This window comes from Streptomyces sp. NPDC020917 (assembly GCF_044333795.1).
In the GTDB taxonomy this organism is placed as follows: Bacteria; Actinomycetota; Actinomycetes; order Streptomycetales; family Streptomycetaceae; genus Actinacidiphila.
In genome coordinates this window covers 114911-172581 of the sequence record NZ_JBIRRR010000021.1, presented here as the reverse complement: position 1 = coordinate 172581, position 57671 = coordinate 114911, and the positions used below count along the sequence as shown (strand labels likewise).

Here is a 57671-nt window from a genome sequence, read left to right as displayed (position 1 = left end):
GCGAGCGAGGTCATGCTCGGTTCGTCGACCAGCTGCTCCAGCACGAGCACCTGCTCCAGCACCACCAGCACCACCAGCTGCACCGCCTGATCCTCGGATCGGCCCGCCGGGCCCGTGACACCGCTGATGCGGGGTCACGGGCCCTTCGGCGTCAGGGCGCAGGCGCGGGCCGCGGGCGGCCCGGGTGCGCCAGGCCCGCGCCGGCCGGCCCGTCACGGGAACGGGTGCGGGACGCGGCGCAGGTCTGCCTCGCGCAGGTCGCGGTCGCGCAGGCCGCCGCGGCGCTGGGCGGTGAGCAACCGCGGCATGGTCAGGGCGCGTTGCCGGGCCCATCCGAAGTCGATGGGCAGCAGCCCGGGCACCAGGGTGCACACGGTGTGCAGGCCCGCCGCCCGCTGCTCCGGCGCGGTCTGGTCGACGACGATCACGTCGAAGCCGGCGCGGGCGAGTTCGCCGGTCATCCACCGCACGTCGTCGCGCAGGTCGGCGGAGCGCGGCCGGTCCCGTTCCCATGAGGCGTAGGTGTCGGCCAGGGTGCGCACCGCGCGCGGCTGCAGGTACGTGCCCACGTGCGCGGCCATCTGCGGCAGCCCGAACAGGGCGGCGTGGTCCGGCAGCCGTCGCACCAGGCTGAAGTCCTCAGCCATGGCCGCCAGTTCGGCGGGACGCTCGGCGACCTGCCGGGGCAGGTGCGGGAGGTAGGTGAGGATCTCCGACACCGCGGACTCCACGGCCGTCTCCGGGTCGAGGGCGGCGCCCGCGGCGAACGCCAGCGTGCCGGGGCCGCCGTCGCGGCGCACCGCCAGGCCGGTGGCGACCGGCACCGGCAGGTCGATGCGGTTGTCGTAGACGTGCACGTCGTAGCCGCACAGCGCGGCCCGGTCGGTCATGGCGCGCACCACCGGGCTGCCGATCGAGGCCAGGTCGATCTCGTCGAGCGGCGCGTTGCCGTACCAGCCCAGCAGGAAGGCGTCGCGCTCGATGAGTTCGAGCAGGCCGAAGAGGATCGCCTCCTCCAGGCAGCTGCCGGTGGCGCAGCCGTTGGAGCACTCGAAGACGAAGTGGTCGGCGTCGGTTCCCGCGCTGTAGTAGACCAGCCGGGCCGGGACCAGCACCGGGCGGCCGTCGCGCAGCGAGTGCCCTTCCACCCAGGGGATGGGCCGCGCCGGGTCGAAGGGCGCGATCATCGGGTCGTCGCGGTAGGTCTCGGGCGCGTACAGGCCGCAGGTGCGCGGGTCGAGCGCCCGGTCGCCCAGCACGTCGTACGCCTCGGTGACGACGCCGCCCAGCGACCGGCGGTGGGTGCCCGCGTAGCGCTCCAGGCCCTCCAGGAAGGCCAGTTCGCGGCTGGACGCGAAGGAGTTGGCCTGCCCGCTCCAGGTCACGTCGGTCAGCCCGGCGTAGCCGCGCATGAAGACGGTGCCGGCGACGGGGGCGGTGGTCGGCGAGGTGACGTCGTTCCAGGTGCCCGCGCCGAGCACCCCGCACACCGGGTTGGCGAGCGCCGCCAGCGGCAGCGCGTAGTCGGCGGGCGCGCGCAGCCGGTAGCGGCCGGGGTCCGGCTTGGGGCGCGGGGACAGGGCGAACGGCTCGGCGTCCGCGCCCTCCTGCCGCGGCTCGCAGTCGGGCCGGTGGTCGGGCCGGTGGTTGCCGCACAGCGGTTCCGGGAGCAGCGGCACAGTGTGCACCAGGCCGCTCTCCAGGTCGTAGCGGGTGACGCGGGCGTGGCCGCCGGCCGGTGCGGCGGGCTGCCCGGCCGCCCAGGCGTGGAGCGCGGCCACCGCGTCCGCGGCGTAGTCGGGCAGCACCGGCCAGGTGCCGGCGGCGGTGAGGGACTGCCCGGTCTCCAGCGCCTCGCGCTCGGTGCGGGTGCGCAGCCGCTGCCAGCGGATGGCCAGGCAGCCGCCGCAGGCGGTCCCGGCCTCCCCCGGCTCGCCGGGCGCGCCCCACGGTCCGACGAGGACGGACTCGGCGGTGAGGTGGACGGTGGCGGCGGCCCGGTGCCGGGCCTGCTCGGGCGGTTCGGGGCGCAGCACGTCGCTGGCGCCCAGGACGGCGACGCCCGGTGCGGGCAGTCCGGCGTCGGCGGCGAGGACGGCGAGCCGTGCCTGCAGAGCGCGCCCGGCGCGCTCCAGCGGCACCGACTCGCCTGCCAGGGGCGGGCGTTCCGCGGTGTCGAGGGTCATGTCCGGTTGCTCCAGCGGAAGGTGCGGGCGGCGATGAGGCCGAACACGGCGGTGAAGGCGGCAAGTCCCAGGCAGTCCAGGGCCAGCGGGCCCACGGCCCCCTTCCCCGCCAGGACGTTGGTCAGGCCGTGGTCGAGGTAGCGCAGCGGCAGCACCCACGAGGCGTCCTGGATCCAGCCGGGCAGCAGGTCGGCGGGGTAGAACGCGCCGGACAGGAACGCCATGGGCACCATCACGCAGTTGGCGATGGCGGCGACGGCCTCGGGGGTGTCGGCGAGGCTGCCGACCACCAGTCCCATCGCCAGGAACGCGGCGACGCCCAGCACCAGCAGCGGCAGGGCGAGCGGCCACTGGCCGGACAGGTGCAGGCCGAACAGCGGCAGCAGCGCGACCGCGGTGAACAGCACGGCCTGTGCCAGGCCCACGCCGACGGCGACCACGAACCGGGAGCCGAGCACGGTCGGCAGCGGCGTGGGGGTGCGCCACACCAGGCGCAGGATGTCGTCGCGCCGCCAGTGCATCAGCGCGAACGCCGGCCCGAACAGCGCGGCGTTGCCGACGCCCCACGACAGCACGCCCGGCGCCACGTAATTGATGTACGGCAGGCCGCCGTTGACCTGCTGGCCGCGGAACAGCAGCCCGAACACCAGCAGGAAGACCAGCGGGAAGGCGAACGTGAAGAAGACGGTGGTGCGGTCGCGCACCGACGCCAGGCAGGCGGCCCTGGTCAGCGCGGAGTAGGCGGTGCTCATCGGGCGTGCTCCGATCCGGTCAGCCGCAGGTAGGCGTCCTCGAGGGTCGCGGTGCGGGTCTGGACGGCGTCCATGTCGACGAACTCGCCGACCGCGACGAGGACGCGGTTGGCCGCGTGGGTCTCGATGACCACCTCGCCGCCCTCCACCAGGACGCGTTCCACGCCGTCGATGGCGCGGGCCTGGTCCGGGGTGATGCGGTCGGCGGGCACCAGCAGCCGGGCGGGCGCGGACAGCGAGCGGATCAGCGCCGTCGGCGTGTCCAGCGCGACGACCCGGCCGCCCGCGATGATCGCGACGCGGTCGCACAGCGCCTCGGCCTCGTCCAGGTAGTGGGTGGTGTAGACGATGGTCCGGCCCTGCCCGCGCAGGGCCCGCAGCACGTCCCACAGCGAGCGGCGGGCCTCGGGGTCCAGGGCGGCGGTCGGCTCGTCGAGGAAGATCAGGTCCGGCTCGTGCACCAGGGCGGTGGCCAGCGCCAGGCGCTGCCGCTGGCCGCCGGACAGGTCGTCGACCCGGCTGCGCTCCTTGTCGGCCAGCCCCACCATGTCGATCGCCCGCCGCGCGGCGTCCTTGCCGAGGCCGTGCAGCGCGGCGACGGTCTCCAAGTGCTCCCACGCGGTGAGGCGGGTGAAGAACGCGGACGACTGCGTCTGCACGCCGATCCGGCGCAGCAGCGCGATGTTGCGGGGCCAGGGGCTCTGCCCGAAGACGGTGACCGTCCCCGCGTCGGCCTTGCGCATCCCCTCGACGATCTCGATGAGGGTGGTCTTCCCCGCGCCGTTGGGCCCGAGGATCCCGAAGAACTCCCCCTGCCGCACACTCAGCGACACCCCGTCGAGCGCCCGCACCTCCCCGTACGACTTGGCCACGCCGTCGAGTGCGACGGCTGTCTGCTGAGGCCGCTCGTCGGCCTTGTCCATGAGCGCCTCCGGCGCGGGGTCGGTTCCAGTGCTGAGTCCGGCCGCGGCCGGGGCAGTTGAGGCGGGTCGGCCGGAGGGAACCGCGGGCGGCTCCTTCCCGGCGGGGGTGGTGGCGGCGCCGGCCCGGGAGCCGGCCGCCTCGGTGGCGGGCGCGCGGGCCGCGCGGCGGGCCGCGGCACGGTTGCCGAGAACCCGCAGGATGAGGGCGAGGGCGACGGCGGCGGCCGGCAGCCACGGGCTGACCGCGGACCACGAGCCGGGCAGCGTCTGCCGGCAGGCCAGGCCGAGCGCGGCGAGCAGGGCCGCGGCCAGCAGTACGCACACCACGGCGTAGCCGCCGTAGACGGCGCGCATCCGCGGTGGGTACGCGGCGCGGCGGGCGCGGCTGCGGGCCGCGAAGGCGAACGTCCGGCTCTCGGTGGCCAGTTGCAGCGTGCCCAGGGCGTAGCCCAGCGCCTTGTAGCCGTCGAGCGGGGGCAGCGGGATGAGGTTGAGCAGGCCCATCGCGGTGCCGAGCAGCAGCAGGCCGCCGAAGAACGGCACCGCCTGCGCCCGGTCCGGCAGCAGCAGCCACACCGGCCAGAAGGGCAGCAGGAACACCAGGTTCATCACCGCGCCGGCCGAGGCGATGGCGATCTGTGGCCCGCGGCGGCCGAGGAACTGCACGTCCTCGACCTCGCAGTACAGGTACGTGAGGAAACCGGTGTGGCGGCGCAGGCCGATCTCCGCGACGCGCAGCCCGTACGCCCGCGCGACCAGCCCGTGGGCCAGCTCGTGCGCGCCCAGGCTGAACCACAGCAGCACGCCGACCGCGCACAGCGTCACCGGCTGGTCGAACAACCGGTGGGTGGCGTGGGCGAGTTCACCGAAGGCGACGCCCTCCCACACCAGCAGCGCGACGCACAGCGCGAGCAGCGGCAGCAGCACGGCGCGGCGGCGGCCGAACGCGGTGGCGTCGTGCATCCGGTCCATCAGGGCGGGCGCGTCGGCGACCATCCGGGTCCGCCCGGACAGCAGCGACCCGCCGGTCCTGGCCGGGCCCGCGGGCGCCGGGGCCTGCTCGGCCGGGGCCCGGGGCGGCGGCACCGCCCCGAGCAACTGCCGTACGGACAGCAGCCGGAGCAGCTGCTGCCACTGCGTGGGACCCAGGCGCGTCCCGAACTGCGCGGCGTACTCCGTGCCGATGTCGGCGAGCGTCCGGGTGCCGTCGAGCCGGACGATGACGAAGTGCTCCTTCGGCCCGACCTCCATGCGGGCGCCGCTCACCGGGTCCTTGACCAGGTGGACCTGCGCGGCGCCGCGCGTCAGGGCCGGCCCGACGAGGATGTCGCCGCGCACCGCGGGCCGCATCTGGAGCAGGTCGGCGGTGGTCATGGCGCCGCCGAGGGCTGCGGCGCGGACGCGCTGCCGGACCCGGCGTCCGTACCGGTGCCGGGGCCGGTGTCGATGCCTGTGCCGGAGTCGGTGCTCGTGTCGGTGCCGCTGTCGGGGTCGGCCTCGCGCAGGGCGCGGCCCAGGACGTACGACAGGTACGCCTCGTCGCGGACGCTCACCGACAGCCGGTTGTTGGTCATGTGCATATAGGGCGAGGCCAGCATGGGCAGCGCCTGCGCGGGCTCGGTGACGGGCAGGTCCCGGGTGCCGTCCCAGGAGCGGAAGACCAGGTCGCCGCCGCGGGCCAGGTCGCCGACCCGCTCGCGCAGTTCGAGGCAGTGCTCGGCCCAGCCCTGCAGGAAGCCCGGGAGCCGGCCGGGGACCGGCGCGGTGACCGCCCGGCGGATCTCCCGGAAGCGGCGGGTCAGCGCGGCGTCCATCTGGCCGTAGGCCCGGTCGTAGCCGTCCTGCGCGGTGTAGTTGGTGCCCGAGAACGCCGAGTTCCAGAAGGAGTGGTAGCGGTCGAGGAAGTCCAGCAGCACGGCCTCGTCCGGCAGCAGGCAGCCGCCCATGGTCATCATCAGCTGGGCGGAGACGCCCAGCAGGACGGTCCGCAGGTGCAGGTTCATCGTCGCGGCCGCGTCGATGACCAGGTCGCTGGAGCGCTGGAAGTGCCACTCGGCGAGTTCGACACCGGCCGGGCCGCCGTACTTGCCGTACTCGGGCTCGTACGGCTCGGGGCTGAAGGAGTTGTTGGGCCGCAGCCGCATCCGGCCGGCCGCGTCGGTGTACTTGTCGCGCTCCCCGCCGGGGTACTCCAGCTCGAACAGCGTGTTGTACAGCTCGGACAGGAAGCCGTCCTTGACCTCGTACAGCGCGGGCCTGCGGCGCAGGAACTCCTCGACGGCGGCGGTGGCCCGCTCCTCCACCTCGGCGGCGGCCTGCGGCGACGAGGGGCGCAGCCGCAGCCGGATGTGCGGGCCCTCCAGCCAGTAGTTGATGAAGAAGTAGCCGGCCAGCAGGCCGTCCCGGCTGAGGTCGGCGACCAGCGGGCGGGCGCACTGCAGCAGGAACGGGCGGGTGCTGGCGGCGTAGAACACGTGGTACGCCTGCCAGTCGCCGCGCGTCTCGGGCGCCGGCGTCACCGGCGTGGAGGTGGTCATGCGGGGTGGTCCTGCCTTCCGTGGCGTTCGGGCCCGGCGGCCGCGGCCGGGGCTTCTTGCCGGTCTGCCGCCTCCGGCGCCGTGGGGACGATCTCCAGCGCCAGTTCGGCGACGTGCCGGCCGCGCGGGGAACGGACGTGCAGCGTGTCCTGGCCGGGCAGCATCTCCTCGAAGACGGTGCGGGCGGGACCGCCGGCCAGCAGCCCCTCCAGGGCCAGCAGCGACAGCGGGCTGGCGAAGTCGACGTACTGCGGTTTCACCGCGCCGCCGAAGCCCGCCGCCGCACCGCCGTCGCCCGGCCCCTCAGGCCGCACCGTCGCGAACACCCGCTCGGGCAGCCCGTGCCGCCGCCGCCAGCGCTGCCAGCCGAGGAACGTCGCGGCCTCGCCGGCGCCCCGCTCGCGGACCGGCAGCGCACCGGGTTCCACGGCCCACCTGCGGCGGTGCAGCACCAGGCTGCGGAAGCGCACCCGGGGGCGCACGGTGACGCCGTCGGTCGCGGGCGCCTCCGGCACGCCGCGCCACACGTCCGGCCGCGACCGGGAGGTCGGCGAGAACAGCAGCAGGGTGCGCGGCACTTCGGGCAGCACCATCGGCACCAGGTAGCCGAGGTAGAGCGGCACGACCTCGCGACCCAGCCGCCGCGAGCGCAGCACCAGCCGGTCCTCGGCCTCGTCGTGCTCGGCGTACAGGTCCTCCAGGTCGATGCGCGACTCCGGCGGTGCGGTGCTGCTCTCGCCCGGGCAGACGATCTCGTGGTCGGTCAGCCGCCCGTGCAGGTTGAGGTTGGTGGTCGCCGAACCGGCGGTGACCTCGGCGAAGACGGCGCCCGGCGGCTGCCAGGCGCGCAGGGACGCGCGCAGTTCGGCGCTCAGGCCGCTCGCGGCGTCCGGAGTGGCGGGGTCGGCTGTCCCGGCGGGGTCGGCCGGGCCCGCGGGGTCGAAGCAGTGCGTGAAGCGAGTGAAGGGGAAACTCAGGCCGCCGTAGGAGTTGTTGAGCACCACGAGCGGGTCCGAGGGGCGGTCGGCGAGCTGGACGAAGTGGCTGTGCGGCGCGAACGGGTCTCCCAGCAAGGCGAGTTCGTCGCGCACGGCGGTCACCGTGCCCTCGTCCAGGTGCAGTTCCTCGGCGCCCTCGGGATGCTCGGCCCACAGGGCGCGCAGCCGGCCGGTGAACTCGGCCCTGGCCCGGTCCAGCGCCGTCACCTCCGGCATGCCCAGCCAGTTCTCCTCCGGAGCGTACGAACCGTCCTCCGTGTAGGTGGACTTGAGGGAGTTGAACTGCAGGTACTGGGTGAACACGTCCTCGTGGAAGTCGTGCACCAGCCGCAGCAGGTCGTCGCAGCGGCCGCCCCGCCCGTAGCGGGCCAGGAAGAAGCCCTTGAGCACCAGGCGCTGCGGCAGCGCCACGTCGAACGCGGGCAGCACGCCGGACAGCGCCTCCAGCGGCGCGGCGGCCAGCTCCCTCCACTTCTCCAGCTCAGCGGTGACCGGCTGCGCGCTGACGTCCTCGTACAGCAGGGTCTGCGGCAGCGACGCCGACTCGGCACCCAACTCCACCTGCACGGCGATGAGTTCCTCGCGCAGCCGGCGGAGCAGGGCACGCCGGCCCGCGGCGTCGGCCGGCGGGAAGTCGCGCACGCAGGCGGCCGCGGCGTCGAGCCGCAGCGCGGTCGCGTCCGCCCAGTCCCGGCCGAGCGCGCGCAGGGCGTCCTGGAAGGCGCGCAGCGGGTCGGGCGCGTGGACGTCGGTCTCCAGGCCCGTCATGCGCAGGATGCCCAGGTCCAGCAGGGTCGCGGGGTACCGTTCGGCCTCCTCGGCCGGGGCTCCCGTCTCGGCGGCCAGCCACGCCTGCAACTCCCCGTAGCGCAGGGCCGCGCCCTCCGCGAACAGCGCCAGCATCCGCTCCAGCATGCCGTGGCGGCGCAGGAAGAACAGCCGGTCGTGGGCCGCGTCGAAGCTCACCGCGGCGCTGTCGTCGCCGGCGGTCACCGAGCGGCGCACGTACCGCACCCGGTCCTCGTCCAGCTCCCAGCCCGCGGACACCGCGACGGGCAGCGCGGCGCGGCGCTCCGGGTCGGCCGCGATCAGCTCCGCCAGGCGGGCCAGCACCACCACGTTGAGCCTGGGGTGGCTGGTCCACGGCCCGCCGGCGGTGGCCTCGGCGCCCGCGTCCTCGGTGAAGCGGCCCGTGGCGACCCCGGTGAACGTGCTGAACGGGCTCGTCTTGCACGCGGTGCGGTACAGGTACGCCAGCAGCGACCGCTCCTTCTTGCGGGCCCGCTTGTCCGGGACCGGCGCCGGGTCGGCGATGAACGCGTCGAGCTGGGCGTCCAGCGTGGGCGACGCCAGCACCAGGCCGTGCCGCAGCCGCTCCTCCCCGGCCAGCGTGCGCAGTTCGGCCCGGGCGCGGGCCAGGCCCGCGGTGACCAGCGGGTCGCCCTCGCCGGCCAGGCCGGCCAGCGCGGTGCGCTCCGCCAGCCACCGCAGCAGCAGGTCGCCCGTGGCCGCGTCCGCGGTCCCCGCCACGGTCCGCACCACCTGGGGGTCCCGCGGCAGCCGCCCGTTGAACACCGCGCGGCGCACCGCCAGCACGTCGCGCCGCTGCCCGTCGTCGACCGACTTCACCAGCGCGGTGAGCGGATCGTCCAACGCGGCAGCGAGCCGGGCCAGTTCGTCCTCGGCGTCCAGCACCCGGCCCGCCCAGTCCGCGGCCTCCGCGTCCCGCAGCCCCGCCACCGCCTCCACCGGCAGCCCCGCCACCCGCAGCAGGAACCGCCGATGCAGCTCCCAGCCCCGCGCGGCGGCGTTCCGCCGCGCTCCTCCGGCGCCCAGCTCGGCCGCCCCGACGCTCATGCCAACTCCCTCTTTGCTGAACGTGATCGGTTGCCGTAGTCCGCGAAGTGAACGGATCGGCTGGACGTGATCGGTTGCCGTAGCTCGCAAGGTGAGCGGACCGGCTGAACGTGATCGGTGCGGGTAGCTCGAAAAGTGAACGTCCTGGCCTTTTTTTGCCGGCCTCTCGCCGCCGGGCCCTTAGACCCGGTGTCTGCCGGTCGATCGTGCTCGGCCCCTCGTACCTCGGGGCCTGCGCGCGTTCTTCCTCTAGACACCGGCGGGCCCTTTGGCTCGATGCCTACACCGGGGCAACCGGGAGAATTGGTGCGGGCCCATGGGGCACCCCAGACAGCTGGTCCAGGGTCACCCTGAAAGCGAACCCGCGGACGTTCTGCATGTGCTGCCTCACCCGTTTTTGTAGCGACCGAGCCGAAGGGCCCGCCGGTGTCTAGAGAGAGAACGCGCGCAGGCCCGTGAGGAACGAGCGGGCCGAGCACGATCGACCGGCAGACACCGGATCTAAGGGCCCGGAGGCGAGGGCGCGGCATAAAAAAGCCAGGACGTTCACCTGTCGAGCTACGTCCACCCATCACGCCCACCCCGTCCAACCACCACGTCCACCCATCACGCCCACCCCGTCCAACCACCCCGTCCACCCCGTCCAACCACCACGTCCACCCACCCCACCCACCCCGTCCACCCCGTCCACCACGCCCACCCCGTCCACCACGCCCACCCCGTCCACCACGTCCACCCCATCACGCGATCTCGGAGCGGAAGTCGGCCGGGCGGGGGCGCTCGTGGCCGATCATCATGGTCAGGAGCGGGATCTCGCCGGTGGCGTCCAGGTCCAGTTCCTCGGTGTAGGAGATCGCGTCGAAGCCGAGGGCCACGCCGCAGGAGAGGCCGGCGGCCGCGGCGGCGGTGTACACGGCCTGGGAGACGCCGCCGACGACCGCGTTGACCAGGCGGTAGCCGCGGTCGCCCACGGCGTCGAGGACGCTGCGGGTGCGGGCGGCGGGGACTATGACGGCCGCGGCCTGCTCCAGGTTGTAGTTGGCCAGGAAGTAGTTGCGCTGCAGGAACTCCCCGGGCGCGCCGGCCTTGAGCAGCCGCAGTGAGCCGTCGGTGCGGTCGTACACGTAGCTGCCCTGGTCGACGCCGTCCACGTGGTTGACGAAGACGTAGAGGCGGGTGAGCGGCCGGTCGCCGGCCGGTTCGGTGTCGCTGTCGAGCCGCCCGGCGGCGTCGGCCGCGGCCAGCACGGTGGACAGTTGCCGGGCGGGCATCGGGGTGAGCGCCTGGAACCGGCCGAAGCTGCTGCGCCGGGTCCGCAGCGCCGTCCGCACGCCGAGGTCAAGCCGGCTGGGTGCGGGCAGTTGGGTGCGCTCGCCGCCGGGCGGGACGGGCAGCGCGAGCGCGCCGTCCAGCGTGCCGGGGGCCGGGCGGCGGTCCGAGCCGTCCACCGTGGCGGCGTGCATGGCCTGGATCGTCTCGAAGGTGGTGAGCGACCGGGACCGTTCCTGGTCGGCGTACCGCACGGCCACCGCGGCCGCGTCCGCGGCGGTGCCACCCGCCGGGGCGTCGTCGCCGGCCCAGCGCAGCGGCACGACGCCGAACACGCCTTCCTCGTCGGGGTCGAGGCCGAGCAGCGCGCCGAGCGCGGGCTCGTCGAACCACAGGGCGGGGCCGAGGTGGAGGCCGTGGGCGCGGGCCCAGATGCGCCAGGTCTGCAGCAGCGCGCCGGTGTCCATGGTCACGACGTGGTAGCTGAAGCTGTTGTACTTGAAGGCGTTCTGCCAGAAGCGCACCCCGAGCACGAGGAACTGCCGGTATCCGGCGGCCGGTTCGCCGACGGCGGCGCGCACCTGCCCGGTGACGTCGCCGGTCAGCAGCCGCCGCATGGCGTGGTGCTGCGTGTCGTAGTAGTGGATGCCGGGGGTGAGGGGGCCGCCGGGCCCGGCGATCCAGTGGATGCCGACCGGGTAGAGGCCGCCGCCGGACGCGCTGCCGCGCGACCAGTTGGCCTGGGTGTACATCGGCAGCGTGCCGAGGTCGGAGTTGGCCTGCACGGCGAGCCTGCGGCCGGTGAGGCCGTAGGAGTCCTGCAGCATCCCGGCGAGCAGCGGCAGCGTGAACTCGCCGTCGCCGCGCGGCCCGTGGAGGCCCTGCTGGACGGTGGCGGCGGCCGGCGGCGTCGGGCCCGCGGGCAGCGGGAACAGCGGCGCTCCCGGGAAGTGCTTGCCCTTGCGCGGCCGGTCGGCCCAGTCCGGTACCCAGTCGACGGGCTCCATGGGATAGCGGCCCCGCCGGACGATGGCGGTCGCGTACTCCTGGGCGTATCCCACGGTCGGTCCTCTCTGCGCGAGCACGAGTGCGGCGTTCGGGTGGTGCGGGTGGGGCGTGCGGTGCGACGTGCGGTTGAGCGGTGCGGGTTGCGGCCGCCGGCGGCGGTCAGGGGAACGGATGCGGTGCGTGGTTGAGCTCGCCGGGTGCCAACTCGTGGTCGGCCAGGCCGGCTCCGAGCAGGGCGGTACGGGTCCTGGGCATGTGCAGGGCCCGTTGGCGGCTCCACCCGAAGTCGATCGGCAGCAGGCCGGGCACGATGACGCCGGCCGTGTGGAAGCCGAGCCGCCGCTGCTCGGGCATGGTCTGGTCGACGGCGATGGCGTCGAATCCGGCGCCCGCGAGCTGCGCGACGACCTGCTCGACGTCGTCGCGCAGGTCCATGCGCGGGGTGAGGGTGTCGCGGGCGACCTCGGCGAGCGGGATCCTCGGCCGGTCGGGGCCGCGCAGCAGGAAGTCGGCGTGGCGGGCCATCTCCGGCAGCCCGTACAGCAGCGGGTGGTCGTGCAGCACGTGCACCCGGCCGAAGTCGGCGGCCATCGCCTCCAGCCGGGGCCGCTCGCGGACCGTGCGGCGGCGCAGGTTGACCGCGTCGGTGGCGATCTCGCACAGGCCGGCGGCGAGCGCGGCCTCCGGGTCGAGTCCGGCGCCCGCGCCGAAGCACAGGCGGCCCAGGCCGCCGTCGACGCGTTCGGCGACCGCGGTGACGACGGGCACCGGGAAGCTGATCCGGGTGTCGAAGAACCGGGCGCGGTAGCCGTACATCGCGAGGCGGTCGATCATCGCGCGGGTCTCGGGCCGCCGGCTGGCCGACGCGTCGATCTCCCGGAGCGGGGCGCGGCCGTACCAGGCGAGCAGGAAGGCGTCGCGCTCGATGACCTCCATCAGCCCGAAGTACACGGCCTCGGCCAGACTCCCGCCGGACGCGCAGCCGTTGGAGCTCTCCTGGACGAAGCGGTTCTCCAGTCCGCCGGGCGCGTGGTAGTACGCGAGGATCTCCGGCACGAGGACCGGCCGCCGGTCGCGCAGGCTGAAGCCCCACACCCAGGGGATGGGGCGGGCCGGGTCGAAGGGGCGCACGCCCGGTTCCGCGCGGTGGAACTCCTCGGAGTACAGGCCGCAGGTGCGCGGGTCCAGGGCCTCGTCGCCCAGGTCGTCGTAGGCCGCGGTCACGGTGGTGCGCCGGCCGCGCGGCCGCATTCCGGCGCTGCGCTCCAGGCCCTCCAGCAGCCCGACGCGCACGCTGGAGCGGTAGCGCGGCGTGTGGCCGCCCCAGAAGCACTCGCGCAGGTAGTCCCCTGAGCGCAGGAAGAACGACCCCACCACGGAGGAGGTGGACGCCGACGCCAGGTCCGGCACGACCGACGGGCCGAGCATCCCGGCCGCCGGGTTGACGTAGGCGGCGAGCGGCACGTCGTAGTCGTCGGCCGGGCGCACCCGGAACTCGTCAGCCGCGCGCTTGGGTGAACTCGCCGGCTCCACACGGGCGGTGGCGGCGCTGTCGGCCACCGGGTCGCCGCAGGCGGGGCATTCGGAGTCGGGGACGACGGTGAACGGCGTGACGGCGAGCGTCTCCAGGTCCACGAGGTAGGCGTAGGGGAACGCGGCCGAGGCGGTCCTCGCGGCCTCCGGGGCGCGGCGCGCGGCGATCAGCGCGGCCAGCGCGTCGGCCACGAACGGCACCGCCCACGGCGGCCGTCCGGCGGTCCGGCCGCCGCTGCCGAGTTCCAGCGCCTCGCGCAGCCCACGGGTGCGGACCGCCTGCCAGCGCCGCACCAGGCAGCGGCTGCAGCCGGGCGTGCCGTCCGCCTCGAACGGCCCGACCAGGGCGTGGTGCCCGTACAGGTGGACGCCGATGCGTGCCGCCATACCCGGGGGCGCGACATCGGGCTCCGGTGCGGTGGCGGCCGCGTCCGCTTCGGTCCCCGGCCGGGGACGGGCAGCGGCGTCGGCCGCCGGCTCCGCCCCGGTGACGGCCAGTTCGTCGCGCAGGCCGAGCGCGGCGACGAGCGGTCCCTGCGCGGTGTCCGCGGGGTCCCGCAGGGCGGCGGCGAGCGCGGCGAGGACCGCGTCCTGGGGGTCGCCGGTGCCGAGGTGGCCGGCCGCGCCGGGGGACGCCGCCCCCGGCGGGGCCGGCGGCCGCGGTCTGAGGTCAGTGGGCATCAAAGGCTCCGCCGCGGGTCAGCAGGACGCGGGTGGCGTGCAGCCGGCCGGCCGCGAGGTCGGGGGCGTGGACCGGCGCGGCCAGCAGGTCGCGGCCCGCGGCGCGCAGGGCGGCGGCCACCGCCGCCCAACTGGTGCCGGTGTCCACGGCGGGCGCCGCGGTGCCGGTGACGCCGAGCGCGGCTGGTGCCAGCTCGGCGAGCAAGGGGTCGCCGGTGTCGAGGATTTCGGGCGCCTGCGACTCCGCGGCGAGCTGGATCGCCCCCAGCAGGTCCCGCAGCGCCTCCAGCGCCGCGTCCCGCCAGCGCGGCGCGCTGCCGAGCGCCCAGCGCTCGCCGGAGCGGGCCAGCACCACCGGCACCGTGCGGGTGTCCGCCGCGCCGACGTCGAGGATCTCCAGCGGGACGCCGAGGGTGGCGGCGGACCGTACGAGGAAGGTGAGTTCGGGGTCGCCCGCGGCCTCGACGGCTGCGGGGTCGACGGCGGCGACCGGGACCCGGCCGTGCAGGGCGTCGCGCAGCGTGTCGTAGGCGAGGGCGGTGAGCACGCCCCGGGCGGTGGCCTCCTCGGGGGTGCGGCCGGCTCCGCTGCCCGCGGAGGTGGGCTCGACGATCCGGTCGCGGTTGTACGGCCCGAACGGCCGCAGCGCCGCGGCGGGGACGAGGACGGTCTCGCCGCCGAGCAGCGAGCCGGCCGTGCACCACGCGGGGACGTCGCGGGCGTCCAGCCCGGACGCGGTGGACAGCTCCGCCGGTTCGACGGCGGTCCACTTGCCGCGGGCGGCGTCCAGCGCGGTGCCGGTCAGCACCTCGGGCAGCGGCACCACGTGCTCGGCGTACACCTCGGCCGCCCGCCCCAGCGCGCGCAGCCGCGCGCCGGCCACGTGGTGGACGTCGAACGCGGTCACCGACCGCCCGGCCCCGTGCCCGGTGCTCAGCGCCACGGTGCTGACCTTCAGCGGGGTCTGCGCCCACACCTCGTCGTCGAACGACCGGAACACGCCCGCGGCCGGCTGCACCAGCACCGACCGGTCGGTGATCTCGGCGAGCGCCGCCTTGGCGGCGTCCTCCTCGGCGGGCGGCGCGCCCTCGGCCTGGTCCGCCGCGGTCCCGGCCTCCGCCGGCTCGGCGTCCAGCGCGGCCAGTTCGGGCACCTGGAGGGCCGCGGCGGGCGGCGCCGCGCAGCGCGGGCAGGCGGGGTGCGGCAGCAGCGGCTCGGCGACGGTGTCGAGGGAGTCGAGGTTCTGTACGACGAGCTGTCCGCGGGTCTCGGCGGGGAGCGCGCCGGTGGTGAGGCGGAACACCTCGTAGCCCAGCAGGTTGCCGAGCATCGCGGCGACCGGGCCGCGTGCGGTGCCGGACACGGGGCGGGGCGCGCCGGGGGCCAGCGTGCTCCACAGGTCGGCCGCGTGGGCGGGGTCGCCGTTGGCGCCGAGGCGCAGCGCGGCGCAGTTCCAGCAGCCCGTGGAGTCCTCGGCGGTGAGCGGCCCGACGACCATGGAGCCGCCGAACTCCCATGCGGGGACCAGCATCCGGCCGGCCGGGACGGCGGCGGCCAGCGCGGCGGCCTGCCGGGCCGCCTGCGCGCCGGTGACCAGCACGACGTCGTAGCCGTCCAGGTCCGCCCAGCCGAACTCGCCGTGCGCCGCGCCGGGTTCGAGGATCCCGAGGGTCACCTGGCAGTCGTCGCCGGCCAGCGCCGCGGCCTCGTCGCGCACCTGGTCGAAGCGGTTGGCGGGGGTGTCGATGCCGGCGGGGACGGCGACGGACGCGCAGCCGTTGCGGATCAGTGACAGCGCGGCCCAGCGCGCCACCTGGTCGTCGCCGAGGACGGCCACGCGGCTGGTGCGGAAGCGCAGGAAGCGCTCGGCGGCGCCGTCGGTGTAGTGGTCGATGTAGTCGATCTGCGGCGCGAACCGGCGGGCCACGGCGGGCTCGGGGGCCGGGGACTCCAGGGCCGCGGGCACCGCGTCCCGGGCGAAGCCACGCGCGTAGAGCGTGCTCACGAGCCGGGTCACCATGTCGCGCTGCTTGGTGCCGAGTCCCTGGCAGAGTCCGGCGACCGTGGTGTCGCCGGTCAGGTGCGGCACGATCAGCGACGCGAAGCGGTACGCGGAGGGCATGACCACGCTGAACCCGCCGCGGGCGTTGTGGAAGTGGACGCCGTTGGGCGTCTGCGTGTAGAGCACGTCGCGCCTGATGCGGGGCCGGGTCTCGGCGATCTTCGCGTAGGCCGCGTCGGCCGCGCGCGCCGCGTCGGCCGCCGGGGCCGGGGCGGCGCCGTTCGCCGGGTTCGCCGTGGTCGCCGTGTCCGGTGACACCATGTCGTTCACGCCTCCGTCGGGTGCAGGTCCACGGCGCCGTGCCGGGGTGAGGGGGTGGTGGTGTGCGCGTTCCTCGCGGTGCGGGCGCCGACGCCCTCCGCGGCGGCCGCACGGGCGAAGGCCCGCAGTAGTGCGTGCATGCGGTAGTGGCCGCGCGGGCCCTCCTGGAGCAGCCCGGCGCCGACCAGGCGGTCCAGGACGCCCTCGCCGCTGATCAGCGGGCCGTCGGCCGCGTCCTCGGCGCCGTCGTCGGGGCGGGCGGGCGGCGCCCCGCCGGCCGGGACGGCCGGGCCCGTCGTGGAGGCCGGCTCCGGTCCTGGCGCGGGACCGCTCCCGGAGCGGGAGGCGGCGCCGGAGCCGGCGGCGGGTGCGGGTTCGGCCGAGGGAGGGGCGGGGGCCTGGGCGGGTGCCTGCGCGGGGTCGCCGCCGCGCAGGATCTCCAACTCCAGGCGCTGGAGGGCGGGTCCGGGGTCCACGCCGAGGTGCTCGGCGAGGTGGTCCTTGGTCTTGCGGTACTCGGAGAGCGCCTCGGCGCGCCGTCCGGCGCGGTGCAGGGCTTCCATGAGCTGTTCGGTGAACCGCTCGTGCAGCGGGTGGGCGCGGGCCGTGGGCCAGATCTCGGCGAGCGCCTCGCGGTGCCGGCCGCATGCCAGTTCGAGGTCGAAGACGCGCTCGATGGCCCGCAGCCACTCCTCCTTGAGCCGCGGCACCTCGTCGCGGTGCAGCAGATCGGAATGGACATTGGCCATGAGCGGAGGCTTCCACAGGGCCAGTGCGGCGCGGAACAGCCGTAATTCGGTGTCGGGGTCGCCGGCGGAATAGGCCTGGACCAGGAGCTCCCGGAACTCGACGAGATCGAGGGTCTCCGCGTCCGCCGTCAGGCGGTAACCGCCGGGAACAGCCTCGATCGCATTGCCGGCCACTCCGTATTTAGTGAACAGACGGCGAAGCCGCAGTACACAGCTATGCAAAGCGGGTTTCGCCTGAGCCGGCGTCTCCTCGCCCCAGATAACGCGCTGAAGGAATTCCGTGGAGACCGCGGAATTCGCGTGCAATAACAATGCGGCGAGCAGTGCCGCGGGCCTGGACGGTTGCAGGGCGACCGAGTCGCGGCCGTCGGTGACGGTCAGCAGGCCGAGCACGGTGAACCGGGTACGCCGCTCCCGCGACGCCGCCTCTACGGCATCCGCCGAGGTCAACACGGCGTTCTCGGTCGCATCCGCACGACTGGCGCGCGCCCTCGACCCCACCACATACGTCACCGTCCCCGTAAGCCCCGTATGACCGCTGGATGCGTCGCAATGGTGCACCGAGCAGCCCTACCGGACCCATCGGCGATCGGGATCGACAGTACGGCAGGGCCTATACCTTGTCCAGAGCAAAGAGGGCCCCAACTTCCGTCGGCGACACCACCCCGATGGTAAGCAAACGGACATTCTTCGCAGTATTACGCGGGTGTGAATGTCGATTTTCCGGAGGCCGCCACCCCACGACCTTTCTTTTGACCTCGTGATCGTGTTGAAGAACTGGTCGCGGAAAGGTTTGACAGAGGGATCCGGGGGTTTACCCGGACGTCGCCGGGACGCGCTTCGCGCGCCACCGCACCCGAGCCGGTCCGACCGGAGGCGGAACCCGCGCCGGACCCGTGGCGACCGGCTCCCGTCCTGCACACGATCCGGCCGCCCCGGACGCCGCCACCTGCCCTCACGCACCCCCGCGCGCACTTGACAGCGCACGCCAGCCTGATTCACTGTTCCACAGGACAGAAACTAACTTCCGCAATACGGAAGTCGCACTCGGAAGGGGAGCACTCCCGTGAGCTTCACCGACGCGCGCTTCGATGTGAACCTCTCCCTGCTGTTCACCGAACTGCCGCTGCTGGAACGCCCGGCCGCCGCGGCCGCGGCCGGCTTCGACGCCGTCGAGCTGTGGTGGCCCTGGGTCGACGACCCCACGCCGGACAGGGCCCGGCTCGACGGGCTGCGGTCGGCGCTGGAGGCGGCCGGCACCCGGCTGGTGGGCCTCAACTTCTACGCGGGACAGCTGCCCGGCCCCGACCGCGGCGCCCTCTCCCTGCCCGGCGCGGAGTCCGAGCGGTTCCGGGCGAACGTCCCGGTGGCCGCGGAGTTCGCCGCGTCGGTCGGCTGCCCGGCGCTCAACGCGCTGTACGGCAACCGGATCGACGGGGTCGATCCCGCCGAGCAGGACGAACTGGCCCTGGAGAACCTGGCGTTCGCCGCCCGGGCGGCGAGCGAGGCCGGCGCGGTGCTGCTCGTCGAGGCGCTCAACGCGCCGGAGTCGCCGCGCTACCCGCTGGTCAGCGCCGAGTCGGCGGTCGAGGTGGTGGACCGGGTCAACGCGGCCACCGGCCTGGACAACGCGCGCTTCCTGCTCGACCTCTACCACCTGTCCATGAACGGCGAGGACCTGCCGTCGGTGATCAAGCGGTTCGCCGCGCGCACCGGGCACGTCCAGATCGCCGACAACCCGGGCCGCGGCGCGCCGGGCACCGGCGCCCTCCCGCTGGCCGAACTCCTGGGGCAGCTCCGCGCGTCGGGGTACACCGGCTGGACCGGCCTGGAGTACAAGCCGTCCGCCGGCGGCAGCGCGGCCGGCTTCGGCTGGCGCCCCTGACCGCGGACCCCAGCGCGCGGATCCTGCCCGCACCTCTGACCGCGGAACTCCCCTGCCCCCGCACTCCCCTGAGAGGAACTCATGAGCACCAACCTCCCCAAGGTCGCCTGGATCGGGCTCGGGATCATGGGGTCGCCCATGGCCGAGAACCTGATCCGCGCCGGGTACCGGGTCACCGGATACACCCTGGAAGCGGAGAAGCTGGAACGGCTGGCCGCGCACGGGGGAACGGCCGCCCCGTCGATCGCCGAGGCGGTGCGGGACGCGGACGTCATCGTCACGATGGTGCCGGCCTCGCCGCAGGTGGAGGCCGTCGTCTACGGCCCGGACGGCGTCCTGGAGAACGCCCGGCCGGGCGCGCTGCTGATCGACACCTCCTCGATCACCCCGCAGACCTCGATCGACCTGGCGAAGGCCGCCGCGGCCAAGGGGATCCGGGTGCTGGACGCGCCGGTCTCCGGCGGCGAGGCCGGCGCGATCGAGGCCGTGCTGTCCATCATGGTCGGCGGCGAGCAGGCCGACTTCGACGCGGCCAGGCCCCTGCTCGACGTGCTCGGCAGGACGGTGGTGCGGTGCGGCCCGCACGGCTCCGGCCAGACCGTGAAGGCCGCCAACCAGCTGATCGTCGCGGTGAACATCCAGGCGTGCGCGGAGGCCGTGGTCTTCCTGGAGAAGTCCGGAGTGGACCTGGCCGCGGCGCTGGAGGTGCTGAACGGCGGGCTGGCCGGCTCCACCGTGCTGACCCGCAAGAAGGACAACTTCCTGCACCGCGAGTTCGCGCCGGGCTTCCGGATCGACCTGCACCACAAGGACATGGGCATCGTCACCGACGCGGCCCGCTCGGTGGGCGCCGCCCTCCCCGTGGGCGCGGTCGTGGCGGACCTCGTCGCGTCGCTGCGCGCCCAGGGGGACGGCGGACTCGACCACTCGGCGCTGCTGCGCGAGGTGGAGCGGCTCTCGGGCCTGCCGGTCAAGGACTGAGCGGGCCCACCGGAACACCGCCCGGCGGTGCGTGACAGTCCTGTCGCGCCAAGACGCACCGCCGGGCGGATCACACGACCCGCGCCGTCCGGACTTCTGAGGGGTGGTCGGGACGGCGCGGGTTACGGACGGACTGTCCCGAACCCGGCACACGGACGGGCTCTTCCTGCACTATGGGTGCAGACACGCCGCGTCCGCCCGGGCTTCCCGCTCGCTCGCCGCGCGGTTCAAGGCGTCGCGCCCGACCGGGAGTTCGATCCATGGCAGAGAGCGTGCTGGTGCGCTGTCCGGCCTGTGGGCAGGAGCACCGCTACACCGCCCCGACGTTTCCGTGCGCCTGCGGGGCACCGCTCGCACCCCCGGTGCTGGTCGGCGGGATGCCCGTCGAGGTGCTTCACCGCTCGTGGGACGACTCCTGGGTACGGCTGCGGTGCCCGGACTGCGGGCGCGCCGACCACTGGCCGCAGCCGGAGTTCGACTGCGCCTGCGGGGCGTTGGTGCGGCTTCCGGTCAACGGCGAGTCCGGGCTGACCGCCGAGGACGCGGGCGCGCTCCCGCCGCGGCCCGGCTCCGCGCCGGTCCCGGCGGGTCAGGCCCCGCCGCCGCCCACCGACCGGCCGCCGTTCCGGCCGGTGACCATCCGCACCGCGCGGGACGCGCTCACCGCGGCCGCCCAGTACCTGAAGTGGCTGGGCTTCGCCGGCGTGCGGCTGGCCGGCGACCGCAGCGCCAACGGCATCGACCTGCGCGGCGACCGCCTGGTCGCGCAGGTCGACCCGACGACGCTGCCGACACCGCTGCGCGACGTCGAGTGCCTCTGGCTGAACTGCGCGCACGAGGACGCCACCGGGGCGTTCTTCTCGCTGGCCGGCTACGCCCACAACGCGCGGCTGCGCGCCGACCAGTTGCGGGTGCCGCTGTTCGTGATGGACCTGACCGGCACCCCGCAGCCCGTCAACGACGCGGCCGACGACCTGATCAGACGCGGGCCCGCCCTCAATCCCTGAGCCCCGGCCCGCAGTTCCCGGCTCCCGCCCTGTCACTCACGGCCCTCCTCACCGCCGCCCCCGCTCCCCCTCGCGCCCGGCCGCACTCCGCGGACCGGGCGCTTCCGCGTGCGCCGGCGGTCCCCCGGGCCGGCCGCCCGGCGGCCCTTGACGCCTGCCGGGACCCCGACCTATGTTCCTTCCATATAGCAGAACATGATTTCCGCATAGTGGAATTAACTAAGCGGAAGGCAGCTTGCGAGAGGGAGTCCCCATGCCTCGAATGACCGCCGCCCGCGCCGCCGTGGAGATCCTCGAACGGGAGGGCGTCGACGTCGCGTTCGGCGTGCCCGGCGCCGCGATCAACCCCTTCTACGCGGCCCTGAAGGCGCACGGCGGTATCCGGCACACGCTGGCCCGCCATGTCGAGGGCGCCTCGCACATGGCCGAGGGCTACACCCGCGCCCGCCCGGGCAACATCGGCGTGTGCATCGGCACGTCGGGCCCGGCCGGCACCGACATGATCACCGGCCTGTACTCGGCGACCGGCGACTCCGTCCCGATCCTGTGCATCACCGGCCAGGCGCCGACCGCGGTGCTGCACAAGGAGGACTTCCAGGCGGTCGACATCGCCGCCGTCGCCGGCCCGGTCACCAAGAAGGCGACCACCGTGCTGGAGGCCGCGCAGGTGCCCGGCGTCTTCCAGCAGGCGTTCCACCTGATGCGCTCCGGACGCCCCGGCCCGGTGCTGATCGACCTGCCGATCGACGTGCAGCAGACCGAGATCGAGTTCGACCCCGAGACGTACCAGCCGCTGCCGGTGTACAAGCCGGCCGCCTCACGCGCCCAGATCGAGAAGGCGCTGACGTACCTGCTGGCCGCCGAGCGCCCGCTGATCGTGGCCGGCGGCGGCGTGATCAACGCCGACGCGGCCGATCTGCTGGTGGAGTTCGCGGAGATCACCGGCACTCCGGTGGTGCCGACACTGATGGGCTGGGGCGCGATCCCCGACGACCACCGGCTCAACGCCGGCATGGTCGGGCTGCAGACCTCGCACCGCTACGGCAACGCGACGTTCCTGGAGTCGGACTTCGTCCTCGGCATCGGCAACCGCTGGGCCAACCGCCACACCGGCTACAAGCTCGACGTCTACCGCCGGGGCCGCACCTTCGTGCACGTCGACATCGAGCCCACCCAGATCGGCCGGATCTTCCCGCCGGACTACGGCATCGCCTCCGACGCCCGGTCCGCGCTCGCCCTCTTCGTCGAGGTCGCGCGGGAGCTGAAGGCCGCGGGCCGGCTGCCGGACCGCGAGGAGTGGATCGCCGCGCACCTGGAGCGCAAGGCCACCCTGCAGCGCCGCACCCACTTCGACGACATCCCGATGAAGCCGCAGCGGGTGTACGAGGAGATGAACCGCGCGTTCGGCCCGGAGACCCGGTACGTCACCACCATCGGCCTGTCCCAGATCGCCGGCGCCCAACTGCTGCACGTCCACCGGCCGCGGCACTGGATCAACTGCGGCCAGGCCGGCCCGCTGGGCTGGACGGTGCCCGCCGCGCTGGGGGTCGCCGTGGCCGACCCGGACGCCCCGGTGGTGGCGCTGTCCGGGGACTACGACTTCCAGTTCATGATCGAGGAGCTGGCGGTCGGCGCCCAGCACCGCATCCCGTACGTGCACGTGCTGGTCAACAACGCCTACCTGGGCCTGATCCGGCAGGCCCAGATCGGCCTGGACATGGACTTCCAGGTCAACCTGGAGTTCGAGAACCTCAACTCCCCCGAGATCGGCGTCTACGGCGTCGACCACGTCAAGGTCGCCGAGGGCCTGGGCTGCAAGGCGATCCGGGTCACCGACCCGGCGGAGCTGGGCGCCGCCTTCGAGCAGGCGAAGAAGCTGGCGGCCGAGCACCGGGTGCCGGTCGTGGTGGAGGCGGTCCTGGAGCGGATCACCAACATCGCGATGTCCACCACCGCCGACATCTCCGACGTCCGCGAGTTCGAGGAGCTCGCCACCGCGCCCGGCCACGCCCCGACCGCGATCATCCCGCTGCGCTGAAGTCCTCCCGCAGCTCCACCTTGCGGACCTTGCCGCTCACCGTCATCGGGAAGGCGTCGAGGATCCGCAGGTGGCGCGGCACCTTGAAGTGCGCGAGCTGCCCGGCGCAGAACTGCGCGATCTCCTCCAGGGTGGGCGGGTCGGCCGGGTCGCGCGGGATCACGCAGGCCAGGATCTCCTCGCCGTACCGCTCGTCGGGCACGCCGACCACCTGCACGTCGGAGATCTTGGGGTGGGTGTAGAGGAACTCCTCGACCTCCCGCGGGTAGACGTTCTCGCCGCCGCGGATGATCATGTCCTTGATCCGGCCGACGACGGCGAGGTACCCGTCGTCCCGCATCACCGCCAGGTCGCCGGTGTGCATCCACCGCGCGGCGTCCACCGCCTCCGCGGTGCGCTCCGGCTCGTCCCAGTAGCCGAGCATCACCGAGTAGCCGCGGGTGCACAGTTCACCCGCGGTGCCGCGCGGCACGGTGACGCCCTCGACCGGGTCCACCACCTTCACCTCGATGTGCGGCAGCACCCGGCCGACGGTCGCGGTGCGGCGCTCCAGGTCGTCCTCGCGCCGGGTCTGGGCGGACACCGGCGAGGTCTCGGTCATCCCGTAGCAGATGGACACCTCGGCCATGTGCATCTCGGCCATCACCCGCTTCATCACCTCCACCGGGCACGGCGACCCCGCCATGATCCCGGTGCGCAGCGAGGTCAGGTCGTACGACGCGAAGTCGGGCAGGCCGAGTTCGGCGATGAACATCGTCGGCACGCCGTACAGCGAGGTGCAGCGCTCCTGCTGGACCGCCCGCAGCGTGGCCGCCGGGTCGAAGGCCGGCGCGGGGATGACGATGCAGGCGCCGTGCGAGGTGGCGCCGAGGTTGCCCATCACCATGCCGAAGCAGTGGTAGAAGGGCACCGGCAGGCAGACCCGGTCCTGCTCGGTGTAGCCGACGGTGTCGCCCACGAAGTAGCCGTTGTTGAGGATGTTGTGGTGCGAGAGGGTCGCGCCCTTGGGGAACCCGGTGGTGCCCGAGGTGTACTGGATGTTGACCGGCTCGTCGCAGTGCAGCCCCGCCTCGACCGCCGCCAGGAAGCCCTCGTCCAACTCCGTGCCCGCGGTGGTGAGACGGTCCCACGACGGGTCGCCGATGTGCACCACCTCCCGCAACCGCGGGCAGCTGCCGCGCACTTCGGCGGCCATCGCCCGGTAGTCGCTGCTGCGGTACTCGGTGGAGGCGATCAGCAGGCCGACGCCGGCCTGGTTGAGCACGAACTCCAGCTCGTGCAGCCGGTAGGCCGGGTTGATGTTCACCATGATCGCGCCGAGCCGGGCGGTGGCGTACTGCACCATGACCCACTCGGGGCAGTTCAGCGCCCAGATGCCCACCCGGTCGCCCTTGGAGATCCCGGACGCGGCGAGCCCGCGGGCCAGCGCGGCGACCGCGGCCCCGAACTCGGCGTAGGTCCAGCGCCGGCCGCTGGGGACGTCGACCAGCGCGTCGCGGTCCGGATGGGCGGCGATCGCCCGGTCCAGGTTGAGACCTATGGTCTCCCCCAGCAGCGGGGTGCTGCCCGTGCCGTGCGCGTACGACGGCTCCCCGGCGCCGGGCGTGCCGGCCGCCGAACCGGTCGTGCCGGCCGGGCCGCTCACCGGAAGTCCTCCTCGTGGAACTCCTTGCTGCCGTCGTGCATGGTCGCCTCGCGCAGCTGCACGCGGCGGATCTTGCCCGACACGGTCTTCGGTAGTTCGGCGAACTCCAGCCGGCGGATCCGCTTGTAGGGCGCGAGCACGGCACGGGAGTGCGCGAAGATCGCCTTCGCGGTCTCGCCGTCGGGCGCCCAGCCCTCGGCGAGCACCACGTACGCCTTGGGCACCGACAGCCGCACCTCGTCCGGCGCGGGCACCACGGCCGCTTCGGCGACCGCCTCGTGCTCCAGCAGCGCGCTCTCCAGCTCGAACGGGGAGATCTTGTAGTCCGAGGACTTGAAGACGTCGTCGGCCCGCCCGACGTAGGTGATGTAGCCGTCGGCGTCCCGGCTGCCGATGTCGCCGGTGCGGTAGTAGCCGCCGCCCATCGCCTCCTCGGTGAGGTCCGGCGCCCCGGCGTACCCGGTCATCAGCCCGACCGGCCGCTCGCTCAGGTCCAGGCAGATCTCGCCCTCGTTGCCGGGCACGCCGCTGACCGGGTCGATCAGGGTGACCGTGTAGCCGGGCGTGGGCCGGCCCATCGAGCCGGGCTTCACCTGCTGGCCGGGGGTGTTGGCGACCTGGACGGCGGTCTCCGTCTGCCCGAACCCGTCGCGGATGACGACGCCCCAGTGGCGCCTCACGTGCTCGATGACCTCGGGGTTGAGCGGCTCGCCGGCGGCCACCGCGGCCTTGGGCGGGGTGGCCAGTGCGGACAGGTCGGCCTGGATGAGCATCCGCCACACGGTCGGGGGCGCGCAGAAACTCGTCACCTTCGCGCGCTCCATCGCCGCCATCAGCGCGCCGGCGTCGAACCGCGTGTAGTTGTGCACGAAGACCGTCGCCTCGGCGTTCCACGGCGCGAACAGGCTGGACCAGGCGTGCTTGGCCCAGCCGGGCGAGGAGATGTTCAGGTGCACGTCGCCGGGGCGCAGGCCGATCCAGTACATCGTGGCCAGGTGCCCGGCCGGGTAGGAAAGGTGGGTGTGCTCGACCAGCTTGGGCTTCGCGGTGGTGCCCGAGGTGAAGTACAGCATCAGCGGATCGTCCGAACGGGTGACGCCGTCGGGGGTGAAGCCGGGCTCGGCCTCGTACGCCTCCTCGTAGGCGAGCCATCCCTCGGGGGCGCCGCCGACCGCGACGCGGGTGTAGTCGCCGGGTACGTCGGCGAACTTCGCGGTGTCCGCGGACCTGACGATCGCGTGCCGCACCCCGCCGCGCTCCACCCGGTCGCGCAGGTCGGCCGGGCCCAGCAGCGGCGTCGCCGGGATCACCACGGCCCGCAGCTTCATCGCGGCCAGCGCCGTCTCCCACTGCTCGACCTGGTTGCCCAGCATCAGCAGCACCCGGTCGCCGGCCCGCACGCCGCGGGCCCGCAGCCAGTTGGCGACGCGGGACGAGCGCTCGGCCATCTCCCGGTAGGAGACCCGGGTCTCGCTCCCGTCCTCCTCCACGATCCACAGCGCGGGCCTGGCGGCGGTCTCCGGCTCGGCCGCGACGACGTCGAACCAGTCGAGCGCCCAGTTGAAGCTCTCGGGCCGGGGCCAGCGGAATCCGTCGCGGGCAGCCGTATAGTCCTCCCGATGCCGTAGCAGGAAGTCCCGGGCGGTGCGGAAATCCGCAGTCGCCTCCGATGCCGCCATGTGCCCTCCTCGTGTACGGCCCCTGAGTAGCATCGTGCGTGAGTGACGTGGGTCTCACTACCCCCGGACGGGGGTGAGGGGGTGTGGAGCGTGGAGGCGGTGCGCGGCGAATCGGTCGAGGTCCGGGCGGCGCTGCTGCGGATGCGCAGGTCCGGGCTGCTCCCGGTGGCCTTCGGCGGCCTGGTCCCGGCCTCCGGCGCTCCCGGGCAGCCCCAGGCGCCCGGACGGGCGTTCCGCATCACCGAGCTCTCCGGCACCGGCGGCGACTCCCTGCGCGGCCTGGGCATCACCACCGGCAACGGCCTGGGCGGCAAGGCGCTGGCGATGGCCCGCCCGTACGCCGTCACCGACTACCGCATCTCCCGGGTGATCAGCCACGAGTACGACGCCGCGGTGGCCGCCGAGGGCCTGCGGTCGGTGCTCGCGGTGCCGATCGTGGTGCACCGGCGGGTGCGCGGGGTGCTGTACGGGGCGCTCCGCCAGCCGTACGCGCTGGGCGACCGCCCGCTGACCGTCGCCCAGGACGCGGTCCGCGAGCTGGAGCAGGCTCTGGCCGTCAGGGACGAGGCGCACCGGCTGCTGTCGTACGCCCAGCAGCCGGTGGCCGGCGACCGGCGGGCCTGGGAGGAGGTGCGCGAGGCGCACGCCGAGCTGCGGGCGCTGGCCGCGCGGATCCCGGACGCCCACCTGCGGCAGGAGCTGCTGTCCGCCTGCTCCCGGCTGGCCGCCGCCTCGGGCCCCGCCGCCGCTCCCCCGCCGCCCGCGATGCCGCCCGCCCAGCTGACCCCGCGGGAACTGGACGTGCTCGCCTCGGTGGCGTCCGGTGCGACCAACGCGGCCGCCGCGGCGCGGCTGCGGCTGCGGCCGGAGACGGTGAAGAGCTATCTGCGCTCGGCGATGCGCAAGCTGGGCGCGCACACCCGGCTGGAGGCGGTCGTCGCGGCGCGCAGGGCCGGTCTCCTGCCCTGAGGCCGGCCGCAGGCCCTGCCGCCCGGAGGTCACCCGCCGCCGAGGGATGGGCGGGCGGCGCGGGAGGGGCGGAAAAACAGCGGCGCGCCCCGGCTCCGCGGCCTTACGCTCCCCGCACGGCGGTGTGTGCGGAGCGGTGGAGGAGGACGGGATGTCGGTCGACCGGCTGCTGGGGTTCGCGGCGATCTCACTGGTGCTGGTGCTGATTCCGGGACCCAGCGTGCTGTTCGTGCTGGGCCGGGCGCTGGCGCACGGGCGGCGCACCGCCCTGGGCAGCGTGCTGGGCAACGCGATCGGCGCCTACGTACTGGCCACGCTGGTGTCCCTGGGGCTGGGCGAGGTGGTGGCCCGCTCGGTGACGATCTTCCTCGCGCTGAAGCTCGCGGGCGCGGCCTACCTGGTGTTCCTCGGGATCAAGGCGTGGCGCCACCGCGGCGCCCTGTCGATGTCCGCGATGGGCACCGAGGAGGGGCCGGCGGCACGCAGCGACCTGCGCACCCTGTGGGAGGGGTTCGTGGTCGGTGTGACGAACCCCAAGACGATGATCTTCTTCGCCGCCGTGCTGCCGCAGTTCGTGGACCGCGGCGCGGGCCGGGTGCACGAGCAGATGCTGCTGCTGGCGCTGGTGTTCACCGTGCTGGCGCTGGTCTGCGACAGCATGTGGGCGGTGGGCGCCTCGGCCGCGCGGTCCTGGTTCGCCAGCTCCCCGCGCCGCCTGGCCGCGGTCGGCGGCACCGGCGGGCTGGCCATGATCGGCCTCGGGGTGACCGTCGCGGTCACCGGCCGCACCGACTCCTGACGGCCGCGTCCCGGCGGGATCACGCCCGGCTTCCGCCCGGAAGCCGGGCGATGTGAGCAGCGGCACATCGAGCGACACAACGAAACGTTTGCGTTTCGATAGAGCCGGTCGTACCGTTTTTGGAGTACGAAACCGTTTCGTTCTTCCTGCGGGTCTGCCGCATCCGTCCCACCCAGGAGTCCTCCCATGTCACAGAGCTCCACCGACGCAAGCCCGGGCGCCGACGCGCTCCGGAAGGCGCCGGCCGTACCGTCCCAGAGCGGCGCATCCAGGACCGAACGGCCCGGCCACCGCTGGTGGGTGCTGGGGGTCATCGCCATCGCCCAGCTGATGGTCGTCCTCGACGCCACCGTGGTGAACATCGCCCTCCCCTCCGCCCAGTCGGCCCTCGGCTTCTCCGACGGCAACCGCCAGTGGATCGTGACCGCGTACTCCCTCGCGTTCGGATCGCTGCTGCTGCTCGGTGGACGCCTCGCCGACCTGATCGGCCGCAAGATCGTCTTCCTCACCGGCGTGATCGGCTTCGCCGCCGCCTCCGCTCTGGCCGGCGCCGCCCAGAACTTCGAGGTGCTGGTCACCGGACGCGCCCTGCAGGGCCTGTTCGGCGCGCTGCTGGCACCCGCCGCGCTGTCCCTGCTCAACACCACGTTCACCGACGCCAAGGAACGCGCCAAGGCGTTCGGCATCTACGGTGCGATCGCCGGTGCCGGCGGCGGCGTCGGCCTGCTGCTCGGCGGCGTGCTGACCGAGCACCTGAGCTGGCGCTGGACGCTGTACGTCAACCTGATCTTCGCCGTCCTCGCCTTCATCGGCGGCCTGCTCTTCCTGCGCCCCGGCGCCCCGGCCGACCGCCCCAAGCTCGACATCCCCGGCACCCTGCTGGTCACCGCCGGCCTGTTCAGCGTGGTCTACGGCTTCTCCAACGCCGACACCCACGACTGGAGCTCCCCGATGACCTGGGGCTTCCTGACCCTCGGCGCCGTGCTGCTGGCCGTCTTCAGCTGGTGGCAGACCAGGGCCGAGCACCCGCTGCTGCCCATGCGCGTGCTGCTCGACCGCAACCGCGGCGCGTCGTTCACCGTGCTGGCCATCTCCGGTGCCGGAATGTTCGGCGTCTTCCTCTTCCTGACCTACTACCTGCAGGCGTCCCTGCACTACACGCCGGTCAAGACCGGCCTGGGCTTCCTGCCGATGATCGGCGCCCTGATGGTCGCCGCCCAGCTGGTCACCAACACCCTGCTCCCCAAGCTCGGCCCCCGGCCGATCGTGCCGCTGGGCATGGCCCTGGCGGTCGGCGGCATGGCCTGGCTGACCGCGCTCGACCTCAACAGCAGCTACGCCGCGAACGTGCTGCCGCCGCTGCTGGTCATGGGCTTCGGCCTCGGCCTGGTGATGCCGGCCGCGATGTCGGTGGCCACCGACGGCATCGGCGAGCAGGACGCGGGCGTGGCCTCGGCCGCGGTCAACACCATGCAGCAGGTGGGCGGTTCGATCGGCACCGCACTGCTCAACACGCTGGCCGCGAGCGCTGCGACGAGCTACCTGGCGGGCAAGAAGCCCACACCCGAGGTGCTCGCCCAGGCCCAGCTGCACAGCTACTCGACCGCGTACTGGTGGTCGGCCGGCCTCTTCGCGGTCGGCGCGGTGCTGACGCTGCTGATGTACCGCAAGGGCCGGGTCCAGACCGGCGACACCGCACAGGCCGTCCACATGTGACGGTCCACGATCCCCCCGGCTGATCCTGAGCGGAGACCAGCCGGGGCGGGGGCCGCAACCCGGGTCATCGTGGGGACGGGACACCCGGGCCGGCCCCCCTTCTTTTAGGCGGCCTCCCGCCTGCGGGCCCCAAGGGCCCGCAGGCGGGAGGCCGTTCGTGCGGGGTGGACGCAGGTCGTCAGGTGGACGGATCGGCTGGGGGTGATCGGTGGACGTAGTACGCAGAGTGGACGGATCGGCTGGACGTGATCGGTGCGGGTAGCTCGCAGAGTGAACGGACCGGCTGGACGTGATCGGTTGCCCGAGTCCGCAGAGTGGACGTCCTGGCCCTTATTGCCGCGCCCTCGCCTCCGGGCCCTTAGATCCGGTGTCTGCCGGTCGATCGTGCTCGGCCCGCTCGTTCCTCACGGGCCTGCGCGCGTTCTCCCTCTAGACACCGGCGGGCCCTTCGGCTCGGGCGCTACAAAAACGAGTGAGGCCGCACACTCCGAAATCCACCCGGGTTCGCTTTCAGGGTGACCCTGGAGTGGCTGTCTGGGGTGCCCCATAGGCCCGCAGTGGTTCTCCCGGTTGCCCCGATGTAGGCATCGAGCCAAAGGGCCCGCCGGTGTCTAGAGGAAGAACGCGCGCAGTGAGCGACGAAGGAGCGAGCGAGCACGATCGACCGGCAGACACCGGGTCTAAGGGCCCGGCGGCGAGAGGCCGGCAAAAAAGGGGCCGGCAAAAAGAGGGTCATGCGGGTGCATTTCCTCTCCACCCGCAGCCACGTCGCCCGGCCCAGGCCAGGGAGGCAGAGGAGGCTGCTGGGATCGATCCGGCCATGTGCAGGAAGGTCCCTGATGACAACCCGTCGCCGATGCCGCAGACGCGCCGCGGTGCGCGCGCTGCTCCGCGTTCCCGGCTGCCTCGCCCTCGTCTCCGGTCTGCTGCTGTGCGGCGCGGGGACGTCGTCGGGTGCCGCCGGATGGGCCGATCCGCCGCCGCGGGTGGTGCCGCTGCCGCCGAGCGGGGCGGGGTCGCCGGGGGCGGTGATGGCCGCGCGGGTGAGCCCGGTGGACGTGGTGGTGGGGGAGGACGAGAACGGCGACTTCACCCTCTCGGTCACCGACGTGGGGGCGGGGCCGGCGTACAACGTCACGGTGCTGCTCGACGGCGTGCAGCCGGGGAACGGGGTGGGATCGGCGGACGGCCGCTGCCTGGGGCGGCTCGATGCGTCCTCGCCCGCCGATCTGTGGTGCGAACTCGGGGACGTGGCGTCGCGGCAGACGGTCTCGGTGACCGTCCACGCGTTCATGGGCAGCTGCGTCCGGTCCGGTCCGGCGGCGTCCGCACCGCAGTTGGCGGCCGCGGCCTTCCGCTGGCGGATCGGCTACCTCGACGGCGACCAGCCGCGGACGCTCAACGGCCCGACACCGCAGTGGAGTTGCGCCACCGACACGGCGGACGACGCCGGGCGGATGGCGGCGGGCCCGGCGGGCGGAGTGCGCACGGCCTGACCCGGGCGGAATTTCCCCTGGGGCGGCCCGGTCCGCTCTGGTACGGTCCCCGTGTGCATCTCCTCTGTGCGTAGGCCGCGGACCCGCGCCTCGACCCAGCCGACCGGACGCCCTTAGCGGGCGGGACCGGCGGGCGGGCGCGCATCGGTCCGTCCCTGATCCGGCCTTCGCAGAGGAAGCACTCCCATGTCTTCGCCACGCCCGGCGGCGCCGTCGTACGCCGCCGTCCTTCGCCTGCCCCATGCCCGCCGCACCTTCGGCGCTGCCCTGTTCGGGCGCCTCGGGTACGGGGTGGTGTCCCTGTCCCTCGTCCTCGCCCTGTCGTCCGCCACCGGGTCGCTGGCGGCCGGCGGCCTGTTCGGCACCGAGTTCGCCGCCGTCTCGGTCGTGCTGGCACCGGCCAGGGCCGGGCTCATCGACCGGTGGGGCGCGCGCCGCGCGCTGCCCGCCCTCGCGCTGCCGTTCGCGGCGGCGCTGTTCACGCTGGCCGGCTGCGCCCATGCGGCGGCCGGCGCTCCGCGGTGGCTGACGGCCGTCCTGGTCGCGGCCGTCGGCGCCTCGTGCCCGCCCCTGGGGCCGACGATGCGCGCCCTGTGGTCCGCGATGGCACCCGACGAGGCCGTGCTGCAAAGGGCGTTCAGCCTGGACACGGTCGCCGAGGAGCTGATCTTCCTGACCGGCCCGCTGCTGGTCGTCGTCGTCCACCCGGTGCCGGGGCTGGTGCTGTCGGGGGCGCTGATCGCCACCGGCACGCTGGCGATGGTGAGTTCACCGGCCGCCCGGCTGATCGCTCCGGCCCCGACCCCGAAGTCCGCGTCGGCGCCGCTGCGGCTGTTCGCCGCCGAGGGCGCGGGCGTCCGCCGGGCGGCGGTCGCGGCGTTCGGCGTGGGCGTCTGCCTGGCCGGGGTGTACCTGTACGTGATCGCGGCCGCCGACCGGGCGCACCACCCGGCGGCGGCCGGCTGGATCCTGGCCGCGCAGTCCGGGGGCAGCGCGGTCGGCGGCCTGCTGTACGGCCGGATGCGCTGGCGGCTGGATGTGGCCGCCCGGCTGCCCTACCTGCTGCTCGTGCTGGCCGCACTCGTGGCGGTGACGGCGGCGGCGCCCTCGCTGCCGGTGCTGGGGCTGTGCGTGGCCGTGTCCGGCTCGCTCACCGCGCCCGCCCTGTCGACCGCCTACATGGCGGCCAGCGCGCAGGCGCCGGAGGGCACCGCTACCCGGGCCACCACGTGGGCCAACTCCGCGATCAACGCGGGCTCTTCGGCGGGCGGCGCGCTCGCCGCGCTGCTGGTGGACCGGGCGGCGCTGCCGCTGTGCTTCCTGCTGGCGGCGGCCGCCCCGGCGTGCGCGGCGCTCGTGGCCCGCGGCCGGCCGGCGCGGCGGGCCCTCGCCGTGGAGCCCCGGCCGGCGTGCGCGGTCAGCGAGAAGTGACCCCGGAGGTGAGCACCGCCTCCAGCGCGGGCGCGTACAGCTCCGCTGTCCGGTCCGGGGTCAGCGCCAGGACGGGCGGCAGCCGCAGCAGGTAGCGAGCGAGGGCCAGGCCGAGCAGTTGGGCCGACACCAGGGCCGCCCGGGCCGGTGCGTCCGGTCCGGGCGGCAGCGCGGCGGCGACCGCGGGCGCGACCTGGCGCGCGAAGACGTCGCGCATCCGGGCGGCCGCCTGGTCGTTGGTGACCGCCGAGCGCAGCAGCACCAGCAGGGCGTCATCGGTGGGGTCGCCCTCCCAGCGGTCGAGGAAGTGCCGGACCAGCAGTTGGGGGATCCGGTCCTGGGGCACGTCGCGGACGTCGGGCAGGCGCAGGTCGATCGCCAGGGCGGCCTCGAACAGCTGCTCCTTGCTGCCGAAGTAGCGCATCACCATCGACGCGTCGATGCCCGCGTCGGCGGCCACGCCGCGGATGGTGGTGCGCTCGTAGCCCTGCCCGGCGAACCGGGAGCGGGCGGCGGCCAGGATCGCGGCCTTGGTGGCCTCCGCGGTGCGGCGGGGCACGGTGCGGCGGGGCCGGTCGGCCGGGGTGTCCGGGGCGGACGAGGCTGTCACGCCAACGACTGTAGGCCAACATCTGTTGACACGCCAGGAGCCGCGGGGCCACCATGCCAACAGACGTAGGCCAACAAGTGTTGGCCTATCAGTGGAGGAGGATCCCCATGACCGCGCGCACGCTTCCCGCCACCACCCGCGTCGCGATCGTCGGCGCCGGCCCGACCGGCCTGGCGCTCGCGGTCACCCTCGCCCGGGCCGGCGTCGACTTCGTCCTGCTCGACAAGCTGGCCGAGGGCGCCAACACCTCGCGCGCCGCGGTCGTGCACGCCCGCACCCTGGAGGTGCTCGACGACCTCGGCGCGTCGGCGCCGCTGCGCGAACGCGGCCTGGTCGTCGACCGGTTCACCGTCCGCGACGGGCGCCGCACCCTCGCGCGGCTGTCCTTCGCCGGGCTGCCGACCCCGCACCCGTACACCCTGCTGGTGCCGCAGAGCGAGACCGAGGAGGTGCTGCTCGCGCGGCTGCGGGAACTCGGCGGCGAGGTGCACCGGCCCTGCGAGGTGGCCGCGGTGGAGCAGGACGCGGACGGCGTCACCCTGACGACGGCGACCGGCGAGACGCTGCGGGCGCGGTACGCGGTGGGCGCGGACGGGATGCGCAGCGCGATCCGCGAGGCCGCCGGGATCGGCTTCACCGGCAGCTCGTACGGGCAGTCGTTCGTGCTGGCCGACGTCACCATGGACTGGCGTCCGGGCCGCGACGAGGTGTCGCTGAACTTCCACGCCGACGGGCTCGTGGTGGTCGCGCCGCTGCCGCACGGCCGCTACCGGATCGTCGCGATCGTCGACGAGGCACCGGCCGCCCCCGACGCCGCCTACGTCCAGGCCCTGCTGGAGGCCCGCGCCCCCGGCCAGGCACGGGTCACCGGCGTGGTGTGGGGCTCGCGCTTCCGGGTCCACCACCGGGTGGCCGACGCCTACCGGGCCGGGCGCCTGCTGCTGGCCGGCGACGCCGCCCACGTGCACAGCCCGGCCGGCGGCCAGGGCATGAACACTGGCATCCAGGACGCCTACGCCCTGGGCCGCGCCTTCGCGGAGGACCGGCTCGACACGTACGAGGCGCGGCGCCGTCCGGTCGCCCGGCGGGTGGTCGCGTTCACCGACCGCATGACCCGCGTCGCGACCGTGCGCAGCGCTCCGGCCCGCGCCCTGCGCAACACCGTCCTGCCGCTGCTCGGCCGCCTCCCGGCGTTCCGCCGGAATCTGGCCACCGAGCTGGCTGAGCTCGACTACCGCTGAACCACCGGGTGTTGACGCACGTGCCGGGTCAGACGGGGACCGGAACCGGCCACCGGAGGAGGCGGGGCACCCGCCCTGCCGGCGCGCGGTCCCGCCGGACCGCGCGCCGTCGCGGTGCCCCGGCGGGCGCGGCGAGGAGCCGCGGGAGGGCGTGCGGGGGCGGCTCGGGGCGGGGGCCTGGGTGGCGTACTGGGCAGCGTGCGGGGGCGGCGCGGGGGCCGTGCGGCGTCACCCGTTCGGGTGTGTTCCGGGCGGGGTCCGGGGTCCCGCGGGAGGCGGGGTGGGGCGGGCCCGCGGGGCGGACGGCGGCGGCTCACAGGATGGACAGGCCGGATGCGCTTCGGCGCGCCGGGTTACCGTTGCGGCATGCACGTGAGCCAGCACCAGCCGTCGAGCGGGCCCGAGCCGGAGCCCGGGGCCGACGGGAAGCGCTCGCTGTACGTGCCGGTCAGGCGCGGGCCGGCGGGGTCGGTGGTCCGGCTGTGGCGCACCCCGTTCGGGACGCGCACGGCGGTGGCGTTCACCTCCGACCGGCGGCTGCGCTCGGTGCTCGGGCCCACCCAGCCGTGGATCCGCCTCTCCGAGTCGGCGCTGCGCCGCATGGTCGAGCCGCTCGGCGCCCTGCTGCTCACCGTGGACCCGCTGCTGACCGCCCGCCCTCCGGTCTCCTGGACCACCGAGGCGCCCGCACCCGAGGACGCGGACCCAGAGCCCGAGGCCGCCGCCCCCTGAACCGGGGCGGCGCGGTCAGGGTGCCGGCTGGACGTCGCCGAGCATCTGCGCCGGGACGTCGCCGCGGCCGGCCAGGTCGCCCGGCGGGATGCCGGGGTGGTGGCCGCGCGCGGGGCGCGCCCGTCCGGCCGGCGCCGCGTCGTCCAGGGCGAGCCGGGAGACGATCCGGTAGCGGTCGCCGCGGTAGACGGAGTGGACGTACTCCACCGGGCGGCCGGTGGCGTCGCGGGTGAGCCGCTCGAACAGCAGCGCCGGCGACAGCACGGGCACACCGATCAGCCGCGCCTCCTCCTCGTTCGTCACGGTCGGCTCGATCGACTGCACGGCCTCGTGGACGCGCACCCCGTGCCGGTCCCGCAGCAGGTCGTAGAAGTCGCCGGACTCCATGTCGGCCGGGCGCAGCCCGGGGACGAGGACCGCCGGCACGTGCAGGTACTCGATGGCCATCGGCTCCTCGTCGACGAGCCGCAGCCGCGCGATGTAGGTGATCTCCGCGGCGGGCGAGATCCGCAGCCTGCGCCCGACCCGCGCGCCGGCCCGCACCGTGGTGAACTCCAGCACCCGGCTGGCCCAGGTGCCCGACGCCTGCGGAAGGCGGTGGCTGTCGCGGTCCGGGGCGAGTTCCTGGGTGATCTTCGCGCGCGCCACGAACATGCCGCGGCCGTGCTCGCGCACCAGCAGCCCGGTGGCGACCAGTTCGTCGACCGCCGACCGCAACGTCGGCCGGGAGACGCCGAGTTGCTCGCACAGGGCGCGTTCGGACGGGATCGGGGCGCCGGGAGCGCGCGACTCCACCAGCTCCATGAGGTGCTCGCGGACCCGTTCGCGTTTCAGCGGGGAGCGCGCCGGCTCGCTGACCATGACGTGGTGCCCCTTCCCCGGGCCTGCCCGGGGAGGGCCCCGGCCGTGCTGTCGTCCCCGTGCTGCCTGCCCCGAGGTTAACCAGATACTGACCAGTTGGCCAGCACCGGCGAGCAACAGGCCCGCAGGACACGGCCGATGGCGGGCACTGGGCACTATTTGCCGCCAACCGCCTTTGCCACGACCCCTCTTGACGGTCCCAGTGGTCTATGCCACCTTCGCTTACCAGCTCCGTACCAGTTGGCAAGTGGTAAGGTCCGCTCGCTCGGGGAGACGACCACGTGATCATTCCGCGCCCCACCCGACTCACCCGCCTGCCGGGGCGGTTCACCTTCGACGCGGCCACCGCCCTGCGCGCGCCGGGCGAGGCGCTCGGCACGGCCGAGCTGCTGCGCACACTGCTCGCGCCGGCCACCGGACTGCCGCTCGCACCCGCCGAGGACGGCCGGGTGGTGTTCGCGGTGGACCCGGGCCTGGGCGCCGCCCTGGGCGACGAGGGGTACGAACTGTCCGTCGGCCCGGATGCGGTCCTGCTGCGCGCCGCACGGCCGCAGGGCCTGCTGCGCGGCGTGCAGACGCTGCGCCAACTCCTGCCCGCGCAGGCCCTGTCGGGGCGTCCGGTGGCGGGCGTGGCGTGGGTGGTGCCGTGCGTGCGGATCACCGACGTGCCGCGGTACCCCTGGCGCGGCGCGCTGATCGACGTCGCGCGGCACTTCCAGCCCCTGGCGTACCTGCGGCGGTTCACCGACCTGCTGGCCCTGCACAAGCTCAACGTCCTGCACCTGCATCTCACCGACGACCAGGGCTGGCGGATGCCGGTCGCCGCGCTCCCCCGGCTGACCGAGGTCGGGTCGGTGCGGGCCCGCACGATGCTCGGCCGGGCCGGCAGCGGGCGGTTCGACGACGTGCCGCACGGCGGCGCGTACACCGCGGCGGAACTGCGGTCCCTGGTGGCCTACGCGGCCGAGCGCGGGGTCACCGTCGTCCCCGAGATCGAGATGCCCGGCCACGTCAGGGCGGCCCTCGCCGCCTACCCGGAGATCGGCAACGTGCCCGGGCGCGCGCTGGACGTGTGGACCGAGTGGGGCGTGTGCGAGCAGGTGCTCGGCATGCACGACGGGGCGCTGGACTTCTGCCGCACCGTGCTCGGCGAGGTGATGGACGTCTTCCCGTCGCCGTACGTGCACGTGGGCGGCGACGAGTGCCCGGTCACCGAGTGGGAGCGGAGCCCCGCCGCCCGGCGCCGCGCCGCGGACCTGGGCCTGGCGGCGCCCAAGGCGCTGCACGGCTGGTTCCTCGGGCGGATCGGCGCGTTCCTGACGGAGTCCGGGCGCACCCCGGTGTGCTGGGCGGAGGACTCCGGCACGCTGCCGCCGGAGTTCACCGTGATGCCGTGGCGCGACGCGGCGCACGGGCTGGCCGCGGCCCGGCGCGGCCACCAGGTGGTGATGGCTCCGCACCGCGCCACCTATCTCGACTACCCGCAGACCGCCGGTCCCGGCGAACCGCTCGGCCAGGCGGGCGAGGTCGTCGACCTGGCCGCCGTGCACCGCGGCAGCGGGCCGCCGCCGTGGGAGCCGGAGGCGGCGGCACGGGTACTGGGCACCCAGGCCCAGCTGTGGACGGAGTTCGTGCCCACCGCCGGGCACGCCGAGTACCTGCTCTTCCCGCGGTTGTGCGCCCTCGCCGACCGCGCCTGGAACCCGGCGGGCGACTGGTCCGCCGACGTACTGCCCGCCCTGCACGCGCACACGGCCCGGCTGGCCGCGCTCGGCGTGCGGTACGGGCACCTGCCGCCGGTCCCGGACACCGCCGCCGGGCCCGGCCCCCGCACCACCTTGCACCGGAAACCCTGAGCCCGCCCCGGGCCCACGGCACGCCCCCCACGTCCGAAAGGATCACCGTGTCAGGAAAGTTCCGCGTACCCGCCAGGATCCGCACCGCGATGGCGGTGTGCACGGCCGCCGGCCTCGCCTGCGCCGCGCTCACCGCGCTGCCCGCCTCGGCCGCACAGGACTCGCTCAGCGCCCAGTACCGCACGAGCGCGTCCGGTGCGACCGCCGACCAGGTCGAGCCGTGGCTGGAGGTCACCAACACCGGCTCCACCACTGTCGCGTTGAGCAACGTGACGGTGCGGTACTACTTCAAGTCCGACAGCCCGACCGTGAGTTACCGCTTCGCCTGCTCGTGGGCGGTCAAGGGCTGCGCCAACGTCACCGGCACCTTCGGCACCCTGGCCAACCCGACCGCCACCGCCGACCGCTACCTGGAGATCGGCTTCACCGCCGGCGCCGGGTCGCTGGCTCCCGGCCAGAACACCGGCGACCTGCAACTGCGCTTCTACCGGGCCGACTGGCAGACGATCAACCAGGCCGACGACTACTCCTTCAACGGCGCGCAGACCTCGTACGCCGACTGGTCCAAGGTGACCGTGCAGGACGCCGGCGCCCTGGTGTGGGGCACCGCGCCGGACGGCAACGACCCGACGCAGCCGCCCACCACCCCGCCGACGACGCCCCCGACCGACGGCGGCGGCAACCCCGACGGGCCCACCCTGTTCGACGACTTCAGCTACACCAGCAGCAGCGACCCGGCCGTGCAGCAGCACGGCTGGACGGTCAAGTCCGGGCAGGGCGGGCCCGGTGTCGCCGGCGCCACCTGGTCGCCGCAGGACGTCACCTTCGTCGCGGACGGCTCTGGCAGGGTGATGAACCTCAAACTGACCACCGACGGCACCGCGTCCGGCACCCGCGAGACCGAGATCCAGACCACCGCGCGGAAGTTCAAGAACGGCACCTACGCGGCGCGGGTGAAGTTCAACGACACCCCGACCGGCGGCCCCGACGGCGACCACGTCAACCAGACCTTCTTCACCTTCACGCCGCTGAACGCCCCGATGGACCCCGACTACAGCGAGCAGGACTTCGAGTACCTGCCCAACGGCGGCTGGGGCGAGACCCAGAACATCATGTACGAGACGTCCTGGGAGACCTACAACCCCGACCCGTGGAACGCGGTCAACACCCACGGCCAGCAGTACGGCAGCCTCGACGGCTGGCACGACCTGCAGATCACCATCGACAACACGTACATCACCTACTACATCGACGGGCAGCAGGTCGCCCAGCACGGTGAGCCGTACCTGCCCGAGACCCCGCAGTGGATCGACTTCAACCACTGGCTGATCGACACCGCCGGCCAGACCGGCAGCACGCCGCGCTCGTACAACGAGCAGGTGGACTACGTGTACTTCGTCAAGGACCAGGTGCTCACCCCGGCCCAGGTGCAGTCGGCGGTGGCCGGACTGCGCACTGCCGGCACCGCGTTCAAGGACACGGTGCCGGGGAGCTGATCCGGCCCCTCGCGCCGGAGGCGGCACCCACCCCGTCCCGCCCTCCGACCGCCCGTCCCCCGCACCGCGGGGACGGGCGGTCGGTCCGCTCCCGGACTTTCCTGTTATCGCGGGTCCGTGGCACCGTCTCCTGTTCGTAGGGCCGGTGACGCGCACGGGCGCGGCCGGCGGAGAGGAGGGGCGCACATGCGTGCAGGCGACCGGGTCGGACCCGATCCCGCGCTCGTGGCCGCCGCGCGGTCCGGCGACCAGCAGGCGCTGGACACGCTGGTCGCCGAGTGCCTGCCGCTGGTCTACAACATCGTCGGCCGGGCGCTGGACGGCCATGACGACGTCGACGACGTGGTGCAGGAGACGCTGCTGCGCGTGGTGCGCGGGCTCGGCGAACTGCGCGAACCGGCGGCCTTCCGGTCGTGGCTGGTGGCGATCGCCGTCCGGCAGGTGCGCGACCGCGAGCTCGCCCGCTCGACCGCCTGGCACCGCCAAACGGACCTGGACGCCGCCGAGTTGGTCGCCGACCCGGCGTCCGACTTCGCCGCGCTGACCATCCTGCGGCTCGGCCTGACCGACCAGCGGCGGGAGATCGCCGAGGCCACCCGCTGGCTCGACGGCGACGACCGGACGCTGCTGGCCCTGTGGTGGCTGGAGGGGACCGGCGACATCGGCCGCACCGAACTCGCCGACGCGCTGGGCCTGTCGAGGCAGCACGCGGCCGTGCGGGTGCAGCGGATGAAGGAGCAGCTGGAGACGTCCCGCACGGTGGTGCGGGCGCTCGGCACGATCGGCTCCGCCGACGAGTGCGCGGAGCTGCGCGAGCTCACCGAGGGCTGGGACGGCGTACCCAGCCCGCTGTGGCGCAAGCGGTTCGCCCGCCATGTGCGGGGCTGCGGCGGCTGCGGGCCGCGGGGGTCGGTGCTGATGCCGATGGACCGGCTGCTCAGCGGGCTGCCCCTGCTTCCGGTGCCGCTCCCCCTGGCGGCCCGGCTCCCCGCCCACCTCTCCCCCGGCCCGCACCCCGGCCCCCACCAGGGCGCAGGCCCGCACGCCGCCGGCCCGCATCCCGGCCCGCATCCCGGCGCCCCGCACGCGGGCGCCGGGCACCCCATGCCCCCCACCCAGGCCGCGGCTTCTCCCGCGGCCCAGCGCACCGCTCCGCGAACCAGCCCCCCACGGCGGAGCGGTGCGCACGGGGGTGGACGCGGCGGGGTCCGCGCGCGGCTGCTGCACACGCCGCTGGGCGTGCCCGCCGCGGCGGTCGCCGCGGTCGCGGTCGCCACCGCGGGCACGCTGCTGGCGGTCCGTCTGACGAGCGGCTCCTCGGCCCCCGCGACCGACGCCGCGCCCCGGCACACGGTGTCCGCGCCCGCCACCTCCGCGCCGGCGGCCGCCACTCCGTCCCCCGCGCCCACGACCGCCTCGCCGCGCGGCACGCCGTCGCACCGCGCCGCGAGCACCCCGGCCACCCGCAAGCCCGCCGTACCGGCCCGGCCGCCGGCGCCGCCCGCCGCCTCCGCCCGCAAGGGCGTGGGCGTGTGGGGCTTCGACGGCGTCAACGCCGCGCTCGCCCGGTCCGGCGCGGGCTGGTACTACACCTGGTCCACCGCGCACGACGGCATCAGCGGGCCCGGGTTCGTGCCGATGATCTGGGGCAGCGCGAGCGCGGACGCCCCCTCGCTGGCCCGCGCCCGGCAGGCCGGCCCCTACCTGCTCGGGTTCAACGAGCCGGACATGGCGGGCCAGGCGAACATGACCGTCGACCAGGCGCTCGCAATGTGGCCCACGTTGATGAGAACCGGCAAGGTCCTCGGCAGCCCCGCGGTGGCGTACGGCGGGGACACGCCGGGCGGCTGGCTGGACCGCTTCATGAGCGGCGCCGCGGCCAAGGGCTACCGCGTCGACTTCATCGCCCTGCACTGGTACGGCGGCGACTTCACCACGCCGAACGCGGTCGCGCAGCTCAAGCAGTACCTGGAGGCGGTCCACGACCGCTACCACAAGCCGGTGTGGCTCACCGAGTACGCGCTCATCGACTTCTCCAACGGCACGCGCTTCCCCACCGACCAGCAGCAGGCCGCCTTCGTGACGGCGTCCGCCGCCATGCTCGACGGCCTGCCGTGGCTCCAGCGCTACGCCTGGTTCGGGCTGCCCGCCAAGGACGACGGCCCCAGCAGCGGGCTCTTCCGCAGCGGCGCCGCCCCGACCCTGGCCGGCCGCGCCTTCGAGGCGGCCCGCTAGGGGAGTTCGGCAAAGGACCCCGGGCCCGCGGCCGCGGCGTCAGCCGGGCGGCCCGCTCACCGCTCGGCCGGCGCGGCGAACCGCACGTCGTGGCCGAGCCCGGGGTGGGCCGCGGCCAGCAGCCGCGCGCCCTCGGCTTCCAGGGCGTCGCGGTCGGCCGGCGCCAGCGGCGCGAACGGCCTGACGACGACGGCCGCCCGGCCCTGCGCGGCACCTGTCTTCCGGTCGAACTGCCAGGTGCCGCCGACGAATCCGTCGACCAGGATCGTGCCGCTGACCAGTCCGTTGACGGAGATCACCCGGGTCTTGTCGGCCGGCGCGAGGATGCGGGTGCGGTCGGCGTGGGAGAGCAGCAGGTTGTCGAAGTCGGCGACGAAGCGGGCGGGGACCTCGGTCGCGGCGTCGGTGAGGACGGCGTCGGGCAGGTCGTAGAGCACCCGGCCGTCGTCCGCGGAGGTGTAGGTGCGCAGGTCCAGGGCGGTGAACGCCTTCTTCAGACCCGTGCGTCCGGACCACTTCTGCATGTCGGCGGGCGTGGCCGGGCCGAACGCGGCCAGGTAGCGCCGGACCAGGTCGGGGACGAACGGCCCGTCGGGCCCCTCGGCGAGCGGGCGGCCGACCCAGTCCTCGAGCGCGGCGTAGCGCACGCCGCCCGAGGCGCCCCACACCCCGCGCGGCGGCACCTGGACCAGCGGCACGCCCACCCGCAGGGCCTGCGCCAGCGCCTCGGCGTCGGCGTCCGGCCAGCGCGCGGCGAACGCGGCCCTCAACTCCCCCGGTGTCATGGGCTGTTCACGCAGCAGCTCGCGGCCGAGGGCGAGGACCGGCGCGAGGTCGACGCCGGACAGGCCCGGCGCCCACGGCGAGCTGCGCAGGCCCCGGTCGAGGACCGGCTGGACCCACGGCCGCAGTTGCAGCGCGTCGGCGGCGGTCATCAGGTGGACTGTGCCGCGCATCGTCACCAGGCGCACCAGCGTGCGTTTGGTGAGGAGTTCGCCGGGCTCGGCGAAGTCGAAGTCCTCCAGGCGGGTCCACAGGCCCGCATAGGGCGAGGTGGGCACCTGGGACTGCAGTCCCATCAGCCGGGTGACGGCGGTCTGACTGTCGGTCGCGGCCCGCCGCAGCAGCATCTGCCGTTCCAGCAGCGTCCTGTTGAGCGTGCGCACGTCCAGCACTGGATTCCCCATGGCCCTCACGGTAGGCCCCCTTGCGGACACCTTCGGTCCGCAACTCCCCTCGCAGTGGCTGACATCACGTCAGGCGGCCGGGGTGCCCAGGTGGCGGGCGGGCGCGGGGGCGGTGGGGTGGATGGGCGTGTGGGCGCCGGTCAGGGGGACGCCGGTGCCGCCGTGGCGGTGGGCGACGATCTCCGCGGCGATGGAGAGCGCGGTCTCCTCGGGGGTGCGGGCGCCGAGGTCGAGGCCGATCGGCGAGTGCAGCCGGGCCAGGTCGAGGTCGGTCAGTCCGGCGTCGCGGAGCTTGTCGAGGCGCTGGAGGTGGGTGCGGCGCGACCCCATCGCCCCGACGTAGCCGACCGGCAGCCGCAGCGCCCGTTCCAGCAGCGGCACGTCGAACTTCGCGTCGTGCGTGAGGACGCAGATCGCGGTGCGGCCGTCCAGCCGCCCGGCGGCGGCCTCCGCGTCGAGGTAGCGGTGCGGCCAGTCCACGACGACCTCGTGGGCGTCGGGGAAGCGCCGCGCGGTGGTGAACACCGGCCGGGCGTCGCACACCGTCACCCGGTGGCCGAGGAACCGGCCGGCCCGTACCAGCGCCGCGGCGAAGTCGATCGCCCCGAACACCAGCAGCCGCGGCGGTGGCACGCTGGACTCCACCAGCAGTGTCAGCGGCGCCCCGCACCTGCTGCCGTCCGCGCCGATGGCCACCGTGCCGGTGCGGCCCGCGTCGAGCATGGCCAGCGTCTCCGCGGCGGCGGTGCGGTCGCGTTCCGGGTCGCCGAGCGATCCCTCGTACGAGCCGTCGCCGTGTACCAGCAGCGCGCGGCCGAGCAGGTCGCCGGGGCCGTCGACGACGCGGGCGACCGCCGCCGTCCCGCCCGCGACGGCCGCCGCGAGGGCGGCGGCGAGTTCGGGGCGGGCGGCGGGGTCGACCCGCTGGACCAGGATGTCGATCTCGCCGCCGCAGGTCAGGCCGACCGCGAAGGCGTCCTCGTCGGAGTAGCCGAAGCGCTGCACCAGCGTGCTCGGGCCGTCGCCGGACAGCGCCTCGCGGCACAGTTCGTAGACGGCGCCCTCCACGCAGCCGCCGGACACGCTGCCGACCGCGGTGCCGTCGCCGTCGACGGCGAGGGCGGCGCCGGGCTGCCGCGGGGCGCTGCCGCCGGTGGCGACGACCGTCGCCACGGCGAACGGCAGGCCGCGCACGCACCAGCGGTGCAGCTCTTCGGCGATGTCCAGCATGGCTCGACTCCTCATGGGGTGCTCGGGGTCCGCGGGATCCGCGCCGCCGGCGGGATCACCGGGACCCGTGGGGTGCCCGGCTACTTGACGCCGAGCCAGGCCTCGATCGGATGCAGGGCGAAGTACACGGTGAAGACGACCGCCAGGATCCACATGAACGCCCCCGGCTCCCGCCACTTGCCCTGGGCGGCCTTGATCGCGGTGTACGACACGACGCCCGCGCCGACGCCGGCGGTGATGGAGTAGGTGAACGGCATGAGGGCCACGGTCATGAAGACCGGCACGGACACCGCGCGGTCGGACCAGTCGACGTGCCGCGCGTTGCTCATCATCATCGCGCCGATCACCACCAGCGCCGCGGCCGCGACCTGGCCGGGCACGATCTGCGCGAGGGGCGTGAAGAACAGGCCGAGGGCGAACAGCAGGCCGGTGACGACCGACGACAGTCCGGTGCGGGAGCCCTCGCCGACGCCCGTGGCCGACTCGATGAACACCGTCTGCCCCGACGCGCCGGAGACGCCGCCGATGGCCCCGCCCGCGCCGTCGATGAACAGCGCCTTGGACAGGCCGGGCATCCGGCCGCGCTCGTCGGCCAGGCCGGCCTCGGTGCCGACGCCGATGATGGTGGCCATGGCGTCGAAGAACCCGGCGAGCACCAGCGTGAAGACGATCACGCCGACGGTCATGCCGCCGATCGACCCCCAGCCGCCGAACTCCACGTGCCCGAACAGTGAGAAGTCCGGCATGGAGACGGCGCTGCCCTGGAGCTTGGGGGCGCTGCCGCCCCAGGCGGCGGCGGACAGGTGGCCGGCCGCGTTGACGATCACGGCCAGCACCGTGCCGGTGACGATGCCGATGAGGATGGCGCCGGGCACGTTGCGGGCCTGCAGCATGAAGATCAGCAGCAGCGTGACGCAGAACAGCAGCACCGGCCAGCCGGCCAGCTTGCCGTCCACGCCGAGCGTCACCGGCGCGCTGCCGTGCGGGTCGCCCTTGCCGACGAAGCCGGCGTTGACCAGGCCGATCATCGCGATGAACAGGCCGATGCCGATGGTGATGCCGTGCTTGAGGGCCAGCGGTATCGCGTTCATCACGATCTCGCGCAGCCCGGTGACGACCAGCAGCACGATCACCGCGCCGTAGATCACGCACATGCCCATCGCCTGCGGCCAGGTCATGTCGGGCGCGACCTGGGTGGAGATGACGCCGGCGACGCTGAGTCCGGCGGCGAGGGCCAGCGGCACCTTGCCGACGAAGCCCATCAGCAGCGTGGACACCGCCGCGGCGAGCGCGGTCGCGGTGATCAGCGCGGCGTGCGGCAGCTTGTGGCCGTGGACGTCGGGGCCGGACAGCAGGAGCGGGTTGAGCAGCAGGATGTAGCACATCGCCATGAAGGTCGTGATGCCGCCGCGGACTTCGCGGGCGATCGTCGATCCTCTGTCGGAGATGTGGAAGTACCGGTCGAGCCAGGATCTGCCGGCGGGCACGCGCGAGCCGGTGCCCGCGTCCTCCGCCGCCGTGCGCGGCTCTACTGGTGTCTGGGTCATGGTGCCAACTCCCAAGGTTCACAGGGGCACCCGCACACGCGTGCGGGATTTGGGATGCTGCGTGGCATGCACGACCCGGGGGACGGCCCGAGACGAACGATTGCCTTGCTGCCGTCCGGGGCGCGGCGCAGGGCACCGCGCCCCGGACGGAGTTCCTACGCTCCGGTCAGGTGCTCGGGCCGGACCGGTGTCCTGTTCAGCTCCAGGCCGGTCGCCTGCCGGATGGCGGCGAGCACGGCGGGAGTGGAGGACAGGGTGGGTGCCTCGCCGATGCCGCGCAGCCCGTACGGGGCGTGCTCGTCGGCGAGTTCGAGGACGTCGACCGGCATGGTCGGCGTGTCGAGGATGGTCGGGATCAGGTAGTCGGTGAAGGACGGGTTGCGGACCTTGGCGGTCACCGGGTCGACGACGATCTCCTCCATCACCGCCACGCCCAGGCCCTGGGTGCTGCCGCCCTGGATCTGGCCGACGACCGACAGCGGGTTGAGCGCCTTGCCGACGTCCTGGGCGCAGGCCAGTTCGACGACCTTGACCAGGCCGAGTTCGGTGTCGACCTCGACGACCGCGCGGTGCGCGGCGAACGAGTACTGCACGTGGCCGTTGCCCTGGCCGGTGCGCAGGTCGAACGCCTGGGTCGGCCGGTGCCGGAACTCCAGCTCCACGTCGACGGCTTCGTCCTCCAGGACGTCCGCGATGTCGGCCAGCGCCTCGCCGCCGTCGGTCACCACCTTGCCGCTCTCCAGCAGGAGTTCGGCGGTGGCCCACGCCGGGTGGTAGGTGCCGAACTTCCGGCGGCCGAGCTCCAGCACCTTCTCGCGGACCGCCTCGCAGGAGTTCTTCACCGCGCCGCCGGTCATGTACGTCTGCCGGGAGGCGGAGGTGGAGCCGGCCGAGCCGACCTGGGTGTCGGCGGGCGCGATCGTCACCTGGGCGACGCCCAGTTCGGAGCGGGCGATCTGGGCGTGCACGGTGACGCCGCCCTGCCCGACCTCGGCCATCGCGGTGTGCACGGTGGCCACCGGCTCGCCGTTGATCACCTCCATCCGCACCCGGGCGGTGGAGTAGTCGTCGAAGCCCTCGGAGAAGCCGACGTTCTTGATGCCCACCGCGTAGCCGACGCCGCGGACGACGCCCTCGCCGTGCGTGGTGTTGGACAGGCCGCCGGGCAGCGCGCGGACGTCGGCGCCCTCGGTGGTCTCCCACTGCCGCTCGGGCGGCACCGGGAGGGCCTTGACCCGGCGCAGCAGTTCGGCGACCGGCGCGGGCGAGTCCACCACCTGGCCCGTGGGCATCACGGTGCCCTGCTCCATGGCGTTGATCTGCCGGAACTCCACGGGGTCCAGACCGAGTTCGGCGGCGACCTTGTCCATCTGCGCCTCGTAGGCGAAGCACGCCTGGACCGCGCCGAAACCGCGCATCGCGCCGCACGGAGGGTTGTTGGTGTAGAGCGCGATCGCCTCGATGTCGACGTCCTCGACGGCATAGGGGCCGATGGACAGCGACGCGGCGTTGCCGACGACGGCCGGCGAGGCGGAGGCGTAGGCGCCGCCGTCCAGCACGATCCGGCACTTGACGTGGGTCAGCCTGCCGTCACGGGTGGCCCCGTGCTCGTAGTGGAGCCTGGCCGGGTGGCGGTGGACGTGGCCGAAGAACGACTCGAAGCGGTTGTAGACGATCTTCACCGGCTTGCCGGTGCGCAGCGCGAGCAGGCAGCCGTGGATCTGCATCGACAGGTCCTCGCGGCCGCCGAACGCGCCGCCGACACCGGACAGCGTCATCCGGACCTTCTTCTCCGGCAGGCCCAGCACCGGCGCGATCTGCCGCAGGTCGGAGTGCAGCCACTGGGTGGCCACGTACAGGTCGACGCCGCCGTCCTCGGCCGGCACCGCGAGCCCCGACTCCGGGCCGAGGAACGCCTGGTCCTGCATGCCGAAGACGTAGTCGCCGGTGACGACGACGTCGGCGCGTTCGGCGGCCGCGGCCGCGTCGCCGCGCACGATGGGCTGCCGGTGCACGATGTTGGGGTGCGGGACGTGCCCGCTGTGGTGGTCGTCGCGGTGCTCGTGGACCAGCACCGCGCCGGGCCCGGTCGCCGACGCCTCGTCGGTGACGACCGGCAGTTCCTCGTACTCCACGCGGATCTTGGCCGCGGCGCGGCGGGCCGTCTCCGGGTGGTCGGCGGCGACCAGCGCCACCGGCTCGCCGTGGTGGCGGACCTTGCCGTGGGCGAGCACCGGGGTGTCGCGGATCTCCAGGCCGTAGTGCCTGACCTCGGTCGGCAGGTCGTCGTAGGTGAGCACGGCGTACACGCCGGAGGTGGCCAGCGCCTCGGAGGTGTCGATGGAGACGATCCGGGCGTGGGCGACGGTGCTGCGCAGGGTGTGGCCCCACAGCATGTCCTCGTGCCACAGGTCGGAGGAGTAGGCGAACTCGCCGGTGACCTTGAGGATGCCGTCCGGGCGCAGCGTGGACTCGCCTACGCCGCCCCTGGTGGGGCTGCCGTCGGTGCCCTGGGTGACGCTGGTGGGCGTGCGGCCGGGCGCGGTCGCGGCCCTGGTCGGGTGGCCGGTCATGCTCACACCGCCTCTCCGGTGCGGGCGGCCGCCAGGCGGACCGCGTCGAGGATCTTCTCGTAACCGGTGCAGCGGCACAGGTTGCCGGACAGGGCCTCGCGGATGTCGCCGTCCGACGGTTCGGGGTTGCGCTCCAGCAGCTCGTCGGCGGCGACCAGCAGGCCCGGGGTGCAGAAGCCGCACTGCACCGCGCCGGCGTCCACGAACGCCTGCTGCACGGTGGACAGCCGGCCGTCCTCCCCGGCCAGGCCCTCGACGGTGACGACCTCGCGGCCCTCCGCCTGGCCGGCCGCGACCAGGCACGAGCAGACCGGCACCCCGTCCAGGCGGACCGTGCACGAGCCGCACTCGCCCTGCTCGCAGGCGTTCTTGGACCCGGGCAGGCCCATCCGCTCGCGCAGCACGTACAGCAGGGACTCGCCCTCCCATACGTCGTCGGCCTCCTGCCGGCGGCCGTTGACGGTGAAGGTCACGCGCATGGCTGGTTCCTCTCGTCCTGCTGATTGCCGCGGTACTGCTCCCAGGTCCAGCCAAGGGTCCTGCGGGCCATGACGGCCAGCGCGTGCCTGCGGTAGGACGCGGTGCCGCGCACGTCGTCGATCGGGTTGGCGGCGCCGGCCACCAGGTCGGCGAACTGCCGGGCCACCGACGGCGGCACGGCCTTGCCGTTGTCCCAGAAGCCGCCCTCCTCCAGTGCCGCGGTGAGGAACTCCTCGGCGGCGGTGGCGCGGATCGGGGTCGGCGCGGCGGAGCCGATGCCGGTGCGGACCGTGCGCAGGTCGGGGTGGAGCGCGATGCCGAACGCGCACACCGCGATGACCATGGCGTTGCGGGTGCCGACCTTGGAGAACTGCTGCGGCCCGGTCGCCTTCTTCAGGTGCACCGCGCGGATCAGCTCGTCGGGGGCGAGCGCGTTGCGCTTCACACCGAGGTAGAAGTCGTCGATCGGGATCATGCGGGTCCCGCGGACCGACTCGGCCTCGACCGCGCCGCCGCCGGCCAGCAGCGCCGGGTGGGCGTCGCCGGCCGGCGACGCGGTGCCGAGGTTGCCGCCGACACCGCCGCGATTGCGGATCTGCGGGGAGGCGACCGTGTGGGCGGCCAGCGCCAGCCCCGGTAGTTCGGCGCGCAGCCCCTCCATGATCCGGGTGTACGGCACGGAGGCGCCCAGCCGGACGGTGTCGCCGTCGGCCTCCCACTCCTCGAGCTCGCCGATGCGGTTCAGGTCCAGCAGGTACTCGGGCCTGCGGTGGTCGAAGTTGATCTCGACCATCACGTCCGTGCCGCCCGCGATGGGCACGGCTGCGGGGTGCTCGGCCTTGGCGGCGAGCGCCTCCTGCCAGCTGGCGGGGCGCAGGAAGTCCATGGGGTCTCTTCTCGGTCTGACTCGGCCCGCCGGCGGGGTCCGGGCGGCCCCGGCGGTGCCGGGATGCGCCCGCCGGGCGGGTGGAGCATGGCGTCGAGGGGTCTGCGAGGGGTACGGAGGATGTCCCCCACTGAGCCATTCACACGGCGTGAGCTCAGTACACGACTCTGCGGCCGTCCGGGTGCAGTCACCGAAAACATGAAGCACTTGGCTGGCCAGCCGGTGGGTCTTGTAGATTCCTCCTAAAGGGCTGATCCGGAAACCTCGCCGGTTCCCACCGGCAACAGCGGTGGAACGGCACGCCACGGCTCCGGCCCCTGCCACGCCTGCCCGCGGGGCGCCGCGCCCGGCACCCCGCCCACTCCGCGGACTTCCCGTCGAGCTCCGCGGACCTCACGACAAGGACGACGATGCGGCTCCGCGCACTGCTGGACACCGAAGCCCTGGGCCTGCGCCTGCTCAGCGGCGCGGACGAGCTCGACCGGACGGTCCGCGGCGTCATGACCACCGACCTGCGGGACCCCAGCCGCTACCTCAGCGGCGGCGAGCTGGTGCTCACCGGGCTGGCCTGGCGGCACGGCCCCGAGGACTCCGAGCCGTTCGTGCGGATCCTGGCCGCCGCGGGCGTCGCCGCCCTGGCCGCGGGCGAGGCGGAGCTGAGCGCCATCCCCGACGACCTGGTGACGGCCTGCGCCCGCCACCGGCTGCCGCTGTTCGCCGTGGACGAGACGGTCGCGTTCGCGAGGGTCACCGAGTACGTGGTCCGGCAGGTCTCCGGCGAGCGGGCCGGCGACCTGGCGGCGGTCGTCGACCGGCACCGCAGGCTGATGTCGTCCGGGCCGGCCGGCGGCGGCCCCGACGCCGTGCTCGACCTGCTCGGCAGCGACCTCGACCTGCGGGCGTGGGTGCTGTCGTCCACCGGCCGGGAGATCGGCGGCTCCGGCCATCCGCTGCCGGCCGCGGTGCGCGCCGAGCTGGCCGGCGCCCAGCAGGCCGCGTCCCGCACCGCCCGGCCCGCCCCCCACCGGGTGGCCGCCCAGGGCGGCCGGGTCTACTCGCTGTTCCCGGTCCGCGCGGGCCAGGGCGCCGCGGACATCCGGGCGACGGTGCTGTCCGACTGGTTCCTGGCGGTCGAGGCCGACGCCGGCGAGTGGCCGGCCGAGCGCCTCGACCTGCTGCACGGGGTGACGCAGCTGATCGCCGTCGAACGCGACCGCAGGGACGCCGCGCGCACGGTCCGGCGGCGGCTGGCCACCGAGGTCTTCGAGCTGGTGCAGGGCGGGGCGCCGCCGGCCGAGATCGGGGCCCGGCTGCGCGCGGCGGCACCCGTGCTGGTGCCCGGCGCGGCCGGGGCGCCGCAGTGGCAGATCGTGGTGGGCCGGGTGGACTGGGCCGACGCCGACATGCCCGCGGGTCCGGTCGCCCAGACGCTGCTGGAGGAGGTGCTGGCCGACCCCTCGGCGGCCGGCTCGGAGGAGGCCGACCGGGTCGCGGTCGCCCACGTCGAGGGCAAGGCGATAGCCCTGGTGCCGCTGCTGCGGCGCGGGTACCCCGGTGGCGGGATCGGCGCGGCCGACGGGAACGGCGGGGCCGCGGAGGCCGGCGGGAGCGGCGAGGAGCCCGGTGCTGCCGCCGGGGAGCCCGGCGCCGGGCCGGAGCGGCCCGAGTTCCCCGAGCCGCTGGCCGCGGAGCGGCTGCAGCAGGCCCTGCGCGGGCCGCTGTCGCGGGGCCTGGCCGAGGACGGCCGGCTGACGATCGGCGTCAGCGCCGCCGTGCACTCCCCCGAGGGCCTGCGCGGCGCCCTGGAGGAGGCCCGGCACGCCCGCCGGGTCGCCGCCGCCCGGCCCGGCCGGGTCTGCGTCGCCGGCCACGACGAGCTGGCCTCCCACGTACTGCTGCTGCCGTTCGTCCCGGACGACGTGCGGCGGGCGTTCACCGCGCGGCTGCTGGACCCGCTGCGGGCCTACGACCGGCGGCACCGCGCCGAACTGATCCCCACGCTGGAGGCGTTCCTGGAGTGCGACGGGTCGTGGACCCGCTGCGCGTCCCGGCTGCACCTGCACGTCAACACCCTGCGGTACCGGATCGGCCGGATCGAGCAGCTGACCGGCCGGGACCTGTCCCGGCTGGAGGACAAGCTGGACTTCTTCCTTGCGCTGCGGATGAGTTGACGCGGGACGGCCGCGGGCGGGCGCCGGCCACCGGCTCGGCGGGTTCGCTTGCACGCTCGTGAAAGTGATCCCTTTCACAAGAAGTGATCTCCGACCCCTTGGCGCGGGGCCCTTGCGCGTGCTGGACTTCGGCCACCGTTGCTCACGCGGGCTCGACGACGTGCTTGGGGGAGAAGCTGTGACAGATACCGCCCTGTCGGAATCTGCGGTCGGGGTACCGGACGTATGGCGGCTGCGGGCACGCGGCTGCTGGGCGGAGGCGGCGGCGCTGCTGGCGCCGTTCTGCGACGACGACGCGGGGGCGGCGCTGCGCAGGGCGGAACTGCTGGTGGAGGGCTGCTTCTACCACGTCGACGGGTGGGCGGACGCGGAGGACGCGCTGCGCACGGCCGAGGCGCTCGCCTCGACGGACGAGGAGCGCGGGGCCGCGGCCTCCGAGCGGGGGTACCTCGCGTACGGCGCGACGCTGTTCTCGGTGCGGGACCGGGCCGACGAGGCGCGGTCGGCCTTCGGGCGCAGCGCCGCGCTGCTGTCGCCGGCGTCGCCGGGGCGGCCGCTGCTCGACTTCCGGCGCGGGCTGGTGGCGGAGAACATCGCCGCCAACCCGGCGGCGGCGCGGGCCGCGTACCGGCGCGCCCACGCGGGGGCCGTGGCGCACGGCGACACCTTCCTGACGTCCTTCACCTGGCGGCACCTGGCCGGGCTGGCCGCCGCGGAGGGCGACCTGGCCGAGGCGCGGCACGGCTTCGCCGAGTCGCTGCGGATCCGGGTGGCCCTCGGCCATCTCGTGGGCACGGCCCCGGCGCTCCTCGCCCTGGCGGACGTCGAGGCCGACGCGGAGGCGGCGCAGCTCCGCACGGAGGCGGCTCGGCTCTACGCCCTCCTCAACGGCATCCCCACCTGGCTGGCCCCCACCCTCGCCCTCTGAACCCTCGGAGCCATCCCCCTCCGGGGCGGTGTTCCGGGGCGCCCCGAGGGTGCCTCCCCGGGTGCCCGCTGCGTTGGGCCTGTTCGCGCAGTTCCCCGCGCCCCTTCGGCAACGGGGCTGCCCCGCCCGGTGGTTTGCCGTCTGCGACGTGCATCGTGGCCGGTCGCGCAGTTCCCCGCGCCCCTGGAGCATCGCCCCTCCGGGGCGGGCATCCGGGCTGCCCCCGGGAGTGCATTGCCGGGTGCCGCGCCGTTGGAGCTGGACGCGCAGTTCCCCGCGCTCCTGCGGGATCTGGGGTGCCCCCTGGGGTGCATTGCCGTCTGCGACGTGCATCGTGGCTGGTCGCGCAGTTCCCCGCGCCCCTGGAGCATCGCCCCTCCGGGGCGGGCATCCGGGCTGCCCCCGGGGGGTGCGTTGCCGGGTGCCGCGCCGTTGGGGCCGGTCGCGCAGTTCCCCGCGCCCCTATGGGTGACCCCAGGCCCATTCCTCCCGCAGACGGGGGCGGGCTGGGAGGGGACGGTGCGGGAGTGTCCCCGCAGGAACTGTGCACACACCCGGCCCACCCCACGAAAGAACCCGCACGCACAGTTCCGAGGAGACACTCCCGTGGCGGCCCCGACCCCACCCACCGAAGGTGCACCGAAAGGGGCGCGAGGAACTGCGCGCTCAGGCGGGACGATGCCCGCAGACGGCAATGGCGCCCAGGGGGCAGCCCCGACCCCGAAGGGGCGCGGGGAACTGCGCGAACAGCCACGACGGCGCGGCAGGCGGCAGAGCAGGGCCCGGGGGCACCCCGGGAGCCGCAAGGGGGCGGGGGAGGCGCGGACAGGGAGTCGGCGGCGGGTAGGCCGGGCCGGGCGGTGCCGCGCGAAAGGAGGCTAACCCCAGGCGGAGCCGGAGAAGTGCTCACGCGCAAGCGCCTCAACCGTCACCACGTCCCCGGCGATCAAAGCCTCGAGCAGAACACTGTGCTCCGTCGCGTCAGCGATCAGCGCCGCCTGCCGAGCCGGAAGCGCGGGCCGCGCCAGCGGCCACTGAGCCCGCCGATGGAGATCATCGGCGACAGCCACCAGCTGCACGTTGCCGGAAAGCTCGAGCAGAGCCCGGTGAAAGGCCCGGTCCGCCTCCGCGTACGCGGCCCGATCCCCGCCGGCCGCCGCCGCGACCGTGGCCTCGGCCAGCGGCCGCAACCCCTGCCACCGCGACGACGGCAGCGTCCTGGCCAGCGCCAGCACGACGGGCACCTCCAGCAGCGCCCGCACCTCCGCCAGCTCCGCCAGGTCGCGCGCGGTCCGCGCGGCCACCCGGAACCCGCGGTTCGGCAGCACCTCGACCGCGCCCTCCTGCGCGAGCAGCTGCATCGCCTCCCGCACCGGCGTCGCCGACACCCCGTACCGGCCGCACAGCTCCGGCGCCGAGTGCACCGACCCGGGTGCCAGCTCCCCGCCGACGATCGCCGCGCGCAGCGCGTCCAGCACCTGGTCCCGTACGGACAGCCGTATCGGCGCGGTTCCCTCCACCGGGTCCTGCCCTCCCCCGGCCTCCTCTCGGCCGAACGTCCATGCCACCCGTCACCCGGACGGCGTACTGCCGTTAGGTTAAACCCCACCGAAGATCGCTAAGGTAAGCCTTACCATGCCAGCGACCTGCTTCTCCTCGTACGCGCGGCTGTCCGCGGCCTTCCCGGGCCTGCGGGTCACGGCCGGCCCGCCCCCGCGCGACGCGGGCTGGGTCAGCGCCGCGGACCTCGCCCGGGGCGGCCCGGAGCTGGCGGCGTTCGTCGCGGGTGACGCGGACCGCCTCGCGGGCGAGCACGGGCGGCCGCCGCGTCCGGACGTCGCCGCGGGCCTGGCCCTGCACCGCTACCTGTGGCCGGCCTGCCTCCTCTTCACGGTGCCGTACTTCCTGCACCGCCGGGTCCCCCGACTCCCGGTCGACGACGTGGCGTTCCACCCGGCGACCGGCCGGTTCACCGTCCGCACGCGGCAGTTGACCTGCCTGCTCGGCGACCCGGCGCGGCGCCGGCCCGGCACCGTCACCACCGTGCGGACCGACGCGGCCCTGCGCGGCGCGCTGCGATCCGCGCTCGCCGAGCACCTGACCCCGGTCCTGACCGGCTTCGCGCCCCACGTCCGGCGCGGCCCGCGCGCCCTGTGGCGCAACGCCACCGACGAGATCGCCGAGGGCCTCTGGTACATCGCCCGGCTCCTCGGCGAGGAGGACCGCGCGGTGGCCGAACTCGGCGCGCTGCTAACGGCCGGAGCCCGCTTCCGTTCGCCCGTCACCGCGGCCCCATGGGCGCCTGACGGCCCGTCACGCACGCGGCTCACCTGCTGCCTGTTCTACACCGTCAGCCCCTCGGGAACGTGCTCCGGGTGCCCGCGCACCCCGGAACGCGACCGGTTGCGGCACCCGGCACGCGCGCTGTGATCGCGCACGCTACGATCTCGCTCAACTCAGCTGTTCTGGCACGGCAGTTCGAGCACAGGTCCATACGCGTGCTCTTGCGCCATAACGTCTGCACATACCCGCGCTCTTCGCAATGATGTCGGTCCTGAGCCGTCCCGCGGCCCGAGCGCGACGGAAGCGACACGAGGAAACCGCACATGAGAATGACCGACATATCGCTGAACTGGACGATTTCGGGCGTCATCGGCCTGGTCGTGATCGCGGCCTGCGTCTTCGTGGTCCGCAACCGTCGCGAGTCCGGCGATACGACTGCGGACTCGTGGGAGCGCAGCGAGGAGCGGCGCCGCAAGAAGGAAGCGATCTACGGCAGCGCGAGCTATGTCCTGCTGTTCATCTGCGCCGCGGTCGCGGCCGCGCTCTCGTTCCACGGTCTGGTCGGCTTCGGCCAGGAGAACCTGGGGCTGAACGGCGGCTGGGAGTACCTCGTGCCGTTCGGCCTGGACGGCGCGGCGATGTTCTGCTCGGTGCTCGCGGTGCGCGAGGCCAGCCACGGCGACGCGGCACTGGGCTCGCGCCTGCTGGTGTGGCTGTTCGCCGGTGCCGCGGCCTGGTTCAACTGGGTGCACGCGCCGCGCGGCATGGGCCACGCAGGCGCGCCGCAGTTCTTCGCCGGGATGTCGCTGTCCGCCGCGGTGCTGTTCGACCGGGCCCTGAAGCAGACCCGCCGGGCGGCACTGCGCGAGCAGGGCCTGGTGCCGCGTCCGCTGCCGCAGATCCGGATGGTCCGCTGGCTGCGGGCGCCGCGCGAGACGTACGCGGCGTGGTCGCTCATGCTGCTGGAGGGTGTCCGGTCGCTGGACGAGGCGGTCGAGGAGGTCCGCGAGGACAGGCTGCAGCGCGAGCAGAACGCGATGCGGCGCCGCGACCACGAGCGCATGGAGCGGGCGAAGATCAAGGCGCTCAGCCGGGCGCACCGCACGTGGCCGCGCGGTGGCCGCGGCGGCCGCCAGGTGGAGCTGCCCTCGGCGAGCGCGGCGGGCGGCGGCCAAGCCGCTTCGGAGCCTGCCATAGTGCCGGCGGCTGAGCTGCCGGCGGCCGAGCTGCCCGTGCGGCGGCCGGCGCTCCAGCCGGTCCGCGATGAGGCGTTCGCCGTGTCGTCCTCCACGGTCGACCTGACGGCCGAGGACGACACGATGACGCTTCCGCGTCTGGACTCGCTCGAGCGGAAACTCGCCGAGATGGAGCGTCAGTTCGGCTGACCGGACCGGTCGGCGGTGACGTTCCACCGGTCCTGCTCGACCTGCTCGACCTGCTCGACCTGCTCGCGCCGTTCCCGGCACCCTGTGGACAAGGGCATCCATCAGGGCGGGGAACGGCGCGAGCGTGCGTGTGCCGGTCCCGTGGTCCTCAGCCGACCGTCCGGTGGTCCTGAGCGGATCCGCGACCGCCCCACCGGGGCGGCGTCCCGGGAACAGGCATTGCGTGCCCGGGGAGAGGGTGCCGGGTGCAGCTACGCCGCGTGCGCGGCGAGTTCGAACCAGACGACCTTCCCGGTGCCCCGGGCGTTGACGCCCCACGCGTCGGAGAGTGCCTGGACCAGCAGCAGGCCGCGGCCCGACGTGCCGTGCTCCCCCGCGCCGTGCTCCCCCGCCCCGGCGGCCGGTGCCGCCGCCGGGACCCGCGCCGGCGGCCGCCGCGCGAGCGAGTCCCGCACTTCTATGCGCAGCCGGTTCCTTGGCGCCGGCGAGAGCGTCGCGGTGAGCTCCGCCCCACCCCCCGTGTGCTGCAACGCGTTGGTGACGAGTTCGGTGGTCAGCAGCTCCGCGGTGTCCGAGAGCGCCGGTACCCCCCACTGCCGCAGGTTGTCCCGCAGCAGTCTTCGCGTCTCGGCCACGGCCGGAAGATCGGCTCTGCCGACCGAATGCCGTAGCCGGTGCCCCGTGATGTCCGTCGGACTCCCCCGATCTGTCCGTATGCCTTTCCCCAATGGTCTAGGCATGCCCACCGGGAATGCGTCCAGTCCTGCCCTTGGCGACTCCCTGACGCGCACGTTCCCGCCCGCACAACACGTCGGATGAATGGCCGCCTGTGCGCCGGCACACCTGCCCCTTCGCACCCCTCCCGTCACGGTGTGCCGCACCCGCCCCATCCGTGACGGTGGCGCCGGCCGGCCGCCGCGCCGCCATCAGGGCCTGGGAGGAGGTTCGACCGGACCACCGGCGTTCCGTGCGGCGCGGCCCAGGCGGTCGGGCCGCACGGAACGCGGAGGCGAAGGGGCAGGGCGGTGGCCGCCGGGGACTCACGCGTCCCAGACGGTCACCGCCGTGCGGTCGTCGGCATAGCCCTTCACCCGGGTCTGCGCGTCGCTCAGGTACGCGGCCAGGCCCGGCACCGTGCCGCTGCCCCAGCGCCGCGCCAGATGCGCCGCCAACTGCGCTTCGCCGCGCAGCGGTTCGGCCATGCCCGCGCTGCACATCAGGAGCGCGTCGCCCGGCTGCGCGACGGTGGCGCGGAACCGGAACGGTGCGGCCGCCTCGTCCGGCGCGAGGTCGAGGTCCTGCCAGCCGCCGCCCCTGATCCGGAACAGGCCGCCCTCCCCCACCCCGAAGAACAGCCGGATCCGGCACTCGGGGTCGACGGGCAGCAGCAGGCAACGCAACGACGCGGTGTACGCGCCCTCCGGCAGCCCCAGGTCCTCGCCGCGGGCCCGCAGCCGGCCGTAGCAGCGGTCGGTGAGGCGGTGCAGCCCGGACTTCAGTGACCCGCG

The 57671-nt window shown here is 74.4% G+C and carries 41 protein-coding genes (2 of these 41 running past the window's edge); 19 read left to right on the top strand and 22 right to left on the bottom strand.

Annotated elements, in window-relative coordinates; genetic code table 11:
- On the top strand, window positions 1-90 hold the final stretch of the coding sequence (locus ACH4TG_RS33430) for a thiazolylpeptide-type bacteriocin (RefSeq protein WP_398246380.1). 96 nt of this gene lie to the left of the window's left edge; the window shows 90 of its 186 coding nt (coding positions 97-186); its start codon lies off the left edge, out of view; the stop codon is at window positions 88-90.
- 122 nt (window positions 91-212) lie between these two features.
- Here the strand turns inward: ACH4TG_RS33430 and ACH4TG_RS33425 are convergent, their stop codons facing one another.
- From ACH4TG_RS33425 to ACH4TG_RS33385, 9 genes are all read right to left on the bottom strand, one after another.
- Window positions 213-2186 carry a TOMM precursor leader peptide-binding protein gene (locus ACH4TG_RS33425; protein ID WP_398246379.1) on the bottom strand — a complete coding sequence of 658 codons (1974 nt, stop codon included), beginning with the start codon at window positions 2184-2186 and terminating at the stop codon, window positions 213-215.
- Window positions 2183-2938: an ABC transporter permease gene (locus ACH4TG_RS33420; RefSeq protein WP_398246378.1), complete on the bottom strand. Its 756-nt coding sequence runs from the start codon at window positions 2936-2938 to the stop codon at window positions 2183-2185. Before ACH4TG_RS33420 ends, ACH4TG_RS33425 begins: the two co-directional genes overlap by 4 nt.
- On the bottom strand, window positions 2935-3861 hold the full coding sequence (locus tag ACH4TG_RS33415) for an ABC transporter ATP-binding protein (protein ID WP_398246409.1): 927 nt from the start codon (window positions 3859-3861) through the stop codon (window positions 2935-2937). Before ACH4TG_RS33415 ends, ACH4TG_RS33420 begins: the two co-directional genes overlap by 4 nt.
- 1370 nt (window positions 3862-5231) lie before the next feature.
- A complete protein-coding gene (locus ACH4TG_RS33410) occupies window positions 5232-6398 on the bottom strand; it encodes a lantibiotic dehydratase C-terminal domain-containing protein (protein WP_398246377.1) in 1167 nt (388 codons plus the stop codon).
- Entirely contained in the window at window positions 6395-9253 is a 2859-nt protein-coding gene (locus tag ACH4TG_RS33405) for a lantibiotic dehydratase (protein WP_398246376.1), read from the bottom strand. Before ACH4TG_RS33405 ends, ACH4TG_RS33410 begins: the two co-directional genes overlap by 4 nt.
- Before the next feature lie 740 nt (window positions 9254-9993).
- The gene (locus ACH4TG_RS33400) at window positions 9994-11583 is read right to left on the bottom strand and encodes a nitroreductase family protein (protein WP_398246375.1); all 1590 of its coding nucleotides are present in this window, start codon (window positions 11581-11583) and stop codon (window positions 9994-9996) included.
- A gap of 106 nt (window positions 11584-11689) precedes the next feature.
- The gene (locus tag ACH4TG_RS33395) at window positions 11690-13744 is read right to left on the bottom strand and encodes a TOMM precursor leader peptide-binding protein (protein ID WP_398246374.1); all 2055 of its coding nucleotides are present in this window, start codon (window positions 13742-13744) and stop codon (window positions 11690-11692) included.
- Window positions 13734-16067 (bottom strand): TOMM precursor leader peptide-binding protein, encoded by a 2334-nt coding sequence (locus ACH4TG_RS33390; RefSeq protein ID WP_398246408.1) that lies wholly within the window; start codon window positions 16065-16067, stop codon window positions 13734-13736. The genes ACH4TG_RS33395 and ACH4TG_RS33390 overlap by 11 nt, the downstream gene beginning before the upstream one ends.
- A 5-nt stretch (window positions 16068-16072) precedes the next feature.
- Entirely contained in the window at window positions 16073-17209 is a 1137-nt protein-coding gene (locus tag ACH4TG_RS33385) for a BTAD domain-containing putative transcriptional regulator (protein WP_398246407.1), read from the bottom strand.
- A 673-nt stretch (window positions 17210-17882) separates the two neighbouring features.
- Between ACH4TG_RS33385 and ACH4TG_RS33380 the strand changes: the two genes are divergently transcribed.
- From ACH4TG_RS33380 to gcl, 4 genes are all read left to right on the top strand, one after another.
- Complete coding sequence (locus ACH4TG_RS33380; protein ID WP_398246373.1) at window positions 17883-18701, top strand: TIM barrel protein; 819 nt, start codon at window positions 17883-17885, stop codon at window positions 18699-18701.
- 81 nt (window positions 18702-18782) lie between these two features.
- Window positions 18783-19682 (top strand): 2-hydroxy-3-oxopropionate reductase, encoded by a 900-nt coding sequence (locus ACH4TG_RS33375; RefSeq protein WP_398246372.1) that lies wholly within the window; start codon window positions 18783-18785, stop codon window positions 19680-19682.
- 260 nt (window positions 19683-19942) lie between these two features.
- Window positions 19943-20689 carry a hypothetical protein gene (locus ACH4TG_RS33370; RefSeq protein ID WP_398246371.1) on the top strand — a complete coding sequence of 249 codons (747 nt, stop codon included), beginning with the start codon at window positions 19943-19945 and terminating at the stop codon, window positions 20687-20689.
- 253 nt (window positions 20690-20942) lie between these two features.
- Window positions 20943-22727, top strand: a complete 1785-nt coding sequence (gene gcl / locus ACH4TG_RS33365) for a glyoxylate carboligase (protein ID WP_398246370.1) — start codon at window positions 20943-20945, stop codon at window positions 22725-22727.
- On the opposite strand, the gene ACH4TG_RS33360 is transcribed toward gcl, so the two are convergent.
- Together ACH4TG_RS33360 and ACH4TG_RS33355 are read right to left on the bottom strand one after the other, a co-directional pair.
- Window positions 22711-24372, bottom strand: a complete 1662-nt coding sequence (locus ACH4TG_RS33360) for an AMP-binding protein (protein ID WP_398246369.1) — start codon at window positions 24370-24372, stop codon at window positions 22711-22713. The genes gcl and ACH4TG_RS33360 overlap by 17 nt on opposite strands.
- The gene (locus ACH4TG_RS33355) at window positions 24369-26051 is read right to left on the bottom strand and encodes an AMP-binding protein (RefSeq protein WP_398246368.1); all 1683 of its coding nucleotides are present in this window, start codon (window positions 26049-26051) and stop codon (window positions 24369-24371) included. The genes ACH4TG_RS33360 and ACH4TG_RS33355 overlap by 4 nt, the downstream gene beginning before the upstream one ends.
- Window positions 26052-26192: 141 nt before the next feature.
- Between ACH4TG_RS33355 and ACH4TG_RS33350 the strand changes: the two genes are divergently transcribed.
- From ACH4TG_RS33350 to ACH4TG_RS33330, 5 genes are all read left to right on the top strand, one after another.
- The gene (locus ACH4TG_RS33350) at window positions 26193-27020 is read left to right on the top strand and encodes a LuxR C-terminal-related transcriptional regulator (protein WP_398246406.1); all 828 of its coding nucleotides are present in this window, start codon (window positions 26193-26195) and stop codon (window positions 27018-27020) included.
- 151 nt (window positions 27021-27171) lie between these two features.
- Window positions 27172-27819, top strand: coding sequence for a LysE family translocator (locus ACH4TG_RS33345; RefSeq protein ID WP_398246367.1), 648 nt, complete (start codon window positions 27172-27174; stop codon window positions 27817-27819).
- A gap of 186 nt (window positions 27820-28005) precedes the next feature.
- Window positions 28006-29535 carry an MFS transporter gene (locus tag ACH4TG_RS33340; protein WP_398246366.1) on the top strand — a complete coding sequence of 510 codons (1530 nt, stop codon included), beginning with the start codon at window positions 28006-28008 and terminating at the stop codon, window positions 29533-29535.
- A gap of 839 nt (window positions 29536-30374) precedes the next feature.
- Window positions 30375-31031 carry a hypothetical protein gene (locus tag ACH4TG_RS33335; protein ID WP_398246365.1) on the top strand — a complete coding sequence of 219 codons (657 nt, stop codon included), beginning with the start codon at window positions 30375-30377 and terminating at the stop codon, window positions 31029-31031.
- 186 nt (window positions 31032-31217) lie between these two features.
- On the top strand, window positions 31218-32462 hold the full coding sequence (locus ACH4TG_RS33330; protein WP_398246364.1) for an MFS transporter: 1245 nt from the start codon (window positions 31218-31220) through the stop codon (window positions 32460-32462).
- On the opposite strand, the gene ACH4TG_RS33325 is transcribed toward ACH4TG_RS33330, so the two are convergent.
- Window positions 32449-33072 (bottom strand): TetR family transcriptional regulator, encoded by a 624-nt coding sequence (locus ACH4TG_RS33325; protein WP_398246363.1) that lies wholly within the window; start codon window positions 33070-33072, stop codon window positions 32449-32451. The genes ACH4TG_RS33330 and ACH4TG_RS33325 overlap by 14 nt on opposite strands.
- Before the next feature lie 107 nt (window positions 33073-33179).
- On the opposite strand from ACH4TG_RS33325, the gene ACH4TG_RS33320 reads away from it, so the two are divergent.
- Window positions 33180-34313, top strand: a complete 1134-nt coding sequence (locus ACH4TG_RS33320; protein WP_398246362.1) for an FAD-dependent monooxygenase — start codon at window positions 33180-33182, stop codon at window positions 34311-34313.
- Between the two features lie 366 nt (window positions 34314-34679).
- Window positions 34680-35045 carry an SAV_915 family protein gene (locus ACH4TG_RS33315; RefSeq protein WP_398246361.1) on the top strand — a complete coding sequence of 122 codons (366 nt, stop codon included), beginning with the start codon at window positions 34680-34682 and terminating at the stop codon, window positions 35043-35045.
- 15 nt (window positions 35046-35060) lie between these two features.
- Here ACH4TG_RS33315 and ACH4TG_RS33310 read toward each other — a convergent pair whose 3' ends face one another.
- Window positions 35061-35906, bottom strand: a complete 846-nt coding sequence (locus tag ACH4TG_RS33310) for a GntR family transcriptional regulator (RefSeq protein WP_398246360.1) — start codon at window positions 35904-35906, stop codon at window positions 35061-35063.
- A gap of 281 nt (window positions 35907-36187) precedes the next feature.
- Here ACH4TG_RS33310 and ACH4TG_RS33305 point away from each other — a divergent pair, with 281 nt between their 5' ends.
- The 3 genes from ACH4TG_RS33305 to ACH4TG_RS33295 all read left to right on the top strand — a co-directional run bounded on the left by ACH4TG_RS33305 (window position 36188) and on the right by ACH4TG_RS33295 (window position 41493).
- The gene (locus tag ACH4TG_RS33305) at window positions 36188-37762 is read left to right on the top strand and encodes a beta-N-acetylhexosaminidase (protein WP_398246359.1); all 1575 of its coding nucleotides are present in this window, start codon (window positions 36188-36190) and stop codon (window positions 37760-37762) included.
- Between the two features lie 89 nt (window positions 37763-37851).
- On the top strand, window positions 37852-39258 hold the full coding sequence (locus ACH4TG_RS33300) for a cellulose binding domain-containing protein (protein WP_398246405.1): 1407 nt from the start codon (window positions 37852-37854) through the stop codon (window positions 39256-39258).
- A gap of 186 nt (window positions 39259-39444) precedes the next feature.
- Complete coding sequence (locus ACH4TG_RS33295) at window positions 39445-41493, top strand: sigma-70 family RNA polymerase sigma factor (protein ID WP_398246358.1); 2049 nt, start codon at window positions 39445-39447, stop codon at window positions 41491-41493.
- Window positions 41494-41549: 56 nt separating this feature from the next.
- Here ACH4TG_RS33295 and ACH4TG_RS33290 read toward each other — a convergent pair whose 3' ends face one another.
- From ACH4TG_RS33290 to ACH4TG_RS33265, 6 genes are all read right to left on the bottom strand, one after another.
- On the bottom strand, window positions 41550-42680 hold the full coding sequence (locus ACH4TG_RS33290; protein ID WP_398246357.1) for a winged helix DNA-binding domain-containing protein: 1131 nt from the start codon (window positions 42678-42680) through the stop codon (window positions 41550-41552).
- 69 nt (window positions 42681-42749) lie between these two features.
- A complete protein-coding gene (locus tag ACH4TG_RS33285) occupies window positions 42750-43910 on the bottom strand; it encodes an XdhC family protein (RefSeq protein ID WP_398246356.1) in 1161 nt (386 codons plus the stop codon).
- Window positions 43911-43990: 80 nt separating this feature from the next.
- A complete protein-coding gene (locus ACH4TG_RS33280; RefSeq protein ID WP_398246355.1) occupies window positions 43991-45457 on the bottom strand; it encodes an NCS2 family permease in 1467 nt (488 codons plus the stop codon).
- A gap of 155 nt (window positions 45458-45612) precedes the next feature.
- Window positions 45613-48030, bottom strand: coding sequence for a xanthine dehydrogenase family protein molybdopterin-binding subunit (locus ACH4TG_RS33275; protein WP_398246404.1), 2418 nt, complete (start codon window positions 48028-48030; stop codon window positions 45613-45615).
- Window positions 48031-48032: 2 nt separating this feature from the next.
- Window positions 48033-48509 (bottom strand): (2Fe-2S)-binding protein, encoded by a 477-nt coding sequence (locus ACH4TG_RS33270; protein ID WP_398246354.1) that lies wholly within the window; start codon window positions 48507-48509, stop codon window positions 48033-48035.
- Window positions 48500-49396 carry an FAD binding domain-containing protein gene (locus tag ACH4TG_RS33265; protein ID WP_398246353.1) on the bottom strand — a complete coding sequence of 299 codons (897 nt, stop codon included), beginning with the start codon at window positions 49394-49396 and terminating at the stop codon, window positions 48500-48502. Before ACH4TG_RS33265 ends, ACH4TG_RS33270 begins: the two co-directional genes overlap by 10 nt.
- A 410-nt stretch (window positions 49397-49806) precedes the next feature.
- On the opposite strand from ACH4TG_RS33265, the gene ACH4TG_RS33260 reads away from it, so the two are divergent.
- Window positions 49807-51567 (top strand): PucR family transcriptional regulator, encoded by a 1761-nt coding sequence (locus tag ACH4TG_RS33260; RefSeq protein WP_398246352.1) that lies wholly within the window; start codon window positions 49807-49809, stop codon window positions 51565-51567.
- A 178-nt stretch (window positions 51568-51745) separates the two neighbouring features.
- On the top strand, window positions 51746-52495 hold the full coding sequence (locus ACH4TG_RS33255; protein WP_398246351.1) for a hypothetical protein: 750 nt from the start codon (window positions 51746-51748) through the stop codon (window positions 52493-52495).
- 878 nt (window positions 52496-53373) lie between these two features.
- Here ACH4TG_RS33255 and ACH4TG_RS33250 read toward each other — a convergent pair.
- Window positions 53374-54015, bottom strand: coding sequence for a GntR family transcriptional regulator (locus ACH4TG_RS33250; protein WP_398246350.1), 642 nt, complete (start codon window positions 54013-54015; stop codon window positions 53374-53376).
- 115 nt (window positions 54016-54130) lie between these two features.
- On the opposite strand from ACH4TG_RS33250, the gene ACH4TG_RS33245 reads away from it, so the two are divergent.
- Window positions 54131-54925: a (2Fe-2S)-binding protein gene (locus tag ACH4TG_RS33245; RefSeq protein WP_398246349.1), complete on the top strand. Its 795-nt coding sequence runs from the start codon at window positions 54131-54133 to the stop codon at window positions 54923-54925.
- A gap of 176 nt (window positions 54926-55101) precedes the next feature.
- Window positions 55102-56163, top strand: a complete 1062-nt coding sequence (locus ACH4TG_RS33240) for a DUF2637 domain-containing protein (protein WP_398246348.1) — start codon at window positions 55102-55104, stop codon at window positions 56161-56163.
- Between the two features lie 251 nt (window positions 56164-56414).
- On the opposite strand, the gene ACH4TG_RS33235 is transcribed toward ACH4TG_RS33240, so the two are convergent.
- Window positions 56415-56903: an ATP-binding protein gene (locus tag ACH4TG_RS33235; RefSeq protein WP_398246347.1), complete on the bottom strand. Its 489-nt coding sequence runs from the start codon at window positions 56901-56903 to the stop codon at window positions 56415-56417.
- 300 nt (window positions 56904-57203) lie between these two features.
- Window positions 57204-57671, bottom strand: the 3' end of a protein-coding gene (locus ACH4TG_RS33230) for a protein phosphatase 2C domain-containing protein (RefSeq protein WP_398246346.1). The gene runs 912 nt beyond the window's last position; the window shows 468 of its 1380 coding nt (coding positions 913-1380); the start codon falls outside the window, past its right edge; the stop codon is at window positions 57204-57206.

Bases quoted from the DNA above. Each gene is read 5' to 3' on its own strand.
- ACH4TG_RS33425 (WP_398246379.1), bottom strand. From the start codon at position 2,186: ATGACCCTCGACACCGCGGAACGCCCGCCCCTGGCAGGCGAGTCGGTG.
- ACH4TG_RS33420 (WP_398246378.1), bottom strand. From the start codon at position 2,938: ATGAGCACCGCCTACTCCGCGCTGACCAGGGCCGCCTGCCTGGCGTCG.
- ACH4TG_RS33415 (WP_398246409.1), bottom strand. From the start codon at position 3,861: ATGGACAAGGCCGACGAGCGGCCTCAGCAGACAGCCGTCGCACTCGAC.
- ACH4TG_RS33410 (WP_398246377.1), bottom strand. From the start codon at position 6,398: ATGACCACCTCCACGCCGGTGACGCCGGCGCCCGAGACGCGCGGCGAC.
- ACH4TG_RS33405 (WP_398246376.1), bottom strand. From the start codon at position 9,253: ATGAGCGTCGGGGCGGCCGAGCTGGGCGCCGGAGGAGCGCGGCGGAAC.
- ACH4TG_RS33395 (WP_398246374.1), bottom strand. From the start codon at position 13,744: ATGCCCACTGACCTCAGACCGCGGCCGCCGGCCCCGCCGGGGGCGGCG.
- ACH4TG_RS33390 (WP_398246408.1), bottom strand. From the start codon at position 16,067: ATGGTGTCACCGGACACGGCGACCACGGCGAACCCGGCGAACGGCGCC.
- ACH4TG_RS33375 (WP_398246372.1), top strand. From the start codon at position 18,783: ATGAGCACCAACCTCCCCAAGGTCGCCTGGATCGGGCTCGGGATCATG.
- ACH4TG_RS33370 (WP_398246371.1), top strand. From the start codon at position 19,943: ATGGCAGAGAGCGTGCTGGTGCGCTGTCCGGCCTGTGGGCAGGAGCAC.
- gcl (WP_398246370.1), top strand. From the start codon at position 20,943: ATGCCTCGAATGACCGCCGCCCGCGCCGCCGTGGAGATCCTCGAACGG.
- ACH4TG_RS33355 (WP_398246368.1), bottom strand. From the start codon at position 26,051: ATGGCGGCATCGGAGGCGACTGCGGATTTCCGCACCGCCCGGGACTTC.
- ACH4TG_RS33350 (WP_398246406.1), top strand. From the start codon at position 26,193: ATGCGCAGGTCCGGGCTGCTCCCGGTGGCCTTCGGCGGCCTGGTCCCG.
- ACH4TG_RS33345 (WP_398246367.1), top strand. From the start codon at position 27,172: ATGTCGGTCGACCGGCTGCTGGGGTTCGCGGCGATCTCACTGGTGCTG.
- ACH4TG_RS33340 (WP_398246366.1), top strand. From the start codon at position 28,006: ATGTCACAGAGCTCCACCGACGCAAGCCCGGGCGCCGACGCGCTCCGG.
- ACH4TG_RS33335 (WP_398246365.1), top strand. From the start codon at position 30,375: ATGACAACCCGTCGCCGATGCCGCAGACGCGCCGCGGTGCGCGCGCTG.
- ACH4TG_RS33330 (WP_398246364.1), top strand. From the start codon at position 31,218: ATGTCTTCGCCACGCCCGGCGGCGCCGTCGTACGCCGCCGTCCTTCGC.
- ACH4TG_RS33320 (WP_398246362.1), top strand. From the start codon at position 33,180: ATGACCGCGCGCACGCTTCCCGCCACCACCCGCGTCGCGATCGTCGGC.
- ACH4TG_RS33315 (WP_398246361.1), top strand. From the start codon at position 34,680: ATGCACGTGAGCCAGCACCAGCCGTCGAGCGGGCCCGAGCCGGAGCCC.
- ACH4TG_RS33310 (WP_398246360.1), bottom strand. From the start codon at position 35,906: ATGGTCAGCGAGCCGGCGCGCTCCCCGCTGAAACGCGAACGGGTCCGC.
- ACH4TG_RS33300 (WP_398246405.1), top strand. From the start codon at position 37,852: ATGGCGGTGTGCACGGCCGCCGGCCTCGCCTGCGCCGCGCTCACCGCG.
- ACH4TG_RS33295 (WP_398246358.1), top strand. From the start codon at position 39,445: ATGCGTGCAGGCGACCGGGTCGGACCCGATCCCGCGCTCGTGGCCGCC.
- ACH4TG_RS33290 (WP_398246357.1), bottom strand. From the start codon at position 42,680: ATGGGGAATCCAGTGCTGGACGTGCGCACGCTCAACAGGACGCTGCTG.
- ACH4TG_RS33285 (WP_398246356.1), bottom strand. From the start codon at position 43,910: ATGCTGGACATCGCCGAAGAGCTGCACCGCTGGTGCGTGCGCGGCCTG.
- ACH4TG_RS33280 (WP_398246355.1), bottom strand. From the start codon at position 45,457: ATGACCCAGACACCAGTAGAGCCGCGCACGGCGGCGGAGGACGCGGGC.
- ACH4TG_RS33275 (WP_398246404.1), bottom strand. From the start codon at position 48,030: ATGACCGGCCACCCGACCAGGGCCGCGACCGCGCCCGGCCGCACGCCC.
- ACH4TG_RS33270 (WP_398246354.1), bottom strand. From the start codon at position 48,509: ATGCGCGTGACCTTCACCGTCAACGGCCGCCGGCAGGAGGCCGACGAC.
- ACH4TG_RS33265 (WP_398246353.1), bottom strand. From the start codon at position 49,396: ATGGACTTCCTGCGCCCCGCCAGCTGGCAGGAGGCGCTCGCCGCCAAG.
- ACH4TG_RS33260 (WP_398246352.1), top strand. From the start codon at position 49,807: ATGCGGCTCCGCGCACTGCTGGACACCGAAGCCCTGGGCCTGCGCCTG.
- ACH4TG_RS33245 (WP_398246349.1), top strand. From the start codon at position 54,131: ATGCCAGCGACCTGCTTCTCCTCGTACGCGCGGCTGTCCGCGGCCTTC.
- ACH4TG_RS33240 (WP_398246348.1), top strand. From the start codon at position 55,102: ATGAGAATGACCGACATATCGCTGAACTGGACGATTTCGGGCGTCATC.
- ACH4TG_RS33235 (WP_398246347.1), bottom strand. From the start codon at position 56,903: ATGCCTAGACCATTGGGGAAAGGCATACGGACAGATCGGGGGAGTCCG.